Annotated in this window: 44 protein-coding genes and 3 pseudogenes; 24 read left to right on the forward strand and 23 right to left on the reverse strand. The window is 60.4% G+C overall.

Annotated features, from left to right (window positions below; translation table 11 throughout):
- Positions 1-159 precede the first annotated feature (159 nt).
- Positions 160-713 (forward strand): annotated as a pseudogene (locus AAC640_RS15710) (trehalose-6-phosphate synthase); the annotation flags it as partial.
- 224 nt (positions 714-937) lie between these two features.
- On the opposite strand, the gene AAC640_RS18410 reads toward AAC640_RS15710, so the two are convergent.
- From AAC640_RS18410 to AAC640_RS15720, 3 genes and pseudogenes are all read right to left on the reverse strand, one after another.
- Positions 938-1159: a Tn3 family transposase gene (locus AAC640_RS18410; protein WP_459113011.1), complete on the reverse strand. Its 222-nt coding sequence runs from the start codon at positions 1157-1159 to the stop codon at positions 938-940.
- Positions 1160-1248: 89 nt separating this feature from the next.
- Positions 1249-3708, reverse strand: a pseudogene (locus AAC640_RS15715) (Tn3 family transposase); the annotation flags it as partial.
- 12 nt (positions 3709-3720) lie between these two features.
- Complete coding sequence (locus AAC640_RS15720; RefSeq protein ID WP_340267941.1) at positions 3721-4167, reverse strand: DUF4158 domain-containing protein; 447 nt, start codon at positions 4165-4167, stop codon at positions 3721-3723.
- A 162-nt stretch (positions 4168-4329) separates the two neighbouring features.
- On the opposite strand from AAC640_RS15720, the pseudogene AAC640_RS15725 reads away from it, so the two are divergent.
- Positions 4330-4545: pseudogene (locus AAC640_RS15725) on the forward strand (SDR family oxidoreductase); the annotation flags it as partial.
- A 124-nt stretch (positions 4546-4669) separates the two neighbouring features.
- Here the strand turns inward: AAC640_RS15725 and AAC640_RS15730 are convergent.
- The 4 genes from AAC640_RS15730 to AAC640_RS15745 form a co-directional block, all read right to left on the reverse strand.
- A complete protein-coding gene (locus tag AAC640_RS15730) occupies positions 4670-5851 on the reverse strand; it encodes an LLM class flavin-dependent oxidoreductase (RefSeq protein WP_340267943.1) in 1182 nt (393 codons plus the stop codon).
- Between the two features lie 49 nt (positions 5852-5900).
- A complete protein-coding gene (locus AAC640_RS15735; RefSeq protein ID WP_340267945.1) occupies positions 5901-8438 on the reverse strand; it encodes a TonB-dependent receptor in 2538 nt (845 codons plus the stop codon).
- Positions 8439-8602: 164 nt separating this feature from the next.
- Positions 8603-10840: a molybdopterin-containing oxidoreductase family protein gene (locus AAC640_RS15740; protein ID WP_340267947.1), complete on the reverse strand. Its 2238-nt coding sequence runs from the start codon at positions 10838-10840 to the stop codon at positions 8603-8605.
- Positions 10841-10874: 34 nt separating this feature from the next.
- Positions 10875-12236 carry an MmgE/PrpD family protein gene (locus AAC640_RS15745; RefSeq protein WP_340267948.1) on the reverse strand — a complete coding sequence of 454 codons (1362 nt, stop codon included), beginning with the start codon at positions 12234-12236 and terminating at the stop codon, positions 10875-10877.
- A 421-nt stretch (positions 12237-12657) separates the two neighbouring features.
- Here AAC640_RS15745 and AAC640_RS15750 point away from each other — a divergent pair, with 421 nt between their 5' ends.
- Complete coding sequence (locus AAC640_RS15750) at positions 12658-14865, forward strand: TonB-dependent receptor (protein WP_340267950.1); 2208 nt, start codon at positions 12658-12660, stop codon at positions 14863-14865.
- Positions 14866-14966: 101 nt separating this feature from the next.
- Complete coding sequence (locus AAC640_RS15755) at positions 14967-15335, forward strand: VOC family protein (protein ID WP_340267952.1); 369 nt, start codon at positions 14967-14969, stop codon at positions 15333-15335.
- A gap of 21 nt (positions 15336-15356) precedes the next feature.
- On the opposite strand, the gene AAC640_RS15760 is transcribed toward AAC640_RS15755, so the two are convergent.
- Positions 15357-16160 carry an enoyl-CoA hydratase/isomerase family protein gene (locus AAC640_RS15760; RefSeq protein ID WP_340267954.1) on the reverse strand — a complete coding sequence of 268 codons (804 nt, stop codon included), beginning with the start codon at positions 16158-16160 and terminating at the stop codon, positions 15357-15359.
- Positions 16161-16409: 249 nt separating this feature from the next.
- Between AAC640_RS15760 and AAC640_RS15765 the strand changes: the two genes are divergently transcribed.
- On the forward strand, positions 16410-17327 hold the full coding sequence (locus tag AAC640_RS15765; protein WP_340267956.1) for an HpcH/HpaI aldolase/citrate lyase family protein: 918 nt from the start codon (positions 16410-16412) through the stop codon (positions 17325-17327).
- Between the two features lie 32 nt (positions 17328-17359).
- Positions 17360-18520: an acetyl-CoA C-acetyltransferase gene (locus AAC640_RS15770; RefSeq protein WP_340267958.1), complete on the forward strand. Its 1161-nt coding sequence runs from the start codon at positions 17360-17362 to the stop codon at positions 18518-18520.
- A 102-nt stretch (positions 18521-18622) separates the two neighbouring features.
- On the opposite strand, the gene AAC640_RS15775 is transcribed toward AAC640_RS15770, so the two are convergent.
- Entirely contained in the window at positions 18623-19408 is a 786-nt protein-coding gene (locus AAC640_RS15775; protein WP_340267960.1) for an IclR family transcriptional regulator, read from the reverse strand.
- Between the two features lie 254 nt (positions 19409-19662).
- Positions 19663-20469 carry a crotonase/enoyl-CoA hydratase family protein gene (locus AAC640_RS15780; RefSeq protein ID WP_340267962.1) on the reverse strand — a complete coding sequence of 269 codons (807 nt, stop codon included), beginning with the start codon at positions 20467-20469 and terminating at the stop codon, positions 19663-19665.
- Positions 20470-20606: 137 nt separating this feature from the next.
- Here AAC640_RS15780 and AAC640_RS15785 point away from each other — a divergent pair, with 137 nt between their 5' ends.
- The 3 genes from AAC640_RS15785 (at position 20607) to AAC640_RS15795 (ending at position 23737) form a co-directional block, all read left to right on the forward strand.
- Positions 20607-21506, forward strand: a complete 900-nt coding sequence (locus AAC640_RS15785) for a LysR family transcriptional regulator (protein WP_340267964.1) — start codon at positions 20607-20609, stop codon at positions 21504-21506.
- Between the two features lie 106 nt (positions 21507-21612).
- Positions 21613-22758: an acyl-CoA dehydrogenase family protein gene (locus AAC640_RS15790; RefSeq protein WP_340267966.1), complete on the forward strand. Its 1146-nt coding sequence runs from the start codon at positions 21613-21615 to the stop codon at positions 22756-22758.
- Between the two features lie 7 nt (positions 22759-22765).
- The gene (locus AAC640_RS15795; protein ID WP_340267968.1) at positions 22766-23737 is read left to right on the forward strand and encodes an acyl-CoA dehydrogenase family protein; all 972 of its coding nucleotides are present in this window, start codon (positions 22766-22768) and stop codon (positions 23735-23737) included.
- A gap of 152 nt (positions 23738-23889) precedes the next feature.
- On the opposite strand, the gene AAC640_RS15800 is transcribed toward AAC640_RS15795, so the two are convergent.
- The 5 genes from AAC640_RS15800 to AAC640_RS15820 all read right to left on the reverse strand — a co-directional run bounded on the left by AAC640_RS15800 (position 23890) and on the right by AAC640_RS15820 (position 31041).
- Positions 23890-24477, reverse strand: coding sequence for a peroxidase-related enzyme (locus AAC640_RS15800; protein WP_340267970.1), 588 nt, complete (start codon positions 24475-24477; stop codon positions 23890-23892).
- Positions 24478-24609: 132 nt separating this feature from the next.
- The gene (locus AAC640_RS15805; protein ID WP_340267972.1) at positions 24610-25881 is read right to left on the reverse strand and encodes a cytochrome P450; all 1272 of its coding nucleotides are present in this window, start codon (positions 25879-25881) and stop codon (positions 24610-24612) included.
- A gap of 422 nt (positions 25882-26303) precedes the next feature.
- Entirely contained in the window at positions 26304-27053 is a 750-nt protein-coding gene (locus AAC640_RS15810; protein ID WP_340267974.1) for an SDR family NAD(P)-dependent oxidoreductase, read from the reverse strand.
- 140 nt (positions 27054-27193) lie between these two features.
- The gene (locus AAC640_RS15815) at positions 27194-28072 is read right to left on the reverse strand and encodes a crotonase/enoyl-CoA hydratase family protein (protein WP_340267976.1); all 879 of its coding nucleotides are present in this window, start codon (positions 28070-28072) and stop codon (positions 27194-27196) included.
- 77 nt (positions 28073-28149) lie between these two features.
- Entirely contained in the window at positions 28150-31041 is a 2892-nt protein-coding gene (locus AAC640_RS15820) for a TonB-dependent receptor plug domain-containing protein (protein ID WP_340267978.1), read from the reverse strand.
- A gap of 234 nt (positions 31042-31275) precedes the next feature.
- Between AAC640_RS15820 and AAC640_RS15825 the strand changes: the two genes are divergently transcribed.
- Entirely contained in the window at positions 31276-32391 is a 1116-nt protein-coding gene (locus AAC640_RS15825; RefSeq protein ID WP_340267980.1) for a Zn-dependent alcohol dehydrogenase, read from the forward strand.
- 71 nt (positions 32392-32462) lie between these two features.
- Here the strand turns inward: AAC640_RS15825 and AAC640_RS15830 are convergent, their stop codons facing one another.
- A complete protein-coding gene (locus tag AAC640_RS15830) occupies positions 32463-33734 on the reverse strand; it encodes an MFS transporter (protein WP_340267982.1) in 1272 nt (423 codons plus the stop codon).
- 319 nt (positions 33735-34053) lie between these two features.
- Here AAC640_RS15830 and AAC640_RS15835 point away from each other — a divergent pair, with 319 nt between their 5' ends.
- The 8 genes from AAC640_RS15835 to AAC640_RS15870 all read left to right on the forward strand — a co-directional run bounded on the left by AAC640_RS15835 (position 34054) and on the right by AAC640_RS15870 (position 41940).
- Positions 34054-35265: an acyl-CoA dehydrogenase family protein gene (locus AAC640_RS15835; protein WP_340267984.1), complete on the forward strand. Its 1212-nt coding sequence runs from the start codon at positions 34054-34056 to the stop codon at positions 35263-35265.
- Positions 35266-35301: 36 nt separating this feature from the next.
- Positions 35302-36438 (forward strand): acyl-CoA dehydrogenase family protein, encoded by a 1137-nt coding sequence (locus tag AAC640_RS15840; RefSeq protein ID WP_340267986.1) that lies wholly within the window; start codon positions 35302-35304, stop codon positions 36436-36438.
- A complete protein-coding gene (locus AAC640_RS15845) occupies positions 36419-36928 on the forward strand; it encodes a nuclear transport factor 2 family protein (protein WP_340267988.1) in 510 nt (169 codons plus the stop codon). The genes AAC640_RS15840 and AAC640_RS15845 overlap by 20 nt, the downstream gene beginning before the upstream one ends.
- Positions 36929-36932: 4 nt before the next feature.
- Positions 36933-38114 (forward strand): thiolase family protein, encoded by a 1182-nt coding sequence (locus tag AAC640_RS15850; RefSeq protein ID WP_340267990.1) that lies wholly within the window; start codon positions 36933-36935, stop codon positions 38112-38114.
- A 7-nt stretch (positions 38115-38121) separates the two neighbouring features.
- Positions 38122-38886, forward strand: a complete 765-nt coding sequence (locus AAC640_RS15855) for an SDR family NAD(P)-dependent oxidoreductase (protein WP_340267992.1) — start codon at positions 38122-38124, stop codon at positions 38884-38886.
- A gap of 147 nt (positions 38887-39033) precedes the next feature.
- Positions 39034-39900 (forward strand): HpcH/HpaI aldolase/citrate lyase family protein, encoded by an 867-nt coding sequence (locus AAC640_RS15860; protein ID WP_340268023.1) that lies wholly within the window; start codon positions 39034-39036, stop codon positions 39898-39900.
- Positions 39901-39947: 47 nt separating this feature from the next.
- Positions 39948-40706 (forward strand): NADPH-dependent F420 reductase, encoded by a 759-nt coding sequence (locus tag AAC640_RS15865; RefSeq protein WP_340267994.1) that lies wholly within the window; start codon positions 39948-39950, stop codon positions 40704-40706.
- Between the two features lie 40 nt (positions 40707-40746).
- Positions 40747-41940 carry an acyl-CoA dehydrogenase family protein gene (locus AAC640_RS15870; RefSeq protein ID WP_340267996.1) on the forward strand — a complete coding sequence of 398 codons (1194 nt, stop codon included), beginning with the start codon at positions 40747-40749 and terminating at the stop codon, positions 41938-41940.
- Between the two features lie 45 nt (positions 41941-41985).
- Here AAC640_RS15870 and AAC640_RS15875 read toward each other — a convergent pair whose 3' ends face one another.
- The 3 genes from AAC640_RS15875 to AAC640_RS15885 all read right to left on the reverse strand — a co-directional run bounded on the left by AAC640_RS15875 (position 41986) and on the right by AAC640_RS15885 (position 45983).
- On the reverse strand, positions 41986-44049 hold the full coding sequence (locus AAC640_RS15875) for a 3-hydroxyacyl-CoA dehydrogenase NAD-binding domain-containing protein (RefSeq protein ID WP_340267998.1): 2064 nt from the start codon (positions 44047-44049) through the stop codon (positions 41986-41988).
- A gap of 63 nt (positions 44050-44112) precedes the next feature.
- Positions 44113-44850 carry an SDR family NAD(P)-dependent oxidoreductase gene (locus tag AAC640_RS15880; RefSeq protein WP_340268000.1) on the reverse strand — a complete coding sequence of 246 codons (738 nt, stop codon included), beginning with the start codon at positions 44848-44850 and terminating at the stop codon, positions 44113-44115.
- A gap of 104 nt (positions 44851-44954) precedes the next feature.
- Positions 44955-45983 carry an amidohydrolase family protein gene (locus AAC640_RS15885; RefSeq protein WP_340268002.1) on the reverse strand — a complete coding sequence of 343 codons (1029 nt, stop codon included), beginning with the start codon at positions 45981-45983 and terminating at the stop codon, positions 44955-44957.
- A 378-nt stretch (positions 45984-46361) separates the two neighbouring features.
- Between AAC640_RS15885 and AAC640_RS15890 the strand changes: the two genes are divergently transcribed.
- The 3 genes from AAC640_RS15890 to AAC640_RS15900 all read left to right on the forward strand — a co-directional run bounded on the left by AAC640_RS15890 (position 46362) and on the right by AAC640_RS15900 (position 48824).
- Positions 46362-47792, forward strand: coding sequence for an aldehyde dehydrogenase family protein (locus AAC640_RS15890; protein ID WP_340268004.1), 1431 nt, complete (start codon positions 46362-46364; stop codon positions 47790-47792).
- A gap of 73 nt (positions 47793-47865) precedes the next feature.
- Positions 47866-48360, forward strand: coding sequence for a MaoC family dehydratase (locus AAC640_RS15895; RefSeq protein WP_340268006.1), 495 nt, complete (start codon positions 47866-47868; stop codon positions 48358-48360).
- The gene (locus AAC640_RS15900) at positions 48357-48824 is read left to right on the forward strand and encodes a MaoC family dehydratase (protein ID WP_340268007.1); all 468 of its coding nucleotides are present in this window, start codon (positions 48357-48359) and stop codon (positions 48822-48824) included. Before AAC640_RS15895 ends, AAC640_RS15900 begins: the two co-directional genes overlap by 4 nt.
- A gap of 136 nt (positions 48825-48960) precedes the next feature.
- Here AAC640_RS15900 and AAC640_RS15905 read toward each other — a convergent pair whose 3' ends face one another.
- The 4 genes from AAC640_RS15905 to AAC640_RS15920 form a co-directional block, all read right to left on the reverse strand.
- Positions 48961-49290 (reverse strand): hypothetical protein, encoded by a 330-nt coding sequence (locus tag AAC640_RS15905; protein ID WP_340268009.1) that lies wholly within the window; start codon positions 49288-49290, stop codon positions 48961-48963.
- A 53-nt stretch (positions 49291-49343) separates the two neighbouring features.
- Complete coding sequence (locus AAC640_RS15910; RefSeq protein ID WP_340268011.1) at positions 49344-49670, reverse strand: hypothetical protein; 327 nt, start codon at positions 49668-49670, stop codon at positions 49344-49346.
- Between the two features lie 185 nt (positions 49671-49855).
- On the reverse strand, positions 49856-50920 hold the full coding sequence (locus AAC640_RS15915) for a phosphotransferase family protein (RefSeq protein ID WP_340268013.1): 1065 nt from the start codon (positions 50918-50920) through the stop codon (positions 49856-49858).
- Positions 50917-52203, reverse strand: a complete 1287-nt coding sequence (locus tag AAC640_RS15920) for an acyl-CoA dehydrogenase family protein (RefSeq protein ID WP_340268015.1) — start codon at positions 52201-52203, stop codon at positions 50917-50919. The genes AAC640_RS15915 and AAC640_RS15920 overlap by 4 nt, the downstream gene beginning before the upstream one ends.
- A 447-nt stretch (positions 52204-52650) precedes the next feature.
- Here AAC640_RS15920 and AAC640_RS15925 point away from each other — a divergent pair, with 447 nt between their 5' ends.
- The 3 genes from AAC640_RS15925 to AAC640_RS15935 all read left to right on the forward strand — a co-directional run bounded on the left by AAC640_RS15925 (position 52651) and on the right by AAC640_RS15935 (position 56017).
- Positions 52651-53883, forward strand: a complete 1233-nt coding sequence (locus AAC640_RS15925) for a CaiB/BaiF CoA transferase family protein (RefSeq protein WP_340268017.1) — start codon at positions 52651-52653, stop codon at positions 53881-53883.
- 67 nt (positions 53884-53950) lie between these two features.
- Positions 53951-54469 (forward strand): nuclear transport factor 2 family protein, encoded by a 519-nt coding sequence (locus AAC640_RS15930; protein WP_340268019.1) that lies wholly within the window; start codon positions 53951-53953, stop codon positions 54467-54469.
- An 81-nt stretch (positions 54470-54550) separates the two neighbouring features.
- Entirely contained in the window at positions 54551-56017 is a 1467-nt protein-coding gene (locus AAC640_RS15935) for an aldehyde dehydrogenase (protein ID WP_340268021.1), read from the forward strand.
- Positions 56018-56284 lie beyond the last annotated feature (267 nt).

The raw sequence follows: 56284 nt of genomic DNA on the forward strand, positions 1-56284 counted from the left end.
CCCCTGCTGTCATCAATGGTGTCTTTTCTATCGGGGACAGATAGTGTCTTCTCTATCCGGCAGGAACATTCGGTGTAGGGGGTGGATTCTAAATCGAAGTGCGAAATCCCAGGATTTATAGGGGTTTGATCCCCTTTCCCGGAAGGCACAGGATGAACATTCCGCGGCTATGAACGATTGCTCGCGGAACAGCCTCATCTGCGGGAGAAAATCTTTCTGCTGCAAATCTCTCCCCCACACGCAGCGAGGTGCTGAGCTATCAGGACATTCGCCACAATCTCGAAACGCTTTCAGGGCATATCAACCGCGCCTATGCCAGTCCGCATTGGGTGCCCATACGCTATGTGAACCAGGGATATAGCAGGGCAGAGCTTGCCGGCATGTACCGGGCGGCGCGCATCGGCCTGGTGACGCCCCTGCGTGACGGAATGAACATCGTCGCCAAGGAATATGTGGCCGCCCAAGATCCCGATGAGCCCGGCGTCCTCATCCTGTCGATCTTCGCGGGAGCCGCCGCGCAGATCACCGGAGCGCTGCTGGTGAACCCGTACAGCAGCGAGGATATTTCCGATGCGATCACCAGGGCGCTGGAGATGCCCAGGGACGAACGCGTGAGGCGCTGGAAACAAATGATCTCAGACATCGAAACGCAGGACATTGCTTGGTGGCGCAAAAGCTTCGTTGGCCATTTGACCGGCGCAACAGCCGCCTGACACGCTTGATCATGCAGATACAGCCGGTCGAATGATTTGCGTTTCCTACCACGGGGCGAATAAGTTGCGACGTCCGTTTGTTCGCGGGGCCGTTGAGCAGACATGATGAATATCCATCAGACGATGTGCCGAACCATCACATCATTGTTGCTCTTCATGTCATTGGCGTCGCCTCAAGGTTTGTGCGCCAGACAACGATTTGGCGGACATAATGGGAACAATGGCTATGCCACACGTTTGAGGCGCGCCATGGGATCATTGAGGGTGCGGAATTCTCCGGGGGCGAGCGGTTTTGCCCGGTGCCAGAGATAGTCTCCGGTCAAGCTGATATGCGCCCAGCCCATTGGGGAAAGGTGGGCAAGGAGTGCGTCATCGAAAGGGGCGCCGGATGCTGTGAGGTGCTGGGCGGCCCTGTCCAGATAGGGGTTCTCGTGACGGCGGTGCAAAAAGTGCCGCTAAGCAACCCATTGGAATTGCTTCTATAATAGCGCGCCGCTCGCGGTAAGTGATTGATATCCCTCATTCTGGAGGTTTTTCATATTACGCTCCTGATCCCGGCAGCCGGCGGTTTCCCGCCCAGGAGCCGATCCCGGTGTGGCGAAACGTCAATGGTGATGACGCCTTTGGTGTTGATATGCTCGTGCGCATTGGGGGCGATGTGCATGATGTGATGATCCGGAAAGGCGTTCGGCATTCGCGCTCGAACCTCACCGATCCGGATCGCGTTCCACGTCATGACAAGGTTGGTAAGCAGTGTCAGGCCTGATGATATCGCGGCCATTTGCTCGGGCGTGCGGCCATGCCGTGCGCCGATCGGCCCGGAATAGATCGCGCGCTGCAGGGTGTGGACCGACTCGCCTTGGCTGAGCAACGCGTCATTCATCCCACGGAACGCCGGATCGCCAAGATAAGTGCCCAGGAAGCGGGTCAGTAACAGCCTGCCGAAGGCATCGCCTGCCTGAAACGCCTCATCGCCCCGCGCAGCGCTGCCAAAGCGGTCCAGAACGTAGGTCGCCGAACACCAGCCACTCTTGGTCGATGCCGCAATCCGCAGAAGCGGGTCCCATCCCCGGGTGATCGCGCTGGTTGAGACGGTCTCGCTCACAATTGGCCGCAGGCTGGCAGGTACATCGAGGCCACGCGGAAGATAGAGCTTGCGCTTGTTCATCCCGGCAAGCCTCGGGGCGAGATCAAATCCCACCAGATTGGCCAGCGCCATGCCGAAATGTGTGTGGCCATGCGTATCCACTGCGACACGGTGGAGGTCGACGGCTTCGTGGCGAAGAGCCCCCTCGATAGCGGCCCCGGCTTGCCGCCGGTTCAGAACGACGGCTTGGTCATGCAGGATCACCCATTGGTCGAGCACATGGGTGTAGGTTCCGACTGCCGGCGTGCGGCGCCGCGGATCATGGCGGGCTGTCCAGAGACGGCGTGTTGCATCAAGGCTCATCATGTCGGCCGATGCCTGAATCCCACCTCCCCACAGCTTGGTGACCGGAAGCGTCCTGAAATGATCAAGCACCAGGCGGTTGGCCCACGGCAATCGACCATTTGCCTCGATGCGGCGCATCATCTCGCCGACTGCGTCGGCTTCAATATTGAGCGTCATGCGCGCCATGTCGGCGGCAGTCAGATCAGAACCCAAGGCGATCAGGGCCGCGTAGAGGATTATGAGCTCATGCTCGCTTCGGGGCGTCCTGCCCAACAGGGCCCAGGAAAAATGCGTGGTGGCATCTATTGCGATCAGCAAGTCCGGTAATTGGATCTTTCCGACGCCGGCGAACAGTTCGCGACGAATGGCCTTGAGCCTTTCGTCTTCGGGAGCCGCCTTGAGTTTTGGAACGACCAATCGGTCGTTTTCGATCCGGATATCGCCCCTCGACACCGCCGCATCGATGGCTTTCAGGGCCGTCGAGAGTTCATCCTTGATCCAGCGAATGGTCGTTTCCGGCGTGGCTGACACGGCGAGGTTTCGCACGAACCGTGCTCGTTCCTTTTTCCATTGCGCCTTTGGGATCAGGCGGTCCTCAGGCGCACGATGTGCCAAACTGTGGTCGACGCTGGCCTGCCCATTGCGCAGCGAGCGTTTGAGCAGCATGAGCGTCGCCGCCCTATAGCCGCCAAAGGCGGCCTCGCGGTCGGGTTGATCGATGAGGAACGCCCACGTCCGGCCGAATGGATTGGGGGTGCCTTCCGGCAATCGCCCCATTTCCGAAGCCGCCACCCGGTCCAGTGTCGTCAATGCCTGCGCAAGCGGATGCGTCGACGGTAGGTCCAGGCTGATCGACGAAGCCGCGCGCAACAACTCGCTCGCACCTCTGCCTGCTGTCGCCAGTTCCCGCCGGACTCTGCCAACCTTCGTGGATGGACCGTGCGCGCCGGCCGGCAGGAACGGCGCCAACATGGTGCGCATCTGGTCGCGCACGACGGAAGCGGAGATGTTCTCGTCATCCACAAGGCTTGCCAATTGCAAGACCAAGGCTTGATGTCGTCGCAGTTCGTCCTCGACCGCCACCTCGGCGCGGGTTCTGGCCTGACGCCAGAGATCGGCGATCCGGTAGTCGATCATCCCCAGACCGTCATCCGTCAGACGCAGCAGTTGCAGACGTAGAAAGCAGGCTATTTCAACGGTCTTGCGCTCACCACGCATCCGCTTGAGCGTCGCAGGTTTGCGGTAAAGCATTGATCTCGCCTGTGCCTTCAACGTTCCGGCCGCTAAGCCAAGATGGAGCCTATCGGCCCCAACTTTCTTCAGAAAATCGATCTTCGCGATATGGTCGGCGAGGCCTTTGGTTTTACGGGACGCGGGACTGTCTCGAAGCCATTCCAACCGCGTCTTGCCGTTCGGCATCGTCTCCAACAGCTCAAGCGGCCAGGCCTTCGTCTGTTCTATCCCCACTGCGGCTACCGCGCCGGCCAACAGACCGCCATCGTAATGGCGCCGGGCGCCTGATGCAGAACTCCTCAGCCGTCGCGTTGGCAACTGGACATAGTGGTGATCACGGAGCTATGCGCGCGCGGCTTGTTCCAACTCGTCCACGAGGAATTTGTCGCCGGCCTCGCGCCGCAGAAAGCCATTCAGCGCGCGTTCCCCGTGCTCGGTGAGGTCGCGCAAACCCAGTGCCTGTTTCGCCGCGACCTGGTGCTCGAACAGCGTGCGGTGGCGGCGGTAAAGCGCGCGGATTGAGGCAAGCCGGGGCGGTGCAATCCCAAGCTCGGCACCGAGATGAGCCAGCACTTGCGGCGGGATCATCTCCACGGAATTGAGTGGCGCTCCCGTGAGGCGCAGAAAACCAATCTGCAGCGCCACGCCCAACCGGTTTAACGGTCGCCGGCGGCGGTGGACGGCTCGCCGATCATCCTCGGAAAGCGAGAAAAAGTGCGCGACTTCGGGTTCGGCTAAATTCTCCGGAAACCGTTCCCAGCCAAGATATTGTCGAAACGGCGCATCCACGACTCGGCCCTCCCCGGAAAGAGCCTACACTCCACTGGCTGAAGGTCGAAAAACCTCACTGCCAAACGATATCAAAGGGTTACAATTTTCTTGCATATTTTATCGCTATATTTCAATAACTTGCTTAGCGGCACTTTTTGCACCGCCGTCACGAGGACCCCGACAGAGGCGTTGGCGGAAGAATTGAAAGGCAAGCTGCGGGTAAACGCTGTATTGCCCTCGATCATCGATACGCCAACCAACCGCGCGGACATGGGTGATGCCGATGCGGACAAATGGGTCAAGCCGCAGGAACTGGCGCAGGTCATTGCCTTTCTTCTTTCCGAGCAGGCATCCGGCATCACCGGCGCAGCCATTCCCGTGACGGGCAGGGTTTAGAAATAATCCCCCTACCCCACGGCCAGCTATTATCGATCGCCCGCGCCGCGTACGACGCTTGCCCTGACAACCCCGCGCCTGCGAATCTGGAGTCTGGATAGCGGCCAGCGGATTTACAAACCTATCAGGCGCAAGCCGCTTTGGCGGCGGGCAGTACCTCGTTGGCCAACAGCCGGTATGACGTCTCAATTTCAGGGTCTTTGGAAAGGGGCAGGAATAGCGTCAGACGGTCAACACCAAGCTTCGATAGGTGGCAGATGCGCCTGATACAATGTTCCACCGTTCCGACGATGCCGAACTGATCGATGAATTCGTCATCAAGAACATCAATTTGAGCCCCGCCTTTGCCATGGGTATTCATATTATATACCTGAGCCAGTTTCAGCATGATTTCCACCTGGCGTTCCGTAGCCGGCCCTATCACGCGTTTGTTCATCACGGAAAACCGGGCCATGGTAGCAACTGTCGCGGCGGCAAGCCGGCGCGCGACCGCCACGTCAGGATGCGGGACGACGCAGACATAGGCTCCGATTTTCAGCGCGTCAGCGCTGCGGCCATGGGCAGCAGCTGCCTTTCTGGCGATGTCGACCCCCCAGCCGATCCGGTTCGGCTCGGCCGCAAGGCCCAAGATCACAGCATCCGCGGCGCGCGCAGCCGCCTCTATCGCCTTGGGCCCCGTTGCGAACGCTTCAAGCGGCACCTTTGGCATATCGAAGTCGGCCAGCCATTTAATCCTGCTGCCGGCGGGGCCGGTGCCAATGGCGAGATTGTCGAAGCCACCCCGCGCCCCGGGAACCAGAGAACTGGCCACCTCCATCGGAACATCTTCGTCGCGAAGATATTGCTGCAGAATTGCAAGATGTTCTTCGAACCGCCCAATCGGCATCGGCGATGCACCGACATAGGCCAGAGCGGAATCGCCGCGTCCCACCCCAAGCACCGAACGGCCTCCCGAAATCAGCTGCAACGATGATGCCGCCGATGCGGTAACCGAGGGATGGCGCGTGATGGAATTCGTCACGCCCGTCGCCAGCTTCACCCGAGCGGTCGCTTGCGCGCAAAGCGCAAGATACATCCACACATCCGGGAACATGCACTGGGAATCGACCATGGCCACGCCATCCCAGCCGGCAGCCTCCAGCCTGGCAGCTTCCCGCGCTCCCGCGCGGGGATCCTTGGCTGTAAGATTTGTCCAGAATTCAATCGGCTTGGCCATCATGTTCCTCTTTGGCATTGCTACGCGCAAATCCTCGGGAATATCGGTTGATCCACCGATACTCCCGAGGACCCGGTGACAATAACGCATCCACGTAGCCTAGCCATGCGGCAGATGGTCTGCCTAATGGCTGCAACGCTCAGAACTTGTAGGTAAACTGAAGAATCACCTCCCTGGGGCGGTTTGCGAACGCCCCGACGTCAGCGCGCGTTCCCGTTGCGAAACCTGAAGTAGTCCCAGTAAACGCCGTGTCGAAAGCGAGCGTCGGACGAAGTTTATCCGTTATATTACGTCCGATTACGGCAAGTTCCCATTTGTCGTCGGTATCCATTACCCGGGCCTGAAGATCAAAGAATTGAACAGCCTTTGATACCGATTCGGGGGAGAGGTCGCCCGCAGTATAGTAGGCGCTCTCAAACCTCATTCCGCCGCCAATTCCGGCCTTGAATGCACTGCTCAGCGGGAATTCATAGTTCGCATTCAAGTTACCCGACCAGGTCGGCGCAAAGGAAAGCGGCCGGCCGGCCAGGTCCTGCGAGGTGAACCGCCCCGAAATAGGAACGAGGTTGCATCCCTGAGAGATCGTCTGGCCGCCGTAGCAGGTCGCAACATATTTTGTGTACCTGGCCCGATTGTAAGAAAGCGCACCCGTAATGCTCAGGCCTTCAATATTGCCGGGATGGAAGGTGAAATCAGCCTCAATGCCGCGCACCCTGGCGGCTGCGGCGTTTTGCGTCGCGATCGTCCCGGTGGTCGGATTGACAGAGGACACCTGAAGATCGCTCACATCATAATTGTAAGCCGCCACGTTGATCCGCAGCGATCGGTCAAGCAGCCTGAGCTTCATGCCGACTTCGCCGCCTTCAGTAGATTCAGGCCGAAACGAGTTGGTTGTCGGCGTTGTGGTGATGGCGACCGTCGGTGTTGCAAATCCACCGGACTTGAAACCCTGCCTGTATGATCCGAACAAGGTGATGTCCTGGGTAGGCCTGTAATTCAGGCTGATCTCAGGCGACCAGTCGTTCGACTCGATCTCGCTCGGCGTGAACAGGAAGGTTTTGTCTATCCCCGTCAACTTGGAAGTAATTCTCTCATGCTTACGCTCGTTTGTATAACGCACACCTCCGGACAGTTCGAGATTTTCGAAAATTTTGTAGGCGATCTGCAGGAATCCGGACTTTGTGGTGCCCTTGAGCGAATACCAGTTGTTGTCGAAGCGCCCGATGGCCGCACCCGGCGCACCCGGCCCGCGATAGGCGCTAGGCCGATAGTCCAGATCCGCGTCCTGAAAGTAGGCGCCGAGCGTAAAGTTCAATGGTCCGTCAAAGCTGCTCGCCAACCGCAGTTCCTGAGACAGGTCACGACGATTGATCGGCAGATGCAGGACGACATTGGAGACAGGACCCGAATTCAGGTTAAGGCCGCTATATTTACTCTTATAATATCCGGTAATAGAACTCAGAGTCAGATGGTCAGATATCCCATATTCGATATTGAGACTGCCAAGATACTGCCGGGTTTTGTCATAATCCCCTCCCTTGAATACCGGATCGATGGCGGCAACGGTGGGCGAGACGCTGCCCAATGGATTCGTTATGCGATTCAACGAGCAGTCGAAAAGATTCTGCCCCGGGAGGAATTCCGGTCCGGCCATGCCGCCTGTCGGACAGGATATCCTTTGAAATTCATTGAAGGACGACGTGCCCGACACGTTCGCGACCGACATCTTTAACACCGCGGAAAAGTTGTCGACAGGATTGAAGGCAATGGTAGCGCGACCGCCCCATTCTTCACGGTTAGGCGAGCGCCTCGACGGAGGGCCAAACACGACACCGGGAGCATAATTGGTCGGAAGAGGATTACGGAAATACCCTTCCATATGATCATAATAGCCGGCAATTCGTACACCAAGACTATCTGTTACAGGACCGCCAATAGCCGCTTCCGTCCTTATTTCGTCAGCAGTAAGTTCGTAGAACGTCCGAATATAGCCACTCAGTTTTGGGCCTGGGCTTTCCGAAACGAAGGAAATGACGCCCGCAGGACTGTTCTTTCCGAAGAACAGTGCCTGTGGTCCCTTCAGAACCTCGACGCGAGCAAGATCGAACTGGCCTATGCGAAGGCCGATGGCATTTGAAACCTGCACGCCATCAATATTGATTGCGACAGCCTGATCCGAAGAATTGGTGATACCGCTGCTGATACCCCGGAGAGCCAATACGCCGCCGGTAACCGACGGACCCTGGCTGATTTCCAGTTGAGGAACGAGCTGGCTGATCTTGTAGACGTCGACGGCCCCCTGACTTGCAAGCGTATCTCCGCCAATTGCGGTCACCATGACGGGTACCGCCATGTCGGACTCTGCCTTGCGACGTGCCGTCACAATGATATCTTGCAGATCGTTGCGCGTTTCGGCGCCAGCTGGCGCCGCCGGCTGATCGGCCGCTAAGACAACAGGGCCAGTACCGCCGGTGCAAAATGCTGCAACTCCGACGAGTAGTTTCCACTTATTCATTTCCCCTCCTCCTCTTAATTCAGGGATTATTATTTTCTTGGACGATATCGATCGAAAGCTGTCGCCGATATTTATAATCGCTAATAATAAAGGAACAGGATGATGATCCTGCACAAGCCAATGCACCTTGACAATTGAAAATTGCCACCCACGCGTCGGCATTACATTTGCGATTGAATGCGATCGTCTGCGCATGTTTCTTGCGACGAATCTGCGACAATGCCCATTTTTGTTAGCGCTGGCAAATCTGTGTAGTGGAGTTCTTTTGATACGTAAGGGGCGTATTCCAGAATTTGGAACGACCTGTTTCATTCGCGGTCAAGTCGTCACGGCATCTTTTCAATTCGTACAGCTATTCCGTTGAGCGTCGACATGCCGGCGAGCGGCTCAACGTCGTCCATACCCTTCCCTGCCAGTATATTGGAGTTCACGCCGCCGGCGCCGTTCGCACGCTTCCAGCCGCCCTGATGACCCCAGCCATGCGGCAAGGCGATATTGCCTGGCTTCATATGCGGCGAATATTTCGTGAGGACTTCAACCTTTCCGGCGGGCGACAAAATTCGCACCATCTCGCCATCCCCGATGCCGAGTGCCTTTGCGTCCTTGGGGTTGACATGCGCATAATGTCGGCGGCGATCGCTCATCAGCGAGGGAACATTGTGCAGCCAGGTATTTTGCGACAACAGCTCGCGCATGCCGATCAATCGCATCGGCCATGCAGGATCATGGCGCCAGGCCTTCAGTCTTTCGATTTCGCTCACCAGTTCGGGCAAGGCAAGATTGATGCGGCGATCTTTCGGAAGCAGTCCGGTCGGCAAGTCCGCGCGCAGGGATTGTCCGTGCGGCTTGCGGTTCAATAGCCGACGCACCGACAATCCGCCGCGCCGCTTTCCATATCCGTCGCCTATCTGGCTTGTGCGCAGCAGGAAATCCACGAGCAGCATCGGCGTTGCCGCAATGCCGACCTTTGCAAGTCGCCGCAGCCATGGGCTTGCATAAGCTCCGCCAAGGCCAAGGCGTCGGCACAGATCGTTCATGATGCGCCATTCCTCCCTTGCCGTACCTTGCGGCTTCACCACCGATCGCGTCGCCCACAAGCTCGGGCGAAGCTGGGAGAACAGATATTTCGTCGCGATGTCCGGCCGCTCGTACATGCTTGTTACGGGCAGGATGTAATGAGCGTGGCGATTGGTCTCATTCACATAGAGATCGAGCGAAAAGCACAGGTCCAGCTGCTGAAGGGCGTCGACATACTCCTCCCCTGCCGCCCCGCTTGAATGGACGGGATTGCCGCCGACGATCATCAGCGCTCGAACCTGTCCGTCGCCGGGCTGCCTGATGTCGTTGATCAGGGCGCGGGACGGGTACCAGCCAGCTACGTTCGGGAGCCCGTCTGCCCGACTGCGGCTCGGCACCGGGACCGGATCGCCTGTGACCAGCCGACTGCTACGGACAGGCAGTGACGGCAGCGCCATGCCGCCGGCCACATCTATATTGCCGGTCACCAGAAGGAGCAGATTCTGGAGCAGGTTGTTCAGCGTGCCGAACCTCTGCGTGCAGGTGCCGGTACGGCCGTAGAGCACTGCTGCGGGCGCAGCCGCGAAGTCCCGCGCCAATGCCGCGATGGTCGCGGAATCGACCCCGCAATGTTCCGATGCCACGGCCGGCGTCACGTCGTTCACCAATCTGGCGAGTTGGTCAAAGCCGCTCGTATATTGCGCGATGAAATCGTGGGCGACAGCATCATTGCGGATGATTTCATTCAGCATCGCCAGCAGCAACCATGCGTCGGTACCCGCGTTCAGCGCCATATGATCGAACGCCTGAGCCGTTTCGGTGCGCCGCGGATCGATGACAACGATCCGACCTCCTCTTTCGACGATCGAGCGCAGGCTTTCGCGTATCAACGGTTCGCTGCACAGGGAGCCGTGCGATATGAAAGGGTTGGCGCCGATCACGATCGCGAAACTGGTGCGCCAAAGATCGGGCTTGGGCACGGTCCAGACGGACCCATAGAGCAATTCGCAGGCCTTGAGGCAGGAAGCGGCGTCTTCGGCGTTCGCGCTGTAGCTCCACCTGACGCCGAGCAGCTTCTGAAACTGGCTCAGCCACATCCAGGCGGAAAAGGAGTTTGTCGGCGGATTGCCAAGGAAAGTGGCAAAGGCTTCGGGCCCATGACGGCTCCGGACAGATTTGAGCTTCGTCGCGATTTCCCCCAGCGCCTCCGCCCAGGAAATTTCGACGAACTCGCCCGGCCCGCCGACGCGCTTCAATGGCTGGATTACCCGGTCAGGATCATAGGTCGCTTCGACCGCGCCTTGCGCCTTCTTGCAGAAATGTCCCCGCGAGAGGACATGGTCGGGATCGCCCTTCACAGAAATAAGGCGCCCGTTTTCAACTTTGGCGATCAATCCGCATGTCGCTTCACAGACACGGCAATAGGTGTAAACCTTTTCATTGCCTTGAGCGGTTGCGGACCCAACAGAGATCACCTTATCCTCTCCTTCTCCCGCCGATCTCTTTTCTTTGGCGGGGACATATTTCAGTCCATTCCGATTTCGCATGTGCAATCGGTTCGATGGCTCCGAACGGGTTCGCCTATTCCACCCTGACGTCGCGAAGCAGATCGCCTAGGGCAACACCATGATCGAGTCCGGAAACGCCGTTCAGGACCCTCCTGGCCGCGTCGGCACCGATCACGGGAACTGCCAGACTCAAGAACTTGGATTCGACCCTCTCCCCCTGACGGAAGAGGTCGCCCTCGACAACGCCGGTATCATGATCGGCCTCGTGCAGGGCGCCGGCGTTCGTCTGAATGATCACCCGCGCCGCACCGCCCGCAGGCATGTCCCCGTAAACCGACACCCGTTGCCGCATGGCCGCAAGCTCGGGATCGGAGGCGCTCTCGTCCGAAAAGGTCTCAAGGGCCGAACTGTCCCGACGGTAAAGGGCGAGCGCGGCCGCGTGCCTCAGACTGAACTTGGCTTCAAGGCCATTGACCGGATCGGGAATGTTACATGCCGTAAGGTGGCCGGGCGCAACATGAATATCCACTGCCGCCACGGCGTCCGCCGACAGATCGGCCTGATCTCGCAATCTGGCGATGCAGTCTATGGTCGAATGAGTCATGTAACAGGCTGCATGATATTTGAAGAGCGTCTTGACGATCTCAGTGCCCGGCGGAGGAATAACGGGCGACCGGGACGGCTCCAGGCTAAGAGTGGAGATGAAGCCTTGGTCAGCTTCCAGCACGCCGGGATTGGCCGTAAACCCTCGCGCGGCCAGTCGTGCCGCAAATACACCGTTGGCGGCAGCCTTCCCGGCATGCAATGGCTTGGCCATACTGCCGAACATCGCTTTCAGCCCCGCGCTCTGCGTTGCGGCCACGCCGATCGCGTGCACCATCCGCATCTCATCCAGTTCGAGCAATATGCCGGCCGCGACCGCCGCGCCGATGGCTCCGATCGTTCCCGTCGCGTGGAATCCCATGGCATAGTGGGACGGCGCCACCTGGGCGCTGACAATGCAGGCGATCTCATAACCGGCAATATAGGCGGTCAGCAAATCCCGGCCGCTCTTCCCCTCGGCCTCGGCCACGGCGAGAGCGGCCGGAAATATCGCCACCGTGGGATGGCCCTGCATGGTGCGGTTGACGTCATCGAAATCGAGCGCGTGCGACGCCACGCCATTGGCGAGGGCCGCATCCCTTGCCGACAGGCGGCAACGTCGGCCGATCACCGTGCAAGGGCCTTCGCCAACGGATTCGAGTTCGTCAGCCAATAGCCTGGCACAGTCTTCCCGGGCGCCGGGCAGGGCGACGGCTAACCAGTCCACAATGCATTGCTTGGCCACCGTCAGGACATCAGCCGGCATGGCGGCGTCGCGATAGCCGATCGCGGTTCGCGCCAATAGCCTTGTAAGACCCGCATTAGCAGGCCCAGCTTCATTGCCGCTGCTCATGTCGTCGGCCTCCTCCCCTCGAACAGGTTCGCTGGGGTTGCAGGCATATGTAGGAACTCGCGCAACGGCGTGAGTGGTGTCTCCGACACAGTCGCTCTCCATATGACATGGCTATTATCGTGTCCGCCATTGTAGGGATGCGCCTGGTCTGGTTGGCAAGCCCAATCGCCGCAGCCTGAATTTTGATTGCATGGGTAATGAGGTTGTTTGGACTGGAGCGGAACAGGCCATATGTGATTGTCGCCAAATACAGATGTAATGCCTCTGCAGGAGCCTTGCCGGGCCCAGTTCTACAGGAATATAGGCAAAATCAGTATTGAAAGCCAGATATCGGCCGGGACGACAAAGGTCATCCAGGGACGATACGCATGTTAAAAAAGTCTCCGTGGAAACGGGCGACGATAACTAAAAAGGGGAGACCATGAAGAACAAGCTAGCTTTAACATACGGCTCTATCGGCATGATAATGATGCTGCCGAGCCTTGCGCAGGCGCAGCAGGCTGGTGCCGGAGAGCCCGCGTCTCCCGTCGGCATTCCCGAAATCGTTGTTACAGCGCAGAAGCGCTCGGAAAATATTCAGAAGGTCCCCGCGACGATTACCGCGCTGGGTTCCGAAGCTCTGGAAACGCGGCAGATCAACGACACGGCGGCGTTGCAGTCCCAGGTGCCCGGCCTTGTGGTCGGCGAGACTTTCGGCGCCAGCCTCATTGCGCTGCGCGGGATCAGCACCGGCGTGACTTCAGGGGCGGAAGATCCTTCCGTTGCGACACATATCAACGGGGTTTATCAGCCGCGTTCGCGCACGATCGATTCAGCCTTGGTCGATCTCGAGCGAGTGGAAGTTCTTTCCGGTCCCCAGGGCACGCTCTACGGCCGCAACGCAACGGCCGGCGTCATCAACTATATCCTGAAGCGCCCGTCGAGCAGCTTCAAGGGAGAAGTGACGGGCAGCGTGGGCAACTATGACACGGTCGGCGTCAAGGGCCGCGTTTCCGGTCCACTTTCAGACAATGTCCGACTTCTTGTGTCCGGCGTGTTCGAAAACCGCGACAAGGGCTTCACGAAAAATCTTCAGCCGGGAGCGCCGCAGTCGCGCTTGCAGACAAATCGCGTTGCCGGCGGGCGGGCGGCCCTCGATGTCGATCTGCCGGGCGGTGCGGGGATCGAACTTGATGCCATTTACCTGGACAGCAAATACACGCCAACCACTTTGGCGTTTGGCCCGTCGCAGGAGTCGTTCATTCAGACCGCTCTGAACCCACAGTCGTTCGACCCGCGAGAGGTGTACAGCAACTACAATTCTCTGGATCGTACAAAATATCTGCAGCTGATCGGGACCATCAATGTTCCGCTGTCGGATGATGTCAGCCTGAAGTCGATCACTGGTTACCAGAAATTCCGCAATCACATGAGGCTTGATGGCGATGCCAGCGGCGCCCTTATCGTTCAAAGCGACATCAGGTTCCGCAGCGACACTTTCAGCCAGGAACTGAACCTTAACGCATCCCTTCTGGATGGCCGTCTGAAATCAATAGTCGGCCTGTTCTACTATGACGACAAGTTCAATCATCATGGCGATTCGCCCTTCGACCTGTCTTCACTTTTCCCCTCGCCGGCTTTCATTTTCTCGGTCGAAGGTCCCATCCACGGCGAATCCTATTCGGCATTCACCGACCACACATTTTCCGTAACGGACCGTCTGCGCTTGCAGGCCGGCATACGCTACAATCATGACAAGAAATCCGCCGCGACCAACATCCTGTTCAGCGGCACCGACGTATGCCCGGCGCCGCCCGCGTCAAAGTCATGGAACAGCTGGACGCCGCGCTTTGGCGCCCAGTATGATGTCACCAACAACTCCATGCTGTACGCGCAATATACCAAGGGATTCAAGGCGGGGGGCTTTGCGGCGTCCAGCTGCATGGACGATTTCGATCCTGAAAAGATCAGCGGCGTGGAAGTTGGCCTGAAGGCAAAATTCTTCGACAATCGCGTCAGGTTCAACATCGCGGGATACAGCTACCGGATCAGGGACCTGCAGGTACAGAAGGTCGTAGACGCCGGCACGCTGCTCATCGACAACGCGGCTCGCGCCAAGGTATATGGCGTGGAAGCATCGCTTAATGCCCAATTGGCAGAACATCTGCGCCTGGATGCATCAGGCATGATCCAGTCCGCAAAATATGCCGAGTTTTTCAATTGTAACGAGAAGCTGTTCATCGGCGCTTGCGGCGCCTTCGATCCGCGGTCGCAGACCGATCGCTTGTCGGACGCATCGGGCAACAGGCTCAATCGTGCGCCGCCCTATTCGGCCAATGTCGGGCTGGAATATGATGTGATGCTGAATGGCGGAAGCAAGATACTTCTGCGCGGCGAGTCTCTTTTCAGCGGACGGGTGGATTACAGCGAATTCCCGACGCCAGGATCGCAGCAGAAGCCGTACAGCGTTCAGAACGCCTTCATTTCCTACACCAGCCCCAACGACCGCTATGTCCTGCGGGGCTTTATCAAGAACATCGGCAACAAGGCTTACAAGAGCGGCTATTTGTTCTTTTCTGCTATCCGTCAGGATACCGGCCAATATGCGCCGCCGCGCACCTTTGGAGCCGAAGCAACAGTCAGGTTCTAGGCTTCTGCTCGAATACCCCTCCCGCAGCGTGTATGATCTTGCTCTGCGGGAGGGTTTTGAAGAAGCCCAGTATCTCCGAACAAGCAGGAGTAAGACGAGCGATGATCGGTTACGTTACCTTGGGCACCAACGACCTGCCGCGGGCGGTTGCGTTTTACGATAAGCTATGCGCCGAACTGGGCGCCTCGCGGTCGATCGAAATGGAAACCGGCGTGGTGTGGACGATCGATGGCGTCTGGCCGGGACTGACCATCACCAAGCCCTACAACAAGGAGCCCGCCACCGTCGGCAATGGCGTGATGGTGGGTTTCCAGGCCAAGGACCATGAACAGGTCCGGCGGATCTACGAGATCGCGCTGGCCAATGGCGGAACCGACGAGGGCCCTCCCGGACCGCGTATCGAAGGCTTTTACGCCGCATATTTCCGCGATCCGGATGGCAACAAGCTCAACGCTTTCGTGATGGGCTAACCTTCAGCAGAATGGCGGCGATCAGGATTGACGCCGCCCTTTGAAAACCGCGCGGCGCTTGGCCAGAAACGCCTCCACACCCTCCCGAAAATCCGGCTCGGTGACGCATTGGCCGATAGCCAGGACCTCGCGATGCATCTGATCTGCAAGCCCGAAGCCGCCGCTGCTATTGATCAAATTCTTGGTCCGCGCGGCGGCGGCGGGCGCAGTGGCCGCGAACGAGCGGACAAGTGTCGCCAAAGCGCCTTCCAGTTCGCCCACGGCATGAATTTCGTCGATGATGCCAAGCTCCCTCGCCTGGTTGGCGTCCAGTCTCGCGCCCGTGAACGCCAGTTGCCGTGCCTTCTTGGCCCCGACCACGCGCGGCAGATGATAGGTCAAGGACAGATCGAGCGGCAGTCCAACGCGGGTCTGGGCGAAAACCAATGTTGCATCCTCGGTCGCCAGCACGAAATCTGACGCAAGCAGGAAGCTCAGCCCGGCACCTGCGGCTGCTCCCTGGACGAGCGAAATGACGGGTATCGTCAACGCGTCAAGACTGAGGAAGCACGCCCCGTTCCCGCCAACACGCGTTTCAAAAAAGGCGCTGCGCTCCTGGTCGGAAAGCGACAGCGTCTCTGCATAGGCAGCAAGATCGCCGCCCGCGCTGAAATTGCCCCCCGCGCCCTGAAGGGCAAGATAGCGCACGTCGGGATCGTCCCGGATCGAGTCGAGGAAATGACGCATTTCCAGCAGCATTTCCGGGTTGAGGGCATTGCGCGCTTCCGGGCGGTTGAAGGTCACAAAAGCACCGCCATCGCGCTTTTCAAGTAAGATTTCGCTCATTGCCTCTTGCGAACCTCTCCATGAATTTTGTCCGTGATTGGATAGCGCTTATACTCGCCCAATGGCTGTAGGAGGCAATGTTGGGCGGCAATTCATTGCCGCGATATTCCTATTGTAATGCCTGATACGGAAGCATCGATCAGCCGTGAAAATTGCGCTCCGGCGCCTTATGCCCATAGCATTCCATTGCCGACCCTGCCTGTTCCGATCGAATGACTGAACAAGCTGTATGAAATGTGGGGAAATCTAGTGAGTAACTATAATCGTCCTGCCCGCCTGCGCCGAGTCCAGCTTTCCGTCCCGGGGAGCAGCGAGAAGATGCTGGCCAAGGCAGCCGCATCGAAAGCGGATCATGTGTTCTGCGACCTTGAAGACGCGGTCGCGCCTTCCGCGAAGATCGGTGCGCGGGACCTGATCGCCAACGCGCTGAACGAACTCGACTGGGGCCGCAAGACACGCTGTGTGCGCATCAACGATGTCACGACGCCCTGGTGCCATGACGATATCATCACTCTGGTCGAAAAGGCCGGGCACAATATCGACACGATCATGCTCACCAAGCCGCGCAATGCCGGGGACGTGCTCTTCCTGCACCATTTGCTGTGCCAGCTGGAGCAGAAGCTCAAGCTGGAGCGCAGCATCGGCATCGAGGTGCTGATCGAGGAGGTCGAAGCCCTGCAGAATGTCGAGGAAATCGCATCCTGCACCGACCGCATGGAATGCCTGATCTTCGGCATGGGCGACTATTCGGCGTCGCAGGGAATCGATACCCGAGCCATCGGCGAAGGCGGCGCCTATCCGGGCGACATTTTCCATTATGCACGGTTCCGCGTCACCATGGCTGCACGCGCCATCGGCATCGATGCGGTCGACGGTCCGTTCGGCAATTTCAGGAACGAGCAGGCCTATCGCGAGCAGGCGGCGCAGGCGCGGTCGCTGGGCATGATCGGCAAGTGGGCGATCCATCCCGCGCAGATCGACTGGGCGCTCGACGCCTTCACGCCCGCGCCCGAAGCCGTGGCCCACGCCCGCAGGCTGGAAGCCGCCTATCGCGAGGCCGAAGCGCAGGGCCTGGGCGCGGCGCAGGTCGATGGCGCGATGATCGACGCCGCCACCGTCCGGCTGGTCCGCAACACGCTGGTCAAGGCCGATCTGATCGGAATGTGAACGGCGCACGTCGCGCCCCAAAGGAGAGGCACATGGCGGAAGCCTATATCGTAAACGCATTCAGGACCGCGGGCGGGCGCCGCCGCGGCCGGCTGGCGGGCGTGCACCCCGCGCTGCTGGCGGCGGAAACGCTCAACGGGCTGGTCGATCGCACCGGGATCGATCCGTCCGTTATCGAAGACGTCATCATGGGCTGCGTCACCCAGGCGGGCGAGCAGGCGCTCAATATCGGGCGCCATGCCATACTGGAATCGCGCCTGCCGCTGAGCGTTCCGGCGGTGACGATCGACCGGCAGTGCGGTTCGTCCCAGCAGGCGCTTCAGTTCGCGGCGCAGGCGGTCATGTCCGGCACGCAGGACGTCGTCGTCGCCGCCGGGGTCGAAAGCATGACCCGTGTCCCGCTGGGCCTCAGCGTTCCGCCTGAAAGCGGCAACCCGCGTACGCCGGGCGTGCTGAGCAAGTTCGGCATCCCGCGGTTCAGCCAGTTCGAAGGCGCGGAGATGATCGCGACCAAATGGGGCTTCACCCGCGAACAGATGGATGCTTTCGGACTGGAAAGCCACCGGCGCGCGGTCGCGGCAACGGAGGCAGGCGCGTTCGACGACGAGATCATCCCGATCGAAATCACCCTGCCCGATGGCGCGACCGAGATGCACGTTCGCGACGAAGGCATTCGATATGATGCGACGATCGAATCGATGGCCGGCTTGCAACCGCTCGCACCCGACGGGGCCATCACGGCGGCCACTTCAAGCCAGATCTGCGACGGCGCCAGCGCCGCGCTCATTGTGTCCGAGCAGGCGCTCAAGGATCATGGCCTTGTGCCCTCCGCGCGGATCGTGAACCTGACCATCACCGGAGGCGATCCGGTCATCATGTTGGAAGAGCCCCTTTTCGCGACCGAAAAGGCCCTGAAACGAGCCGGCCTCAGTATCGATGACATCGACTTGTACGAGGTCAACGAAGCGTTCGCATCCGTGCCGATGGCATGGCTGCAACACCATGATGCGGATCCGACGCGCCTCAACGTGAATGGCGGCGCCATCGCCCTGGGCCATCCTTTGGGCGGGACCGGGACAAAGCTGATGGCGACGCTGATTCACGCCTTGCAGGCGCGCGGCAAGCGATATGGACTGCAGACCATGTGTGAGGGCGGCGGCATGGCCAATGTCACGATAGTGGAGCGGCTCTGATAGCACACCGCCCCTTCAATTCGAAAGCATTGGGGGGCGGTGGTTATTTGGGTGAGGATGATAGGAAAGCCGCTTCCACAAAGCAGCCAGCGGTCTGCCCGGTCATGCGTATGCGTTCAACTCCGACGCCTGGCGTATATCTTCATCCGCCGACAATGCCGTGGCGAATTTTTTCAACTCCTCAAGGATGAGGGCCTTCTTGCTCTTCATTCGGTCGATCTGGCCACCCACTGCCACCGCGATCGGTGATTGCCCGAGCAAAGGACGGATCGGCATGGCGATGACTGCGATACCATCCAGAACATTGCCGCATGTTTCCGCATAGCCGTTTCTCCGCACCTCTTCCATCTCGGCGATGATCTGGTGCGGGCTCATCTTGTGGCGCGGATCGACCTCTTCGTCATTGGCCCGATGCACCAGGCTTCGGACCATATCATCGGGCTTCAGACTGAGCAGCGCCTTTCCGACCGCCGAAGTCGCCAGCGGGCGCGCCATGCGGGCCTGGACGTCAAAACGCTGCGGCGTTTCGGCCTTGATGAAAAGGATATATTGAACATGGACGCCGTTCTGGATTCCGATGAACGTCGTCTCCTGAACCGCGTTGAAAAGATTATCCAGACGCCATTCGAGCTGGCGGTCCTGAACATAGGTCTGATGGATCCAGCTGCCGATCAGGGCAATCCTGATCGTTGGCGTGTATGTCCTGGCGTAGCGGTCCTGGTCCAGATACCCCAGGGCGACGAGATTCTGCACCAGCATGGTCACACTGGGCTGGGGCACGCCCAAAAACCGCGAGATTTCACCTACTGTCAACGGCCGTTGCTTCGCCGAAAACAGTTCGAACAGCGCCAGCGTCCGCTCCGCCGACTTTATGGAACGCAAAGCCATTGTCTTGCCTTGTCTCACGTCCGTTCAAGCCACCTCACCGATGAAGCAGCGTCGACCCGACGTCCGCCCCGATAAGCCAGCTTCCCGGCAGCACCTCTCTACCCATCTCTTACCAGCCATAGCGCCGTGCGCCATTGCAGGGCCATAACATATGTAATTACCTGCCTTTGCAAGCACTGATTGCATTTCTCGGCGGAGAGCGAAGCGACAGACCGTCCCAATATCGGATCAGTACGCCAAGGGCTGCCAAGCCTCTATCGGTCCTGGAAAGTAGGCGAACGCTTTTGCAGAAAGGCCGCGACAGCCTCTTCATGGTCATGGGTATGATGGGCGAGCGCCTGATAAGCAGCCGAAAGTTCCAGCAATGGCCCCAGCTTCATGTCCTGGCCTTCCCGCAACAGCCGCTTCGCCAGACGTGTGGCATGGCCGGGATTTGCCGCGATGGACTGCGCAACGGCCAATGCGCGGGGGAGCATTTCCTCTGGCGGCACCACTTCGCTGACAAGTCCATAGTCCAGCGCCTTCGCCGCATCGATCGTGTCGCCCGTCAGCGTCATCAAGGTCGCGCGCGCCATGCCGATAACACGGGGCAGCAACCATGCCCCTCCGTCGCCGGGAACGATCCCCAGCTTCACGAAACTTTCCGCAAACAGTGCCGATGATGACGCGATACGAACGTCGCACATGCAGGCAAGGTCAAGGCCCGCACCAATGGCCGGACCGTTGATGGCGGCGACGACAGGCACTTCCAACTCGTAAAGCGCCGCCGGAATGCGTTGGATGCCGGTGCGATAGGAATTGCGGAGCGTTTGCGGCGAGCCTTCAAACATCCCCTTCTTTTCATGCATATGTTTCACATTGCCGCCCGCGCAAAATGCAGAACCCGCGCCGGTCAGGACAATGGCGCGAACCGACGTGTCACGCGTCATCCGACCACAAAATTCGGCGATTTCGTCACTATGCGCCGTTTCGGTAATGGCGTTGCGGACCTCGGGCCTGTTCAGCGTGACGATGACGACGGGTCCGTCCTTCTGGACGAGCAGAAAGGGCGTGTCAGTCATGAGGCGTTCCTCTTCCATAGCTATGCCGCGCGGCGCGGGGTTCCAGTAGTGAAGCCGGGCTTTCGCACGATTGTCTAGTAGGTTGCATTCAAATCTTATAATATTGATTCTGCATTTATCGATAGGCATTTTATATCATGGATCTTCGCCAGCTGCGCTATTTCGTCGCCGTGGCCGAGACGCGCAATTTTCATCGCGCGGCCGAACGCCTGAACATCTCGCAGCCTCCGATTACAGTCGCCATTCGCAAGCTGGAGAGCGAATTGGGGGAAGCCCTTTTTGTGCGCGATCCGCGTGGGGTGACGCTGACGCCGGCGGGTCGTGCCGCGCTCCCCGCCGCACGCGAGGCAATTGCTGCGACAGAACAACTGCGCGACGTCGTCCGTGAGGGCGCATCGGGTTTGCGAGGCCGGCTCAGGCTGGGGATCATCGGCTCCGCAAACAGCGATCTGCTTCCGCGTGTCATACCTCCCTTCTGCAAGGCTTTCCCGGATGTCGAACTCGCCCTCGCCGAAATGAGCAGCGTGGAGATTGTCCAAGCGATTGCCGCCCAACAGATCGATATTGGCTTCATCCGGTTGCCCATGATCGACGCTGCTCCCGTCAGCGTCGAAGTCGTCGAGCATGACGAACTGGTAGTGGCGCTGCAAGCCACCGATCCGCTTGCTGCCCGCAAGCGCCTGACATTGGCGGAACTTGCCGATCGACCCTTCATCTTCTTCAATCCCGTCAGCGTCCTGAACGCAATCACCCATATCGCTTGCCAGCGGGCAGGTTTCGCCCCCCGCATCCAGCAACAGGCAACCCAGGTGCAGACCCTGCTGAGCCTGGTCGAGGCAGGTCTTGGCGTCGCCCTCATTCCTGGTCGTAGCGCCCGCTTCACCAGCGATCGCCTGCGCGTCCTCCGCCTGACCGAGCCGATCCCCATCGAACTCGGAATGGCTTTTCCGCGCGACTTGGGACCTTTGGCGCGCAACTTCGTCGCGTCCGTGCGCGAGATTTGTGATATCAATTCGATATCGCCTGTACGGGATTAAATATTTGAATGAAGCGGCCGTCCGCCTCATTCTCCGCGCTCTGATGACCGTGGGGATCACGGCGAAGCGCGTATCGCGCACATGATCGAGAGGAGAGCAGGGCAGCGTGTTCGACACATTTTGCATGGCATCCCTGCCCGAGGCTGACGAGGCCCTGCGTCCAGCGGTGCGCGACCTCATTGCACGCTGCACGGCAAGCATGCCACTCGATCGCCGTGCGCGATCCTGGCAAGGGTTCAGCGCGGAATTCAGCCGGATGTTGGGCGCCGAGGGGTTTCTGGGCCTGACCCTGCCCGAAAAATATGGAGGGCACGACCGGGGGCCTTTCTCGCGCTTCGTGGTGGTTGAGGAACTGCTTTGCGCCGGCGCCCCGGTGGCGGCCCACTGGATCGCGGATCGGCAGAGCGCGCCTCTCATCCTCCATTATGGAACCGAGGCGCAGCGGCAATTCTACGTCCCGCGCATCTGCCGAGGCGAAGCCTTGTTCTGCATCGGGATGAGCGAGCCGGGCGCTGGCTCTGACCTGGCGGGGGTGCGGACCCGTGCGGAACGAAGCGGCGACGGGTGGCTGCTGAACGGGCAGAAGATATGGACCACCAACGCCATGCACTCCGACTATATGATCGCGCTGGTGCGCACGTCGGGGACGCCGGCAGATCGGCACGCCGGCCTGTCACAGCTGATCGTCGATCTGAAAGCGCCGGGCGTAACCGTGCGTCCGATCGTCGACCTGACGGGTGACGCGCATTTTTCCGAAGTGTTCTTCGACAATGTCTCGCTGAGCGCGGATGCGTTGATTGGCAATGAGGGCGATGGGTGGAAGCAGGTCACCGCCGAACTCGCGTTCGAGCGGTCGGGGCCGGAGCGGATTTATTCCAGCGTCGTCCTGCTCGACGCCTGGGTGAGGCACCTCCAGACAGTCGGCCGCGATGACGCGTCGCGCCTGGTCGGTCGACTGACGGCCGAGCTTGCGATTCTTCGCGCAATGTCAATCGCCTGCACGGCAAGGCTCGCGGCAGGAGAAAGCCCGGTGCTGGAAGCCAGCATCGTCAAGGATCGCGGCACTGGTTTCGAGCAATTGCTACCCGTCGTCATCGGTGACGATCTGGCCGCGCACCCCGACGAAGCGGTAAGTGACGAGCTGTACCGCACATTGATCTATGTGACGCACATTGCCCCCAGCTTCAGCCTGCGCGGCGGCACGCGTGAAATCCTTCGCGGCATCATCGCCCGTGGCATGGGCCTGCGTTGAGAGGAAAATGACCATGGACATGATCGAGTTGCTCGAACCGTTCAAACGCCTTCTGGAAGATGCCGCACCACCCGCCGCCGTTCGCGCGATCGAAGCCGGCGGCGCCTACGACCAGATGTGGCAGGCCTTCTTGGATTCGGGCTTCCTGGACGCGCTTGTCGATGAGGAGCTTGGCGGCGCGGGACTTACGCTCGCCGACGTTGAGCCGTTGTTTCAGGCCATCGGCGCGCAACCGGTGCCCCTGCCCATAGCCGAAACGATGGTTGCACGGGCGTTACTTGCAACAGCAGGTGTCGACAGGCCCGACGGCCCCATCATATTGGTGACGGACCTGGTCCAGCCTGCGCTCTGCGCCGCCACGGCCACGCATGCGCTGGTCGACGATGGCGAACTCCTGCGCCTTGTTCCCCTGGACGCCTTGTCGCCCGCGCCCACAGGCGCATATCATTCGCTATCGATGCGTCTCACCGGCACGGCATCGGGAACGACCCTTCGTCGCCCCGTCAGCGGCCTGCGCGCGATCGCCGCTGTCGTGCGGGCCGCACTGATCGCCGGCGCGGCCGAGCGGCTGACGCATATCTCGACCCAGTTCGCGAATGAGCGCGTCCAGTTCGGCAAGCCTATCGGTCGACAGCAATCGCTGCAACATATGCTGGCGGTCATGGGTGAAGACATGATCGCCTGCCGCATCGCCGCGCAGATCGGCTTTTCGAAGGGGCTGGAAGTACCCATGGCGGTCGCGGCGGCGGCGAAGGCGACCGCATCTGCGGCAGCCCCACGGATCGCGGCAACCGCCCACGCGGTCCATGGCGCTATTGGCATCAGCGAAGAGTATGACCTCCAGCTGCTGACGCGCCGGCTGCATGAGTGGCGCCTGGCGGATGGGTCGGAAGGCTATTGGGAGAAATTGCTGGGTGCTGCGCGACTGGCCTCGCCTGATGCGACCGTCGACTGGGTGCGTGCTGAAATCTTCGCCTGAGCATCGCTTCATCTGTCCCGAGGCTGGCAGCGGAACACCGCCGCCAGCTTCCCGGCCCTCAACCACTCGAGGAATTTAGGGCGGTGCGAAAGCGCCGTGTCTTGCCGGGGATTGGCGATACCACCAACCCGGCAAGCCTTCCAAGCTCGGGATTATTCGGATGCCGCTGGTGCGATTTCGGCGATGAATTCGTCATCCGGACGTTGGCCGAAGCCTGACGTCAAACGGTTTGTCATATTGAACATCGAGGCCATCTCGACGATATAATATATTTTCCGGTCGCTAATTCCGGCGTCGCGCAATTTCTGCAGATCGGCCAGCTCCATTCTACCGGGCTGTTCTGTGAGTTTCACACAGAAATCCGCGATCGCGCGTTCCTGTTCGGAAAGCGACACCCCCCTGTAGTTGATGGCAATCCGCTTCGCCCGGCCATGGTCTCCGATATACTCGCCCAGCAGGTGCTGATGGATGATCAGGCATGTAACGCAATGGTTTATCGACGAAACGACAACCCCAATGAATTCTCGCTCGGCAAGGGTCAGTTCTCCATAGGAAGGGTCCCTGAATGCCGGCCCCATGAAGGCCGCCATCCGGTTGAACCCGGCGTCTTCATAAGAAGCCAGAATCCGTATCGAGTGCTTTTCGGGCACCGGGCTTTCCAGCCATTCCTGAGGGAGCTGATAGGCCGGATCACCAGGCAACCAGCAATAAGGATCGTTCGATCTGAAATCCGGCGTCAACGAGGATTTCGGGTCGGTCGATTTCTTGTCCAGTACCGGGCCGTCGCTATCTGGCATAGATTCCTCTCCCTTAATTCGCATTCTTCGCAACTGATTTACCGATGGGAAGGCCCCGGCCAGCGACGCGGCTGATCAGTCTTGGCGCTTCCTGAATGTGATCGGCAGCGCCTTCAGTCCATGGACCATCCCAGCCTCGGCATATTCGATCGGCCCCTTGCTGGTATCAATGTGCATATCCTCAAGCCGATCGATCAGCCTGTTCAGTCCGATCCTGATTTCCGATCGGGACAGATGAACGCCGACGCAGTAATGGATACCATGGCCGAAACCCAGGTGGTTGCGAACATTGGCGCGCTCCGGGTCGAATTCGTTGGCATGCATGTACTTCGTCTCATCGCGATTTCCCGACGCCAGACGCACATGTATGCAACTGCCCTTGGGAATAGCCGTTTCGCCGATGACCGTATCTTCCTTGGCCCAACGCGTAGCAGCGGCGATGGGGCTGTCGAAACGCATGACTTCTTCGATGAACTTGGGGATGAGATCACGATTCTCGGCGAGGCGCTGCAGCGTCTGGGGGTCCTTGATCGCTGCATAGAGTGTGTTGCCTAGACCATTGGTCGTGGTTTCGTTCCCTCCGGTGTTCAGGGTGGCGCACATCGATATGACTTCCTGCTCGCTCAGGCGATCGCCGTCGCGCGTCTCGCTGTGAATCATGTGGCTGAGCAGGCTGTCATCGGGCTCAGCCCGCAGCCTCTGGATATTCTCCTGAATGAACTTCGCGAATTCGATGAGCTTGAGATGGGCAGCGACCCGTCCTTCCTCATCCAGCAATCCGCCGGTCACCAACGCAATCGAGGCTGCGCCAGCGTCCTGCATCAACTGAATATGCGTCCGGGGCACGCCAAGCGTGTCGCAGAAGAAATATAAGGGAACCAGCAGCGCAAACTCACGATAGAGTTCGACGGAACCTTCACCATTCGCGCCGCGCTCAATGAAGCCGTCGATCAACCCGTCGACCACGGCCACCAGGGCATCGTCCATCCGCTTGATCGCTGAAGGCATGAAGCGTGGGTTGATGAGCTCGCGATATCGCAGGTGGAGATTGCCGTCCGTCATCGCCAGCACCGGCACGCGACGGGGAACGCCTGCATCGTCATAGAGCTTGTAATAGCGCTCGGTGTACGCAGCCATCGCCGTGGCCTGGTTGAGAGGAGGGGTGTTGGCGAAAACAGTCGTATTCTTGAGAACGGCTTCGCTGTCCGCGAATCTGGATACGACGAAGGCATTAAGCGCCTTCGAGAAAAATACTTCTTTTTCGTCACGGAGTTGCGAATAATAGTCGTATGGAGCCCTGAGCATCTCGGCGTCACCAAAACGATCCGGCAATTCCTTCGTGACCATATCAACTCTCCGCTTCAATTTTCAGACGTGTTGTCGCCGCTCTTCATCGCAGACTGGATGCCCGATTGGCTGGCGCGACCCGACGCCGGGACAGGAGGCGACGATAAAGGCGAATCTTTCAACGATCCAGCGCCACCGGCCAGCGCGGTAGCCTTAGCACGTATGTAATGTGAACCGATGGGCAGCGTCGGCTCCTCCCCCACCATGTCCGCGACCCGGGCCCAAAAAAAGCGCAACCGATCCTATCGCATCGGATCAGCGGGCCCGGGATAACTCAGCAGCACCAGTCTACCGGCATATCGGCCGGAACTCGCGGCCTTTTACCATCGTGCCTGGTCTTCGACCGACCACAAGTGGGTTTCGCTCAGGCGCCGCGCGGGCTCGGCCAAGATTCGATGCATCATGCTCATCGAACCTTGCTATTATGCCGTCTGCCCGCCTTCAACCGGCAGCACGGTGCCGGTAACAAAAGCGGACGCGTCGCTTGCGTAGAAATAGATCGCCTGGGCAATTTCCTCCGGCTTGCCAAGGCGGTGCATCGGAACACCGCCGATGATCTTCTCCCTGGATGCCGGATTCGCCTCGACAGCAGCCAGCAGCATCGGCGTTTCATGCGGTCCGGGGCAGATCGCGTTCACCCTGACATTTTGTGCTGCGAATTCGACCGCGGCACCACGCGTGAGGGCGACCAGACCGGCCTTTGAGCCGCCATAGACGACGAGCGAGGGATAGCCCTTCAGCGCGGCCGTGGATGCGACATTCACGATGGAGCCGCCGCCCCGCGCGATCATGTGCGGTATGGCGGCTTTCATGGTCATGAAAGGTCCACGGAAGTTGATGGCGACGAGCTTGTCGAAATTTTCGTCGCTGCAATCGACCAATGTCCCGCGATTGTCGCCGGGATAGCCGGCAATGTTGCAGAGGATATCCACTCCGCCGAACTTCGACACGGCGAGATCGACCATCGCGATCGCGTCAGCGCGGGCGCCGACATCGCTCACAATTCCTACCGCCCGCTCACCAAGTTCATCGGCGAGCTTGGTCACGCCTTCCGAAATGTCGGCCAGGACAAGAAATGCGCCGTTTGCATACATCAGCCGCGCGACCGCCGCGCCCATTCCAGAAGCGGCGCCCGTGATAATAGCGATCTTGCCTTCGACCTGCCCCGTCATGTTCATCCTCTCATTCGCTCATATCCGTACAGTAGCGGATATCGTGTCAGAACTTGCCCTTTCGAAACAGAGGGAGCAGAACGAGAGATGGCTGAATTGGGGCTTTATCATATGTGCAATGGTGCGTTTGACTGGTCGCTTCATTCGAACTGCCGGTCGGTCCACCACGGGAAGAAGGCCGGCATGTCCTCCGACACCTTGTCTGAAAAATGCGCCTTCCTCTTCTCGCGAAAGGCGGCAATCCCTTCTCCGGCATCTGCGGAGCGGCCCCGCTCCATCACGCCACGGCTGTCGATCTTGTGCGCTTCCATGGGATGATCCGCCGTCAACATCTTCCACATCATCTGGCGCGTCATGGCCAGGGATACAGGGGCCGAATCGTCGATGAAATCATGCGCCAGCTGGCGCGCCGCCGCCATCAGCTGGTCAGGTGCGTGGAGGGACCGAAGCAATCCCCGATCAAGCGCCTCAACGGCAGTAAAGACCCGCCCCGAATAGCACCATTCAAGCGCCGTCGAGATGCCGACGATGCGAGGAAGAAACCAGGAGGCGGCCGACTCCGGCACGATACCACGACGCGCGAAGACAAAGCCGAACCGCGCATCGTCAGCGGCGATCCGTACGTCCATCGGCAACAGGATACTGGCCCCAAATCCGACCGCCGCCCCGTTTACCGCCCCAATGATGGGCTTAAGGCTGTCGAAGGTGCGGAGCGCCACACGGCCGCCCATGTCCAGATAGACGCCGTTGACGACCGGCTTGGCATCCGCATCCTTACGCTGGCTGTAATCGAACAGCGCCCTGCCTTGGCCGATGTCTGCACCCGCGCAAAAGGCCCGGTCGCCAGCCCCGGTGACGATCACCGCCCTGACAGCGTCGTCCGCGTCGGTCTCATCGAACGCTGCGATGAGCTCGTTGGCCATTTCATTGGTCAGCGCGTTCATGCGCTCGGGGCGGTTGAGCGTGATGGTCGCAATCGCGTCTTCGACTTCATAGCGAAGCGTTTCAAAGACCTTCATCACTCATCCTCTCGCCTGTCCACTGCTTGCCTCGCCGAGAAGGAGCCGCCCTCAGGCGGCTCATCATCAGCAGCATTTCAGAACTTGAAGCGGACACCTGCGGTAAACGCCAGGCCGACCGTATCATAGACGTCGGTCAAAGTAGCCATATACAGGCCCGGGCTGGGTCCCGTTGCGATGAACGGGGGTTTGCGGTCGAACAGATTGTTTGCCGTGAAGAAGAGTTCGCTGTCACGATCTTCACCCAGCTTATAGGACAAGGTAAGGTCGGTGTAGAATACCGCCGGCAGATCAGGTTCGGCCCATATATTGATCGGCCCTCGCTTCATGCGCCCGATCATGCGTTCCTGCGCCGTCACGCTGAAACGATCGGTCGAATATGTCGCCTGTAGGCTGGCGCGAACCTTGGAAACCGAAGCTCCGACAGACGAGATGATGCCTTCCGTCCAGCCAGCGAGCTCGACAGGCGCCTGCAAAGCGCTGTCTTGAATGGTGTAGCGGTCGACATAGGTCACGAACAGGCGGGTGAAGAGATCGCCGCCAAAAAGCGGATGGCGGTAACTTGCCTCGATATCGAAGCCTCTCGTTTTGAGACCTGCCAGATTGGCGGGCGTGTTGATGATCGCGCGCGCTGCATTTGCATCCGAACGGTCACTATATGGCAAGGCAGGATTGCGGACGATCAGGGCACATAATGGGCTGGTGCCGCCACTTGCCTCACAGGTTCTGGCAGCGATGTCGGTATTGAGCGACTGGATCGCACCCTTCAGCTTGACGTCGTAATAGTCGACCGACAGCGTGAAGCCAGGTATCGCGCGGGGTTGAACCACAACGCCCAGACTCAACGTGTTGGCGACCTCAGGCTTCAGATCGGGGTTGCCGCGCGTAACCCGCGATACGACAATCTGCTTTTGCAGATGCGGGTCGAAGAAGGTCGCGTCGATCGCCGCGCCCCGATTGTAAAGGTCGAACAGGGTAGGCGCGCGGATATCGCGCGACCGCGTCGCCCGGAAACGCAGGCCGTCCAGAACTTCCCAGACGGCACCGCCCTTCCAGGTCGTGACCGTGCCGCTGGTCGAATAGTCGGTGACGCGCGCGGCGCCATTCAGCTCCAGGGATTTGGCGAAAGGCTGATCCTTGAAAATCGGAACCGCGATTTCTCCATAGGCTTCCTTCACATTGTAGGAACCATGCGCCGTGGCGAAATTGTTGAGCAGGAAGCGAGCGGCATTGGTCGGCAGGTTCCGAAGGCCCGTCGGGTCGGCAAGAATCAGGGGATCGGAATTGCTCGTCATGTCCAGGCTGGACTTGCGATATTCCGCACCGACCGCCACCGACACGGCTCCTGCGGGTAGGTTGAACAGATCGCCGGTGATGTTGGCCGCGACATTGTCCAGCTTCGTCACTGCGGCATATTGGGACACGTCGCGTATATAGGCCAGCGCGTCCGCCGACGGAGCGCCCTGACCGAAGAGATTGAGCGGGACGCAGCCAGCGAACCTTGCCCGCACCGCCGGATCAGGATCCAGCGTGGGCCGGCAGACGATCTGGCCGGACGGGCTGAGCACCGCATCGGTCGCGGCAGCGAACCTGTCCTGCCGTATATCCTTGTTCTTGCTGCGATATTTTGACCATGAATGCTGGTATGTCAGATCCCAGTGGAACCCGCCCAGTCCACCCTTCAATCCAAGGGCGGCGTTATAATAATTCGAATCGTCATGCGTACCGTTATTGGCGGTTTCAAGGATCATGCGGCTCATTTTGAACGAGGACTGGCCTGCACCAACAAGGGCAGATGCCATCGCCGGCGGGAGGAAGGGATTTTCGGTGAAATAGGTCCTGTTGAGCGGATAAAGTGTCTGACCCTGGCCAACCCGGCCGTCGCCGTCGGCATAACGTTGCTTTGTATTGGCCCCGTTCACCTGGATAAACGCCGTGATGTCATCACTGGCTTCGAAATTGACTCGCAAAAACGCCGTGTTTGTGGTGGCCGGAACTGCCTGCCATTGGCCGTCCCACTTGTGGTAGTCGCCGCCCACAAACAGACCGGGGCTTCCGGTCCTGGTTCCGACGTCGATCGGGCGATACACGCCCGGCGTCGTGAACACATAGTTGGCGAAAGGACCGCTGAGAATATTGCCGCCCGCCGTCGCCAGGGCGAAGCGGATGTTACGGCCGTCAACCAGCGGATTGGGCGCGAGGCCCGGAGTGCCGCCACCCGGAACACTGCCGACCGCAATATTATAGTTGCCGTATGGCGGGCGGTCCTGGAATTTGAAGCCGCCGGTCTGATAACGCTCGACCGAGGCCACGATATTGATCCGGTCGCCGATCTGCGCGCCATAGGCGAGCGCCACGCGATAATTTTCATTGTCGCCGCGCGAGGCGATTGACCCCTGAACGACGCCCTTGAGACCTTTGAACTTGTCATCGAGAATGAAGTTGACGACACCGGACACAGCATCCGAACCATAGGTGGCGGAGGCGCCGGCGGTCACGACTTCGACCCGCTTGACCAGAAGCTGCGGTATGATGGAGGTGTCGATCAGACCTGTGAATGTGGTCGGTGAAAGACGCCGGCCATCTTGCAGGACCAGAGTCCGCACCGCGCCGATGGCATGCAGGTTCACGAAGTCGCCATGGTTTCCTACAATCGCCGCAATCGACCGCGCGCTGGTATTGGTCAGCGATCCGCTGAATTGGGGCAATTGCGTCAGGCCGGCAATCAATGAAGTCGGTGCGACCTTCTTGAGATCTTCAGCCGTGGAAACCGTCATCGGCGACGGGGCCTGCGATCCGTCCCTGGCGATGCGAGTGCCGGTCACGATGATGTCCGAGGCGCTGACGGCGACTTGATCCTGCGCCGATGGGGCTGCGCGCGACGCGGGCTGTTCCTGAGCGAGTGCCAGAGCCGGGCTCGATATGATCGCGGCCAGCGAGGCCAACGAAATAGCCACCTTCCGATTCATGGGATCCTCTCCTGTTTAAATGTTGTGAGCTTATGCGGCGCCCTGCAGTCGCCTGCGCCTATTCCATGGTTGAATTGATCCCTATTTCGAAAGGTCGCAATATCTGGCAACCGAGATTACGTATGCAATAAAGTCCGAATATTTAGAGCGGTTTCGCCGCATATCTATGAATAGGGATGGCAAGGTTTAATATCGTCCCAATCCTTTGGGGCATTTGGCAGGAGATTCAGCATCGTGCGTGCGGCAGTGACCCGAGATATTGGTGGAAAATTCGAAATTGCAGACGTTGCGGTTTCTACCCCCGTCGGCAAGGAAGTGTTGGTGGAGGTCCGCGCATCGGGACTCTGCCATAGCGACATCACGGTTGCGAAAACCGGCATGGGCATATCCACGCCGATCATATTGGGGCACGAAATCGCAGGCGTCGTAAAGGCGGTTGGCCCCCTTGCCACGCGCATCCAGGTTGGTGACCATGTCGTCGCCGCAGCATTGCAGCCCTGCGGCCATTGCCAGGCGTGCCTTCGCGGCAACCTGAACGCATGTTCCAACCCTGGCGCACTCGACCGCGATGCCGCGGCAAGCGAGTGCAGAATACATGACGGCTGCGGATGCCTTGGCCAACTTCAAGGCCTGGGCGGCTTCGCCGAACAGGCGCTGATCCATGAAAACCAGTTGGTCGCGATAGACAAGTCGATGCCGTTCCCGCAGGCTTCGATCATCGGCTGCGCGGTCGTCACCGGCTGCGGCGCCGTGTTCAACGCCGCCAAGGTTTCTCCTGGGCAATCCGTCGTCATCTTCGGTTGCGGTGGCGTCGGCCTCAATGCCATTCAGGCAGCGAAACTGGCGGGTGCGACCAGGATCATCGGGGTCGATATCCAGCAGGCGAAGCTCGGCCTTGCCCGGAAGTTCGGGGCAACCGATGTGGTCAACTCTTCGCTTGCGGACGCGGTCGCCGCGATCCTGGAACTCACGGACGGAGCCGGCGTGGATCATGCCTTTGTCATGGTCGGCGTGCCGGCAGTCGCAGAATCAGCGATGGCGGTGCTCGGTTTTGGTGGCACCACATATCTGATAGGCGGCATGGCGCCGGGTGCTGAACTGACGCTACACCCTTCGCCGGGAGACAGCGCGATACTGCCCCGCCAGCAAGGCGTACGGGGACTTTGGCTTGGCTCCTCGAATTTTTACCACGACATCCCTCTATATGTGGATCTGTATCTGCGCGGTCAGCTGAACCTCGATGATCTCGTATCCCAAACCATCGATCTGGACGAGATCAACGAAGCCTATGAAGAGATGGAACATGGCGAAGTAGCGCGCAGTGTCATCACCTTCCCCGCCGGCACCTGAAGGCTTGGCGCTGACCGATCCGCTCGGTCAGCACCTGCATCGCTATGGGCTTTCCCGCCGGGCCGTGGGCATCATGTGCTGGCACCAACGGCCGGAAAGCCAGCGATTGCTTCACGCTCGAAGTCGGCGCGTATCCACCAGAGAAAGAACAGGCCAACCGCGCTGAGAGCGGCGCAGACAATAGCCAGCCCCGCGCTCAACCAGCCTGACGCGCCGATCATTGATCCGACCAGTGGCACCACCACCGGAACCGCTCCTGCACCGAACAGCGTGATGCCCATGTAAAGCAGTGCCACGAACGTCGCCCGCATCCGGGCTGGCGCAACCTGCTGCATCGAAATCACGATGTTCATACCGCTACCGAGCGCACCGATCAGCCCGACCCCGATCAGCGTCAGACGCAGCGCCGGGTGGGACAGGAGCGGTCCGACCGCGAGAGAGACAAAGGCGGCGGCCAAAAATGCGAAGCTGGCAAGAACCACCGCATCGGCGCGACCCCGCGCCCTCAGGCGAGCAGTGATCCACGGCGCGCCCAAAACCCCGGTGACACTTGCCAGAAAAATGACCGGGCCAAATGCCGATCCAGCCTCCACCGCAGACCAGCCGAAATCCCGTTTCAACGACTCGATCGTCCAGTAATTGAGCGCATAGCTGCACCCTGAGGCCAGAACCGAACTGATAAAAAGGCCTGCATACAATTTCTTGCGGGAGGCGATCTGTCGCAGGATATCACCCTTGGCAAGCGCCTGCACGTGATCGGGCTCGCTTGACCGCAATGGTTCGCGCACCAGCAGTAAAAATAGGATTGCCAAGGCCAGTGAAGGCAAGCCCACAATGAAAAGGACGATTTGCCACACCTGCATGTCGATCCGGACGCCACCGGCCATCATGCCTTCTATGCCGGAAATAACCAGCGCGCCGCCGGAAAAGGCGAGCGGCGCGCCAATCAACCCGGCAGACGTGTACAGGCTCGCGGCAAGGCTTCGCTTTTCAGGCGGGAAAAGATCGCCGATCATTGAGTGCGCTGCGGGGGTCAACACCGCCTCGCCGGCGGCAAGTCCAAGCCGAAGCAGGACCAGAACTGCATAGCTGGCCGCAAAGCCCGACGCGATCGTGGACAGGCACCAGATGACCGCGCCTGCCACAATCAGCAGCTTGCGATTGCCTCGATCGGCTATGCGCCCTGCGGGAATACCCAGAAACGAATAGACCGCAGCAAAGGCCGTCCCGATCAGCAGCCCGATCTGCACATCACTGAGCTGGAACTGCGCCTTTATCGGGCCGATCAGCAGGACGAAAATCTGGCGATCTATGAGAGAGAAGACATAGAGTGCGGACAACATCGCAAGAACCATCCATGACCGAAAGCCGGCATGCAGAGACTTTGGCGCTTCCGTACAGATGGACGCGGACATCTTCTTCTCTCCCGTTCGACTGTCATGGCTTGCCGCGACAATATAACGCGATTCAGAAGAGGTCACGCAAGGAACGATTGCATTCGTAATGAAATGAAGACTTTGCCATCGATGCGCTGGCTATTTCCGCATTGCATATGAGATAACGCCCGAACCCGAATAGTTGCGGCCCTGCGGCACTTGCTGCGGGGTCGAGATACGGCCATGCTTCGCCCAAAATCATGACATGAGAACATAGAGGATCAGCATGGACCAGATATTCACCTCAGGCGATGAAAACTTCCGTCGGGAAGTGGCTGATTTCATCGCGAGCGAATATCCGCAGTACCTGCGCGATAAAACCGCCAACAATGAAGAATATAGCCGCGAAGACTATATGATCTGGATGCGGATACTCGCCAGGAAGGGCTGGCTGGGGTCGAGCTGGCCTACGGAATATGGCGGGACCGGGTGGACCCTGACACAGCGCCATATCTTCAAGGAGGAACTGGAAGCCGCCGGCACCATCCGCGTCTTTTCGATGGGTGTTTCCATGTGCGGCCCGGTGATTCAGCGCTTCGGCACCCCGGAACAGAAAGCGCGCTTCCTGCCGCCAATGGTTCGTGCGGAAACATGGTGGTGCCAGGGTTTCAGTGAGCCGGGCGCAGGATCTGACCTGGCGAGCCTGCGAACCACCGCAGAGCGCTTCAAGGGCGAGGATGGCAAGGATTATTATCGCGTCAACGGTCAGAAGACCTGGACGACTTTCGCGCAATATGCGGATTGGGGCTTCTTTCTGGTACGCACCGATACCACGGTCAAGAAGCAGGCGGGCATATCATTCCTCCTGATCGACATGGCAAGCCCCGGACTGATCGTCCGCCCGATCGAGACGCTGGGCGGCGACTGGGAAGTCAATGAGATATGGCTCGACGATGTCATCGTGCCGGTCGAGAACCGGATTCATGATGAAAATGCGGGCTGGACCTGCGCAAAATACCTGCTCCAGCATGAGCGGTCCAACCTGGCGGAGGTCAGCCGGTCCAAGAACCGCATCAAGAAATTGCGTGCGCTGGCGGCCGAACCGCTCGACGGTCAGGGCGGCGCCATTATCGAGGCGCCTGCCTTCAGGCGCCAGATCGCCCAGCTCGAGATCGAACTGATGGCGCTGGAAATCTCTGATCTGCGGACGCTGGCCGCGATCAATGGCGGGGAGGACGCGACAGCTCTGCTGAGCATGCTCAAGACCCGAGGGAGCCGGATCGCCCAGCGCGCGACTGAACTGACGATGGAAGCGGCCGGACCGCACGGACTGATCGATCATGGCGGCAAGCCACCGATCGCCGATGGCGGCATGGCAGGACCCCGGCGCGCGCGGCGCGCGGCCGACCATTATCTCAATATGCGCAAGGCCTCGATCTACGGCGGGTCCAATGAAATCCAGATGGAAATTATCGCCAAACGGGCGCTCGGACTCTGATCCTGTTTTGACGCTTGCGGCAGATGGATGCGACACATGAATTTCGAATATAACGACGAACAGGCCATGCTGCGCGAAACGCTGGCCGCCTTCCTTCGTGATCAACTTCCCTTTGAAAAGCGTCGCGAGACCGCCAAGACGGCCGACGGCTTCTCGCCGGATATCTGGCGCGGCTTCGCCACTGAACTGGGCTTGCTGGCAGCACCGTTCGCCGAAGCCATTGGCGGTTTCGGCGCCGGCGCGACCGGCAACATGATCATCATGGAAGAACTGGGCAAGGCGCTGTCGGTCGAGCCATGGCTGGAGTCCATCGTGATGGCCGGGCCGTTGTTGACGGGACCGGGCGACGAGGCTCTTCAGGCCGTGATGACTGGAGAACAGATCATCATCCCCGCCATCCAATGGCCGCTTCCCGCACCCGAAGGCAGGGGACCCGTTGTCGCGCGGGCAAACGGATCGGGCTTTACCCTGTCGGGCCATGTATCGCTGGTGCGCAGTGCCGGCAGGGCTACGCAATTTGTGGTAGCCGCCGACCTTGGCGGCAACACTGGCCTCGGGCTGTTCCTGGTGCAGGCCGACATCCCCGGCATATCCCGCGAAGACGCCAGGCTGGTGGACGGCGGGCGTTGCGCCGACATTGTTTTTGCTGATGTCGTAGTCCCGGCCGAAAAAATGATCGCGCAGGGTGAGGATGCAGCCGGACGGCTGACGGCAGCGTTCGATGCGGGGATCGCCGCCCTTTGCGCGGAGTCCCTGGGCATCCAGCGAATGTTGCTCCAATGGACAGTCGATTATGCCAAGCAGCGAAAACAGTTCGGCAAGGCGATCGGCGAATTCCAGGCACTGCAGCATCGCATGGCGGAAATGTTCATCAAGGTCGAGGAAAGCTTCTCCATGACCATCATGGCGACCGCCAGTCTTTCAGGTCCGGTGGAAAGCCGGGTGAAATCGGTATCGGCAGCAAAAGTGCTGATCGACCAATCATCCAGGTTCGTCGGCGAGGGTGCGGTGCAGATTCATGGCGGCATGGGCATGACGCGAGAGCTGCCAGTCGCCGACTACTTCACCCGCCTTGTTGCAATCGCACACCAGCTGGGTTCGACGGAATATCATTTCCAGCGCTATGAGGCGGCGTCCTTCGGCGCAGCAGCCGATGTCACTCACGCTGGCTGAACTCCTGCGCAGCGACGACGCGCCGCACGACGACCCGACCTTGCGCCGAGCGGCGAAGGTCGCCGTTGCGCGCTTCTACGCGGCCATCGGACGCCGCGACATGGACGCGCTGCGGCACGCGCTGACGCCCGACGCTGTCTATGAATTCCCTTTTTCCGAAAGCGGTTCGAGCGATCCGTCGGAATGCCGCCGCTTCACGGGGGCGGACGCGATCATCGCATTCTGGCAGGACACGCTTTCGCGCGACATGCGCTTTGGCGCCCTGGAGGATGTCGACCTGTCAATCCTGGCGGACGGGAGCCGCCTGTTCATCGAACAGCGCGGCGACATCACGCTGGCCGACGGCACATCGTACCGAAACCGCTACATCTTCCGTTATGATATCCGCGACGGCCGGATCGCGCATGTCCGCGAATATATCAATCCCGTCATCTCGGCCCGCGCCTTCGGACGACCGCTAGGCCCGACGAGATGCTTTGAACAGGAATAAATCCATGCAGAACAACCCCGTGATCGTCGATATTGTGCGGTCTCCGATGGGACGCGGCAAGACTGGCGGATCGTTGAGTCAGGTCCATCCGGTCGATCTGTTGTCGCAGACAATTTCAGGGCTTCTGGCCCGCAATCCGTCTTTGGATCCAGCGATGGTCGATGATGTCGTCGTCGGCTGCGTCAGCCAGGCGGGCGAGCAGGGATTTCCGCCCGGCCGCTCTGCCTGGCTCGCCGCCGGACTGCCTGTCCATGTCCCTTCGACCACGGTCGACCGGCGCTGTGGATCGAGCCAGCAGGCGCTTCATTTCGCGGTTCAGGCTATCGCCTCGGGCGATTACCAGATCGCGCTGGCCGGCGGCATCGAATCGATGAGCCGCGTGCCGATGGGCAGCGCCCGGCTGGGGCAGGACGTGTTCGGAAAGGGCTATCGCGCGCGCTACCCGGTGGATGTCGGGCAGGGCGTGGCGGCGGAACTTGTCGCCGCCCGCTGGCAGATCGGCCGTGAGGAAATGGACGCCCTCGCCGTGCGCTCGCATGAACTGGCCGACGCCCGGCGCCGCGACGGCGGGCTGGCGCGCGAGATCGTGCCGATCCTGACGCCGGAAGGAATGGTCGGCGAGGATGAGACCATCCGTCCGGGCACGACCATAGAAGCTTTGGGGCAGTTGCGCACGGCCTTCAACAACGACGCCATCGCGGCCGAGTTCCCCCAGATCAACTGGAGCGTGACCGCTGGCAATTCTTCGCAAATCACAGACGGGGCAGCGATGGCGCTGGTCATGGCGGAAGCTGCGGCGATGCGGATGGGGCTGACGCCGCGCGCCCGCATCGTCGCCCTGGACGTCATTGCCGATGATCCGCTGCTCATGCTGACCGCCCCCATCCCCGCCACGCGGCGCGTGCTGCGCAAGGCCGGGCTGACGGCCGACGCCATCGACCATTTCGAGGTGAACGAGGCCTTTGCTTCGGTGCCGCTGGCCTGGCAGCGGGAAATGCAGGTGGATCCTGCGCGCCTTAACCCGCGCGGCGGAGCGATCGCCTTGGGCCATCCGCTGGGCGCGTCGGGCACGCGCCTGCTCGCTTCGCTGCTGAACGGGCTGGAAGAGACGGGCGGCAGGTTCGGGCTGCAGACCATGTGCGAGGCGGGCGGACAAGCCAACGCAACGATCATCGAACGACTGTGAGGACGTTATGAATATCAGGGGATTTTCGGCCGTCGTGACCGGCGGCGCATCCGGTCTGGGCCGGGCGACGGTGGAACGGCTGGTTAATCAGGGCGCGAAGGTCGTCATTGCCGATCTGGAAAGTTCCGCTGGCGCTGCCGTGGCGCGGGAGATCGGCGGCGATACGCAGTTCGTACCGGCCAACATCACCGACCCGGCGCAGATGGCGGCGGCCTTCGACGCGGCGGTGGCGATGGCACCGCTGCGCGCCGTCGTCAACTGCGCGGGCCGTGGCGGTACGGTGCGCGTCGTCGAAAGGAGCGGTGATCCCGGTTCGCTCGAACTGTTCGAGGAAATCGTGCGCGTGAACCTGACCGGCACGTTCAACGTGCTCAGCCAGGGCGCGGCCCGCATGGCGAAGAATGAACCCGTCGACGGGGATCGCGGCGTCGTTGTCCTCACGTCCTCCGTCGCCGCTTTTGAAGGCCAGATCGGACAGATTCCCTACGCCTCGGCGAAGGCCGGTATCGTCGGAATGACGCTGGTCGCCGCGCGCGATCTGGCGCGGCATTGCATCCGCGTCTGCACCATCGCGCCGGGCACCTTCGACACGCCGATCCTTTCTCGCTTCGGGCCGGAAGTGCTGGATGCGCTGGGCAAGGCTATCCCCCACCCCGCTCGTCTCGGGCAACCGTCCGAATTCGCGATGCTGGTCGGGCAGATCATCGAAAATCCGATGCTCAATGGAGAGACAATCCGTCTTGATGGCGCGATCCGCATGCCACCGCGATGATCGAACGGGCGATGAGAACCGCGTCATTACTGATGCAATCAACATGGTCGGGGTGATGGATTGGGCTTGCTATAAAGCGACCCCGCACCCCTAAAATGGCAGCTGCCAGAAGCTGAACGACACCTTCAAGGAGCATTTGTGTCTGACATGGAATATAAGCCGGTGCGCAGCGTGCTGTACATGCCTGCCTCCAACGCCAAGGCGCTCGCAAAAGCGCGCAGCCTGGATTGCGACGCGGTCATCCTCGACCTTGAAGATGCGGTTGCGCCGGATGAAAAGAACGATGCGCGCACCCGTGCGCTGGAGGCGGTTCGCGAAGGAGGTTTTGGCCATCGGGAAGTGGTGGTGCGCGTCAACAGCCTCGATACGCCATGGGGCCGCGCGGATATGGAAGCCATCGCCGCCTCCCCTGTCGCGCCCGACGCAGTGCTGGCGCCCAAAGTTTCCACGACTGGCGACGTTCGGGCCTATGACGCCCTGATGGGTTCGCTCCCCGCCCCCACCCGACTGTGGATCATGATCGAAACCGCCCGGTCGATCTTCAACCTGGCCGACATCGCCGACACCGCACAGGGGACGCGTCTTGCGGCCTTCGTCATGGGCACCAACGACCTGTGCAAGGAAACCAATGCCCGTCTGGTTGCCGGTCGCGCGTCCCTTGTTCCGCAACTGTCGCTGGCGGTCACAGCGGCGAAGATGGCGGGCCTGACGATCATCGACGGGGTGTATAATGATTTGCAGAACATATCGGGACTGGAGGCAGAATGCCGGCAGGCGCTGGAATTCGGTTTCGACGGCAAGACGCTGATCCATCCCGGCCAGATCGAGATCGCGAACACTGTCTTTTCGCCAACAGAGGCCGAGATCAGCTTCGCGAACGCCGTGATTGAAGCCTTTGCCAAGCCGGAGAACGCCAGTTCCGGCGCGCTGCGGGTGGACGGCAAGATGGTGGAGCTGCTGCATCTCGAACAATGCCGAAAGCTGGTGGCCATCGCTCGATCGCTGGCCCGATAAGCGCCGAAACATGAGGCGCGAGCAACAATGATGGGAGAGTGCGGGTCATGAAGATCGGAATGATCGGCGTCGGGAAGATCGGCGGCATATTGGCGGGCAGATATGCTGCAGCAGGCCATGAGGTGACGATCTCCAACTCACGCGGTGCAGACAGCCTCACCGATCTGGCATCAGGATTAGGCGCCCATGCCGGTTCGATAGTGGAAGCTGTCTATGGCGCGGATGTGGTTTTCATCTCGATCCCGCAGATGAACATTCCCACGCTGCCCGCCGACCTGTTTTCCAAGGCCGGCGATGACTTGGTGATCGTGGATACCGGCAACTACATGCCCTTCCGCGACCCACCCATCGCCGAGATCGAGGGCGGGGAAGCGGAAAGCCTGTGGGTGTCCCGCAAGCTGGGGCGCCCGGTCATAAAGGCCTATAACAGCATCATTGCAGAAAGCCTGCGCGACGAAGGCAGACCGGCGGGCACGCCGGGGCGCGTCGCCCTGCCGGTGGCAGGTGACGATGCCCGCGCCAAGCGCATCGTGATGGATCTGGTCGACCTGTCCGGGTTCGACCCGTTCGATGCGGGCCCGCTGGCGGAATCATGGCGGCAGCAGCCGGGAACGGCGGCCTATTGCACCGATCTGACATTGGCGGAGCTGCCGCATGCGCTGGCGGCGGCGAACCGCTCTGCCGCGCCGGCGATCCGCGACGCGTTCACAAAGGAACTGCTCGACGGGTGGGAAACCGCCAAGCCGGGCGACCGGGTGAAGATCATCCGCAGCTATCAGGGCGGCAACGGCTCTAGTCAGTTTTGAAATCAGGCGCGGCATCGGCCAGCATTGAAGGAACCCGAAAATGGATATGCAGCAGGCAGCCGGTTTCGCGAGCGGCATGACCGAAGAGCGGCTCATGATACAGCAGCTTGCCCGGGACTTTACGCGCAACGAAGTGCGGCCCCTTGCGGATCGGCTGGATCCCGAAAAGGCCGATTTCCCGCCTGCGCTGATCGACCGTATGGGCGAACTCGGTTTCTTCGGCATTCTCATCCCGGAAGAACTGGGCGGCCTTGGCCTTGGCGCCTATGAATATTGCCTCGTCACCGAAGAACTGGCCAAGGGCTGGATGAGCGTCGCCAGCCTGCCCGCGCGCGGAAACGCCTTCTATCGCGGCGTGAGCGGAACAGCTGAGGAAAAGAGCCGGAAAATAGCGGCGATGGCGCAGGGCCGCTATCTGGGAGCCGCCGCCTTGTCTGAGCCTGGCACGGGATCGGACCTGTCGGGCGTGTCTTGCCGCGCTCGCCGCGAGGCCGACGAATGGGTCATTACCGGCAGCAAATATTGGTGCACCTTCGCCGATGGCGCGGATTTCATCCGCGTGCTGTGCCGGATCGACGATGAGAGCGGAGCCAAGGCAGGCACCATCAGCCTGAACGTTGAAAAGCCGCGCGGACAGCTGCCTGCGGGCGTTACCGGTTCGCCGATCCCCAAGATCGGCTATTTCGGGTGGAAGACGTGGGAACTGTATTTCGATGGCGTGCGCGTACCCGCCGACCCGGAAGCGGCCGATACCGGGCGTGCGTTTCAGGACACCGCCCATGCCCTTGAACTGGCGCGTGCGCAGACCGGCGCCAGGTCCATCGGCCTGGCGCAAGCGGCGCTGGACCATGCGGTCGGCTATGCGCATGAACGCGTGCAATTCGGGCAACCGATATCGGATTTTCAGGCGATCCGCTTCAAGATCGCGACGATGGCCACCAGAATCGAAGCCGCCCGCCAGCTGCTGTACCATGTCTGCGAGGAAATCGACGCCGGCCGGCCCGCGAAGGTAAAAACGTCCATGATCAAATATCTGGCCGCCGAAATGGCTGAAGAGGTGACGAGCGAGGCGTTGCAGATAGTCGGCGGCGCCGCCTACACGACGCTCCACCCGATCGAACGCTTCTGGCGCGATGCCCGACTGACCAAGATCTTTGAAGGCACGTCGGAAATTCAGCTGCGCATCATTTCCGACACGATGCTCGGCAAGCCGGTCGGCAAGAAAGAAGGATAAGTATCGCTATGGCGGCCAGCGTTGCGCCGGCCGCCAAGCACGCCGTCAGCCGGTGAAGCTACCGCCGGTTTCAGCCTTTTCCACCAGCAGGCGCGCCGGTTCGAAACGGGGACCATAGTCCTGCGCGAGCTTGCGCAATTCGGCAACGATCCGGGGCAAGCCAACCTGATCCGCCCAGAACATCGGCCCTCCGGTATAAAGCGGCCAAGCATAGCCCAGTATGCAGGCGACATCGATATCCGATGCCCGCAACGCGATCCCATCCTCAAGGATCCGCGCGCCTTCGTTGACGACCGGATAGAGGAGGCGTGCGATGATCTCATCCTCGGTCAGCGGCGGACGCTGTGCGATGCCGCGTTCGGCAGCGACTTCCGCAATGATGTTGGCGACCAGCGGCGAAGGCGACGCCTTGCGGTTTTCGTCATAATCGTAAAAGCCGGCGCCCGCCTTCTGGCCGCGCCTTCCGGCATCAAGCAGGTCCTGCTTGACGGTGCGGAACGGCTCCTGGCGGTTGATGACGTCCAGGCCGACCAGGTCCAGCGTCGCAAAAGGCCCCATGGGGAAGCCGAAATTATACACGGCCCTGTCCACCGCTTTGGGCGAGGTGCCCTCCAATATCAGCGCGTCGGCCTGTTCGCGACGCAGGGTCATGATCCGGTTCGCGATAAAGCCGTCGCAGACGCCGCTGACGACCGGCACCTTGCCGATCTGGCCCGCGACTTTCAGCGCCGTCGCCAGCACTTGATCGGATGTCCTGGCGCCGCGCACGATCTCCAGCAATTTCATGACATTGGCGGGCGAGAAAAAGTGCAGGCCAACCACCGCTTCGGGACGGCTGGTCGCGGCCGCGATCTGGTCGAGATCAAGGAAGGAGGTGTTGCTGGCCAGGATGGCCCCCGGCTTGGTCACCTTATCCAGCTTGCCGAAAATCTCCTGCTTGACGTCCATCCGTTCGAAAACGGCTTCGATCACCAGATCGACGTCCGAAAGCTCCGCGATGTCGAGCGCAGGGGTGATCAGCGCCATGCACTTTTCCACCTCCGCATCCGTCAGACGGCCTCGTTTCGCGCTGTTCTCGTAATTCTTCCGGATGATGCCGATGCCACGATCCAGAGCTTCGCGCGACATTTCCACCAGCGTGACAGGGATGCCCGCGCTCAGGAAGTTCATCGTGATGCCGCCGCCCATGGTGCCGGCCCCGATCACCCCTACGCGCGCGATAGGCAGAGGAGGACAATCCTTGGCCAGGCCGGGCACCTTGCCGCCCTGTCGCTCGGCGAAGAAATAATAGCGCTGCGCCGCGCTTTGCACGGAAACCCGCAGCTCTTCGAACAACTGCCGCTCACGCGCCATGCCTTCATCGAACGGGAGCGTGACGGCGGCCTCCACGGCCTTGATAATATTTTCCGGCGCCATGAAGCCGCGTGCGGCCTTCGCCGACCTGGCCCGCGCGGCGGCGAATATCTCGGGCTTGTCCTTGAACGGATCAATCTGGTCGCGCCGATCGCGGATCTTCACCAACGGCTTGTTTCCCGCCAGCACGAAACGCGCGAATTCCACGGCGCCATCCAGAAGCGCGTCGTCAGGAACGATCTTGTCGAACATGCCGAGCCGGAACGCTTCGTCAGCGCCGATGGGACGCCCGGAAAGCATCAGGTCCAGCGCCAGTTCCGGCCCGATGATGCGGGGCAGGCGCTGGGTGCCGCCCGCGCCGGGCAGAAGGCCCAGCTTGACTTCTGGCAGGCCGATCCGCGCGCTTGGCACGGCGACGCGATAATTGCAGACGAGCGCGAATTCACACCCCCCGCCCAGCGCCGATCCGTGGATCGCGGCGATCACCGGCTTTCCGGCATTTTCGACTCCATCGAATATCGTGCCGAGCAGCGGCTCTTCGGGTTCCTTGCCGAATTCGGAAATGTCTGCTCCGGCAAAGAAGGTCTTGCCCGCGCAGATCACCACGATCGCCTTGACGGCATCGTCCGCCTTGAGCTGCCCAAACGCAGCATCCAACCCACGCCGCACCGCAATTCCAAAGGCGTTCACCGGCGGTGAGTTGACGGTTATGATCCCGATCTCGCCTCGTTTTTCCTGAAATACCACGTCGTTCATGATGACTCCCAAATTTCGTTGCGCCTCGGGCGTGGCGGCGGAAGCCGCCAGCAGCCGGGCGGTTCAGGTTAGCGTTCTGCCTCCGTCGGCGATGATGGTCTGGCCGACAATGTAGCTGGACATCGGAGAGGCCAGGAACAGCGCGATCGAAGCGATTTCGGCCGGGCTGGCAAGGCGATGCAGCGGTATGCCTTCGAGGCGCGCGGCCAGACGTTCGGGATTTTGGGTTGTGACCGCGATCATCTTGGTCTCGACCAGGCCTGGGGCGATGCCGTTCACACGAATGCCGTCACGCGCCCATGCTGCGCCCAGCACGCGCGTCAGGTGGATGAGCCCCGCCTTCGAGGCGGAATAGGCAGGGTTGGCGATCGTCGCGCGCACGCCGCCCACCGAACTGATCGTGACGATGTTGCCGGAGCTGGCAGAAAGCAGCGGCTTCAACCGCGCGGCGCAGTCCATCATGGAATTGAGGTTGATGTCGACGATCCGACGAAAGGTTTCCGGCTCGAATTCCTGCCTGCGATACGCAACCGACCCTTGCGAGAGCACCAGCACGTCAAGGCGCTTCACATCGGGCTGCCACGCGGCGACTGAGTCGGCATCCCCCACGACCAGCTGGGAATAGGCGAGGCCCTGGAAGGAACTCCCCTCCTCAGGGCCATAGGCTTCTGCGGAAGGCCGCGTGCCGGTGACCAGCACGTCAGCGCCCGCCTCGCGAAAGGCGTGTGCGGTCGCATTGCCGATACCGCTGGAGCCGCCAACGACAACCACCTGCTTTCCGGTGAAGTTCAGGTCGTTCATTCCCATTCCAGTTTCTTCCGTTAGCGCATGACCGCCGGTCGGTGGGCACGCCCGGCCGGCGAAGGACCGTCCGGGCGCCTTGTCACAGAGCCGCGCGAATCCTCTTACGCCGGGTCCTGCAGATTATAGACCTTGGCGGCGGTCCCATGGAACAAGGCCGCGCGTTCCTCCGCGCTGTAGCGGCTCGCAAGAATGCGATGCGCATTCCAGAGGACGCCATAGGAAATGCCAAGGCGGTCTCGCGGGAAATTGCTGGTGAACATGCAGCGTTCGGGTCCGAAAAGGTCGATCGTGGGGATATAATGATCCTCCATCGCATTTGCCGCCTGCTGCGAGGTCGGCGGCGTCGGATGGTCATCGAAGGCGCGGCCCGAAAAGCCCATCAGCAGTCCCGACACCTTGACGTAGACATTGGGGTAGCGGGCAAGATCGGTCATCATCGCCAGCCAGTGCTGGTACGTCTCCTGCAGCTTGTCCTTGAAACGTCCCGTATAGATCGGAATGCCGACATGGTTCAGGATGATGGGCAGATCCGGCAGCTTTTCCGCAAGTTCCGCGACATAGGGAATCTGCGGATGAAACACCGCCGCATCCCATGTCAGCTTGTGATCCACCAGCCGCCTCGCTCCGGCGACGAAGGCCGGATCGGCGATCAGGTCGACGGGCGCTTCATAGGGCAAGGCGACGTCGGGATCGCTCATCGTCCACGATCGCACGCCCCGCAACCGACCCTTTGCCGCCTCCCGATGCGCGGCGAGTACGTCGTCGAGCCGATCGCCGAGGGTAAGGTCGGCCGCGCAGATAATGCCTTCGGACAGACGTGGGCCGGCCGGGTCGCGCTGCTGCGACTCTTCACCGACCTGCACCGCGGCCCGCGTTTCCGCCACGGCCTGCAACTCCGGCGGGGCGTCCGCGTCGACGAAAGTCTTGTAGGCCTCGCAATGGACCGTCGACACGACCTTATGGCCTGAATCATGAATTTCCTTGAGAAATTCCTCTGTCATGAAACCGCCCATGGTCGCGCGACGGACAGGGTCATCATACAGATGGCAATGCGGATCGATGATCGGCAGATCCGGGTCGATGGGTGCCTCCTCCACGAGGCTCAGCCATTCCGGCTTATATTGGGCCATCTTCAATTCCTTTCCCATTGCGGCGGCGGGCCGCTTATCTACAATCACTGCCTGCGATGACTGCTACGACGCCAGGGTCAAGGCAAGCGTGCCGCCTGAAGCTATTACAGGTGCATTGAGTCCGATCACGCCCATACTGCTGCGTGAGGGACATCGGGGATCACCGGCATGTATTTGCTCATGAAGTTGCCGGCGCGCCAGACCGACAGCCGCCATATTATGGATGAAATTTGCGGCGCTTTGCCAGAACCAAGATTGCCAATCCGGCCATTATCAACGATCACCGATCAAGGACTGTGTCCCTTGGCGGCAGTGCGATACTGCAAGGCCAAAAGAAAAACCGGCATGTTGGCCGGCATAAGCAGATCAGGAGACATGATGTTCCGGCATCTCCATTTCATCGGGCAGGATATCGAGCCGGATACCGGTCGTTTCATAGACAAATTCTCGCCCTCGTCAGGTCAGAAGATCGGCGAAGTCGCTGTCGGCTCTGCCGCGGACGTCGACCGGGCCGTGCGGCATGCGTCGCAGGCCTTTCCCGCCTGGCGCAACCAGCATCCCATGGCGCGCGGACGCATCCTGAATGCGATCGCGGCAAAATTGCGGGAACAGGTCGACCGTTTCGCTGAAATCGAAGGACTCGAAACCGGCAAGCCGGCGTGGCAGTCGCCGATCGAGATCGAGAGCGTCGCCAAATATTTCGAGTTCTACGCCGGCCTGGTCAGCATCGGCCATGGCGAGATCATCGATCTTGGCCCGGCCTATCATTCCTACACGTTGCGCGAGCCCTTCGGCGTCGTTGGCGTGATCCTGCCCTGGAACGCTCCGCTGCAGCAGGCTGCGCGCGCCATCGCGCCGGCGCTGGCCAGCGGCAATGTGGTGGTCGCCAAGCCGTCGGAAGAAACGCCCGGATCGCTCGCCATGCTGGCGCGCGTCGCCGTCGAGGAGTGCGGACTGCCGGCCGGGGTCGTGAATGTCGTGCAGGGGCTTGGAAAAGAGGCTGGCGCGGCGCTGGTTGGCCATCCGCTGGTGCGCAAGGTCGCCTTCACCGGCAGCGTGCGGGCTGGAATGGAGATCGGGAAGATCGCCGCAGAACGTATCATTCCGCTCACGCTGGAACTGGGCGGCAAATCGGCCAACATCGTGTTCGCCAATGCCGATCTGGACGCTGCCGTGTCAGGCGCCGTCAGGGCGTTCAGCGTGAATGCGGGCCAGGTCTGTCTCGCCGGGACGCGGCTGCTCGTCGAGGAATCGATCCATGACGTGTTTGTCGCGCGGCTGGTCGCGGCGGTGGAGGCACTGAAGGTCGGTCCGCAGCCGGACGCTTATGTGGGCGCGATAACGACCGCCGCCCAGTTCGAAAAGGTTCAGTCCTATATTTCACTGGGCGTCGAGGAAGGGGCGACACTCGCCGCCGGCGGACAGACGTTGGACGCAGACGAAAGCGGTGGTGGCCAATATGTCCGCCCCGCCATATTCACCAACGCCAGACCCGACATGAGGATCGCGACCGAGGAAATTTTCGGCCCGGTCCTGACCGTGCTGCCTTTCAAGGATGAAGCGGACGCGGTTCGCATTGCCAATGACAGCAATTACGGCCTGGCCGCGGGAATCTGGACCCGGGACCTGGGCTGCGCGCATCGTGTCGCTTCGCAGTTGGAAGCCGGACAGATATACATCAACGAATATCTGGCCGGCGGCGTCGAGACGCCGCTCGGCGGCTACAAGCAGAGCGGCTACGGGCGCGAGAAAGGCGTCGAGGCGCTGCACCATTATACGCAACTGAAATGCATCACGATCAAGCTCTGACTTCGGGACAGAGCCGATCAGTCCTCACCCAGAAGCCGCGGCGCATGACACGCCGCCGGAGCGGAATATATCCATGTCAAACGCGATCATAGAAAAGGCGGTCCTTTGGAAGAAGGGCAATCTCTACGAAGACTTTTTCGTTGGGCAGAAGTTCGACCATCATTGGGGCCGCACGATATCGGAAAGCGATAACACGCTTTTCAGCACCATCACGCTGTCCTTCGTGCCGCTCTATTTCAACAGGGCCTATGCGAAGCAGCAGGGTCACCCCGACATCGTGCTCAACCCGCAACTGGTTTTCAACGTCGCGCTGGGCCTGTCGGTCGAAGATTGCAGCGAGGCAGGTGGACCCTTTCTGGGCGTCTATGACCTTCGCTACCACCGCCCCGCCTATCCGGGCGTGACGCTGACCGCGAGCAGCACCACGGTCGAGGCCCGGATTTCAGGCAGCAATCCCGCCTTCGGCATTGTCACGTGGGAAACCGAGGGCCGAGACGAGGATGGCAATCTGCTGGTCAGCTTCCGCCGATCAAATCTGGTGCGCCGACGGGAAGGAAATGATCAATGAACACTGATACGCACCTTACTGGCGGCAAGAATTATTTCGAAGATTTCGAAGTGGGAGCGGTCATCCGCCACGCGCGAGGCAAAACGGTTTCCAATCTGGAAAATGTGCTGATCACCAACCTCGTCATGAACAGCGCGGACGCGCATTTCAACGAGGACAAGATGTCCCGCACCCCTTTCGGACAGGTCCTGTCCTATGGCGGGGTGAACTTCTCGATCGTCCTGGGGCTGGCGGCACAGGACTGCTGCGAGAATGCGATTGCGGAACTGGGCCTGGACAATATCCGCCTGACGAAATCCGTATTCCACGGCGATACGCTCTATGCCTATAGCGAGGTGCTGGAAAAGTCGGACTCCGACCGGCCCGACGCGGGCATCATTCTCTACCGTCACTATGGCGTGAATCAGAAACAGGAGATTGTCGCTCAGGTCGATCGCAAGGTCTTGCTGAAACGACGTCCTTGATAAGGGGGTGGCGACAGGGGCTGATGCATTTTCCATCGGCCCCTGTTGTTACAATATATTCCACTCAGCCGCCGACTATCCCGATCGGGCGTCGTCCTGGAGCGGGGCAGGCAGCTGCCCCGCTCCAGGAAAGAGTTCAGTCGACCGGGATAGTCACGACATGCGGTATCTCGAACGAGGCGATGTAATCCGATATCGTGTTCGCCGCGATCCGATCGGGACTGTTGAGATAATCGAGATTCTGGCTGACGAAGTCGTCATCGCGGCTGACCGCCCATATGAAGCGGCGTCCGGGGATATCCGCGACAGCAAATTCTACCTTGAACCCGGCTGCCCGGCGGAGCTTGACGATTTTCCTCCAACGGCTCAGGAAATGCGGCCAGCCATCCTTCTTGACCTCGTAAACCTTGAGTTCGACGGTGGGTCCGCCCTTGAGTTCCTCAAGCGATGGGAAGTTGTTGCTCATGTAAACCTCGGCAAGTTGAATATGTCATCGGGTGATCTGGCTGGAACGCAAGATCAGGCTGGCTGTTCTTCAGGCGACGCGGCAAACGCGTCGTAGCGGGAGCCTGCCCACAGACACATGGGCAATTTGGGATATTTGCCGAGGTAGAAGCGGTTCGCGAGGTCGAAGCCCTTCTCATATCTGTGAATCCAGATCAGGCGATTGTTCGCCAGATCGGCGCACGCATAAATGATCTTGAAGCCTTCAGGCTTATATTCGGCGAACGCTTCCTGAAAGGCAGCGATTGCCTCCTCCATGCGTCCTGGTTGGACATGATTGATATTGACCTCGATTTTCGATCCGTCATCAATCATGCCAAGCGTGGCAGGGTCCAAGTCCATGTCGATCCATCCTCTCGATCGGTTGCTCGACGGGCCGGAAAGTCAGCGCGCGTCATTGTAAGGCGTGCAGACTGCACATGCCAAACTGCACAATCAACTGGTCGATCACCCTCGCCAATTCCATTGCATATGCAAACTGCGTGCACTGCATGGAACCCGCTTTGGCGGCGGCATGAATGGCTCCATCAGACCTCGACGGCAGCATCCAGGACTGCAAGGCTGCGCTCGACCATGACGGGCACCGAACGAACGAGGTCGGCCCACATGGGATCATGCTTCTTGCCGCGCCGATGGAGCATTTCGTTAAACAGCGCTATCACGGCGAACCTGTAGCCAGCCATGGCGCGATGCCACATGATCGCGCTATCGTCTATCGCACGACCAACCGCGTGCCGGTAGGTATCGACCATTTCTTCCGGCGACAGCACCCAACGCTCGGCACGGTAGCGATGCTCCGGCAATACGGCTTCCGGGTCGGCATAGAAGGCAAGGGTGCCAAGGTCGAGGAGCGTCGAGCCCAGAAACGCGATTTCCCAATCCAGCACGGCACGGACATCATCAGGGCCGAAGATCATGTTGCCGAAATGCATGTCGCCATGGACGCAGCCGGTATGGAATTCGTCTGGAATGGTCGAGAGGAGTCGGTCGCGGAGCAGCGCGATCCGGCCGGCCCAGTTCAGATCTATCGTCGGCCGGTCGAACAGCCGGAACAGGCGAGCAAATTCGGCGGCCGGCGCCTGCGCCTCTCCCCATATCGGTTCCAGACCGGCTACGGGCACGGCATGAAGCCGCGCCATGGCCTCGACGCCGCGACGCGCCAGCGTGACATGGGCGGGCGTCTGATCCACGGCGCGCGCGGGAATGGCGGCGCCAGTCACGAACCCGGCAATGAAATAGGGCCGCCCCAGCGCCGAGTCATGACCGCCAAACGAAAGGATCGGCGGAACCGGCACGCCGCTGCCCGCGAGCGACTGCATGATCCGCGCCTGCCTGACGACATCGGATGGACCTGTGGACGGGGCGCCCGGTCCTATGGTGCGGATGATCAGCTTTTGTCGTGTCGTGCCGTCGTCGGCGAAGAAGCTGAACCCCACCCCGGCATGACCGGGGAGGGGCTGGATCTGTTCGACGGTAACGGCACCCCCGGCCTGACTGCCCAGAAGAGCGGCCAGCAACTCTTCCGTCGGCGCGTCGGGGAGAACGCCCCCGTCAGCACCGGTTGCCGAAGTCTCTGATGGCGGCACAGTCACCTTGCGTCGATGCCTTCCAGCGCTTCCTCGAATTTCGCATTGGCGGCGGCCTGCTTCTCGAAGAGCATATAGTCGGGGAAAGGACCCTTCGCCGGCTTCGCCTCCTTCAGCAGTTCGCGTGCAGCCGTGACCTTGTGCACTTCGGTCGGCCCGTCGGCCAGCCCCATATGATAGGAGGTCATGATCATGCTGGTGAAGGGCAACTGATCGGTGAGGCCAAGCGAACCATGTATCTGGAGCGCGCGCGAGGCGATGTCGTGCAGCACCTGCGGCATCAGGAATTTCACCGCAGCTACATTCTTGCGCAGGTCCTTCCAGCTATGGCCATTGTCCGCCAGCCACGCCGTTTCCAGCACCAGCAAGCGGAACTGGCGAAGCTGTGCCCATGATTCAGCGATCTGTGCCTGTACCAGCTGCTTGTTGCCCAGCAATTCGCCCTTGGTGCTGCGCGACACGGCGCGCTCGCACATCTTGTCCAGTGCGCTTTGCGCCAGAGCTATGGTGCGCATCGCATGATGCATGCGGCCGCCGCCGAGCCGCTGTTGGGCCACGATGAAGCCGTCGCCTTGCTTGCCGAGCAGATTTTCGGCCGGGACCCGCACATTCGTCCACTGCATATGGGCATGGGTCGGAATATGACCGTAGAAGCCGTAGTCGCGGATCACCTCAATCCCCGGCGTCTCGGCCGGCACGATGAACATGGACGTGCGCCGATGCGGGCGCTCGTCGGGGTCAGTCACCGCCATGACGAGGAAGAAGCTGGCGAAGGACGCGCTGCTGGCGAACCATTTCTGGCCGTTTAGCACCCATTCATCGCCATCGCGAACGGCCGTCATTTCGATCATGGTGGGATCGGCGCCGCCCTGCGGCTCCGTCACCGCGAAACAGGACACGACCTCGTTCGCCAGCAGCGGCTCAAGGTAACGCTTCTTCTGCTCGGGCGTGCCATATTCGGCCAGCACGTCGGCATTGCCGCTATCAGGCGCCTGCGCGCCAAAAACGATCGGGCCAAAGCGGGAGCGGCCGATCATTTCATTGATCAGCGCCAGCTTGAGCTGGCCGAAGCCCTTGCCGCCCATTTCCGGCCCCAGATGGCACGCCCAGAGACCACGTTCCTGCACACGCTTTTGCAAAGGCCGCACCAACTTTCCGAAGCGGGGATCGTGGATATTATGCTGCGCGCCAAGAACCAGATCGAGCGGCTCGACTTCTTCGCGAACAAACTGATCGATCCAGTCGAGCTCCTTCTGAAACTCCGGGTCGGTTGAGAAATTCCAAGTCACTAATAGTCTCCGGAAGTTATAGGAACGGCCCGGCGAAGAACCGCACTTTATTTTCATCGTTTTAATCGCACATGCGGCCGAACCATCCTGCATCGACGCTCACCGCGGGCAAACCAGGCCTGATGCACCTCCCCGGCCTTCTTCTACGTGGCAATGTGCGGGGGTTAAGCCAAGAGAATTTGGACAGGCCCCTTCGCCTATCACAACTGCAATGGCGGGCAGGAGCCGACATGAATGCGGCGAACGTTTTCGATCGGGCGGTAACATCGGATTCCGACCCGCGCCTGACATTGCAATCGTAATGAAATAGCGTCCGCCCGCATTCTCCATTGCCTCTCAGGCAAATAGGCCAAAGATGCTGGCAGCTGCGCGCCTCCTTCGACCCAATCAGAAACTGAGGTTCAGCGGCGTGAAATCACGCGACTGATTTGGATGGGATGACTGGAATTGACGCATAACGCAGCCCCCTTTGGCGCCTTGTCGGGCATGAAGATCATCGACCTGACGCAAATGCTGGCCGGCCCCTTTGGCACCATGCTTCTCGCGGATCATGGCGCCACGGTGATAAAGATCGAATCGCCCGCAGGTGATCTGACGCGGCCTAGCGGTCCCTTTCGCGACGATGATACGCAGCGTGTGCTGGGGGGCTATTTCCAGAGCGTCGACCGCAACAAATACAGCATCTGCCTGGATCTCAAGACCGAGCGGGGCCGCGAAGCCTTCAAGCTGCTGGTGCGGGATTCGGACGCGGTGGTGGAAAATTTCCGCGCCGGCGTGATGGAGCGGCTGGGGCTGGGCTATGAAGTGCTCCGCGACATCAATCCTCGTCTCGTCTATGGCGCGCTCCGGGGTTTTGGCGATGCCCGGACCGGCGCTTCGCCATATCTGGACTGGCCGGCCTTCGACGTCGTGGCACAGGCCATGGGTGGCATCATGGCGATCACCGGACCGGACCAGGAAACACCCACCAAGATTGGCCCCGGAGTCGGTGACATCATCCCCGGCATGATGCTGGGCTTTGGCGTTCTGTCCGCCATCTACCATGCAAAAATGACCGGGGTGGGGCAGTTTGTCGACGTGGCCATGACCGACGCGGTGCTCGCCGTGTGCGAACGTATGGTCTGGCAGAATTCGGTGCAGGGGCTGGTGCCCGGCCCCGAAGGCAATCACCATCCCTTTTTGTGCCCCTTCGGGATGTTTCCGGCCAAGGATGGCTTCATAACCATCGCCGCCCAGCAAGACGTGTTCTTCCCGAAGCTCTGCCAGCAACTGGATGCCGCGGAGCTGGCTACAGACCCGCGCTTTTCGGGTCGGGAGGCCAGGAAAGCGAACCGCCCGATATTGATCGAACTGATCAGCGCCCGCACTCGCCAGTTCACGAAAGCCGAATTGATGAAGCGATTGGGCGGCAAGATACCTTTCGGACCTGTGATGGACATCGCGGCCATATTAGACGACGAGCATTTCAAGGTCCGTGAAATGCTGGTTGATGTCGACAATCCTGGCACCACGCCGGTAACGATTGCAGGCGTACCGATCAAGATGACGCATACTCCGGGGAAGGTAGCCCGGCGCGCTCCGATACTTGGCGAACATACACGCGAACTGCTGCTGAACGCGGGGCTGTGCGAGGCGGAGGTCGAAGCGATCATGCTGGAAAGCGTGCCCGCCAGATCCTGATTTTTCCCGCGCCACGAACAAAAAGCGGCAGCTTTCCGCCGATCGATTTAGGAGAAAAGAGATGACCATGGACACGACCGAAAGCGCAAAAGAACTCTATGACCTTGTTCAGAAGAACAAGATTCATGAAAACCTCATGACATATTGCCGGGGACAGGATCGGAAGGATCTTGAGCTTATGAAGTCGACCTATTGGCCGGATGGGACCGACAACCATGGAGCTTTCGTGGGGAATGCTCATGCGTTTTGCGAAATGGCGTATGAAGGCCAAAAAAAGACGGGTCATTCAGCTCTTCATCACTGCTCCAACGTCCTGATCGAATTGCTCGGGGACCAGGCAAAGTGCGAATCCGCGTTCCTGTACGTGATGAGCCATCCCGGCAAAAAGACGCAGTTCCTTGGCGGGCGCTACCGGGACCTTTGTGAAAGACGTAATGGGGAATGGAAGGTTCTGCGCCGCATGTGCATATTCGACTGGGCCAATGAGCTGGAGGGTGCACAGGATTTTCAGACCATTTTCAATTTCCCGCAGAATACGGTGGTTGGCAAAAACTACCCGAATGATCCCGTTCACGCGGAGTGGTGACTCGGTTCAGCCTTCGGCCGGTGCCGCCCAGGCAGATTCCGGAGGCTGTCCCATTATTCAATCCTGCAAATGGAGATTTTCATGGCAAGTCCCAATGGTTATGGGATTATCCACAATCCGGGCAAGTTTTTCATAGGCGGCCAGTGGGTAGAGCCCTCCAGCGACGCGATGATCGACGTGATTGCGCCGGCCACTGAAACCGTCTTCCTGAGCGTTGCAGAGGGAATGGAAAGTGACGTCAATCGCGCCGTAGCCGCCGCGCGGGACGCGTTCGACAATGGGCCATGGCCTCGGCTTACGCACGCTGAGCGAGCAGGCTACATGCGCGCCCTCAGCGCGAAGTTGGCCGAGCGGGCCGACGATATCGCGCAGGCGTGGCCCAGCGAAATGGGCGTCACTTTACCCATTGCGCAAGGGACCGCCGCCTTTCTTCCTTCACTATATGAATTCTACGCCAATCTGGCTGACACATTCCCGTTCAGCGAACGTCACACTGCCCAGGATGGCGGGGTTGGCTTGCTGATCCGTGAACCCGTTGGCGTGGTCGGCATAATCATCCCCTGGAACGCCGCACCGTTCCTGCTCTCCTGCAAGCTGGCACCGGCATTGCTGGCCGGTTGCGCGGTAGTCATCAAGCCTTCCCCCGAAGCGCCGGTCGCAGCCTATGTTATCGCCGAGATTGCTGAGGCGATAGGGCTGCCCCCCGGCGTGATCAACGTAGTGACCGCCGACCGGCAGGCATCGGAAGCGCTGGTCCGCAACCCTGGTGTCGACAAGATCAGCTTCACGGGGTCGAGCGTCGTCGGGCGGCGCATTGCCTCGATATGTGCTGATCGTCTCGCCCGCTACACTCTGGAACTTGGGGGCAAGTCGCCGGCGCTGGTGCTGGACGACTATGACATCCAGACAGCGGCGGAGAGCATCTCCCAGTCGACCCGCGTGATGAGTGGGCAGGTCTGCGCTGCGCTTACCCGCGTTATCGTCGAGGAGAGCCGGCACGATGATTTTGTCGAGGCGCTGAGCGCTTCCTTCAAGAAAATTCGAGTGGGCGACCCCTATGATCCACAGACGGACATGGGTCCGCTGGCCATGGCCCGGCAACGCGACCGGGTCGAAGACTATATCGCCAAGGGCAAGGCGGAAGGCGCGCAACTCGCAACGGGCGGTCGCCGCCCTGCTCACCTCAACCGCGGCTTCTACATCGAGCCGACCGTATTTGGCCGGGTCGATAACAGCTTCACCATCGCGCGCGAAGAGATTTTCGGTCCGGTGATCTGCGTCATACCCGCCCGCGGGGAGGAGGAGATGATCCGGATCGCCAACGACAGCGTATTCGGCCTTAATGCTTCCGTGTTCACAAACGACCGGAGCCGCGCTTATGCGGTAAGCCGCAAACTGTTGTCCGGCGGCGTCGGACATAATGGGTTCCGCGCCGACCCCACAATTGGTTTTGGCGGATTCAAGCAGTCGGGCATCGGCCGCGAGGGCGGCGTGGATGGACTGCTCCCTTATCTTGAAAGCAAGACAGTGGTGCTCGACGCCGATTAGAGCGATTTCCCGGCATTATGTAGGAAACGCACCAAGCCAGAGCCGGGGGACGCTCCCCGGCGGGCGGTGAGCGGTGATAGGTTTGCTGGTCGCTGCCCTTATGGCGCTAAGTGGCATCGTTGTGGAAAGGGGCCATCAGCCATTCAGCGCGAGTTGGTCGTGGGCGCCCCCTAGGCCACTTGGTGGGGTCGGCGTCGCCTCAAGGTTTGTGCGCCAGACAACGATTTGGCGGACATAATGGGAACAATGGCTATGCCACACGTTTGA

It is taken from the genome of Sphingobium mellinum, assembly GCF_037860795.1.
GTDB classification, from domain to species: domain Bacteria; phylum Pseudomonadota; class Alphaproteobacteria; order Sphingomonadales; family Sphingomonadaceae; genus Sphingobium; species Sphingobium mellinum.

What these genes read in the sequence shown, in the direction of transcription:
- AAC640_RS15730 (WP_340267943.1), bottom strand. Translation starts at nt 5,851, where the DNA reads ATGCGTTATTGTCACCGGGTCCTCGGGAGTATCGGTGGATCAACCGAT.
- AAC640_RS15735 (WP_340267945.1), bottom strand. Translation starts at nt 8,438, where the DNA reads ATGCCGACGCGTGGGTGGCAATTTTCAATTGTCAAGGTGCATTGGCTT.
- AAC640_RS15740 (WP_340267947.1), bottom strand. Translation starts at nt 10,840, where the DNA reads ATGCGAAATCGGAATGGACTGAAATATGTCCCCGCCAAAGAAAAGAGA.
- AAC640_RS15745 (WP_340267948.1), bottom strand. Translation starts at nt 12,236, where the DNA reads ATGAGCAGCGGCAATGAAGCTGGGCCTGCTAATGCGGGTCTTACAAGG.
- AAC640_RS15750 (WP_340267950.1), top strand. Translation starts at nt 12,658, where the DNA reads ATGAAGAACAAGCTAGCTTTAACATACGGCTCTATCGGCATGATAATG.
- AAC640_RS15755 (WP_340267952.1), top strand. Translation starts at nt 14,967, where the DNA reads ATGATCGGTTACGTTACCTTGGGCACCAACGACCTGCCGCGGGCGGTT.
- AAC640_RS15760 (WP_340267954.1), bottom strand. Translation starts at nt 16,160, where the DNA reads ATGAGCGAAATCTTACTTGAAAAGCGCGATGGCGGTGCTTTTGTGACC.
- AAC640_RS15770 (WP_340267958.1), top strand. Translation starts at nt 17,360, where the DNA reads ATGGCGGAAGCCTATATCGTAAACGCATTCAGGACCGCGGGCGGGCGC.
- AAC640_RS15775 (WP_340267960.1), bottom strand. Translation starts at nt 19,408, where the DNA reads ATGGCTTTGCGTTCCATAAAGTCGGCGGAGCGGACGCTGGCGCTGTTC.
- AAC640_RS15780 (WP_340267962.1), bottom strand. Translation starts at nt 20,469, where the DNA reads ATGACTGACACGCCCTTTCTGCTCGTCCAGAAGGACGGACCCGTCGTC.
- AAC640_RS15785 (WP_340267964.1), top strand. Translation starts at nt 20,607, where the DNA reads ATGGATCTTCGCCAGCTGCGCTATTTCGTCGCCGTGGCCGAGACGCGC.
- AAC640_RS15795 (WP_340267968.1), top strand. Translation starts at nt 22,766, where the DNA reads ATGACCATGGACATGATCGAGTTGCTCGAACCGTTCAAACGCCTTCTG.
- AAC640_RS15805 (WP_340267972.1), bottom strand. Translation starts at nt 25,881, where the DNA reads ATGGTCACGAAGGAATTGCCGGATCGTTTTGGTGACGCCGAGATGCTC.
- AAC640_RS15810 (WP_340267974.1), bottom strand. Translation starts at nt 27,053, where the DNA reads ATGACGGGGCAGGTCGAAGGCAAGATCGCTATTATCACGGGCGCCGCT.
- AAC640_RS15815 (WP_340267976.1), bottom strand. Translation starts at nt 28,072, where the DNA reads ATGAAGGTCTTTGAAACGCTTCGCTATGAAGTCGAAGACGCGATTGCG.
- AAC640_RS15820 (WP_340267978.1), bottom strand. Translation starts at nt 31,041, where the DNA reads ATGAATCGGAAGGTGGCTATTTCGTTGGCCTCGCTGGCCGCGATCATA.
- AAC640_RS15830 (WP_340267982.1), bottom strand. Translation starts at nt 33,734, where the DNA reads ATGTTGTCCGCACTCTATGTCTTCTCTCTCATAGATCGCCAGATTTTC.
- AAC640_RS15835 (WP_340267984.1), top strand. Translation starts at nt 34,054, where the DNA reads ATGGACCAGATATTCACCTCAGGCGATGAAAACTTCCGTCGGGAAGTG.
- AAC640_RS15840 (WP_340267986.1), top strand. Translation starts at nt 35,302, where the DNA reads ATGAATTTCGAATATAACGACGAACAGGCCATGCTGCGCGAAACGCTG.
- AAC640_RS15845 (WP_340267988.1), top strand. Translation starts at nt 36,419, where the DNA reads ATGTCACTCACGCTGGCTGAACTCCTGCGCAGCGACGACGCGCCGCAC.
- AAC640_RS15850 (WP_340267990.1), top strand. Translation starts at nt 36,933, where the DNA reads ATGCAGAACAACCCCGTGATCGTCGATATTGTGCGGTCTCCGATGGGA.
- AAC640_RS15855 (WP_340267992.1), top strand. Translation starts at nt 38,122, where the DNA reads ATGAATATCAGGGGATTTTCGGCCGTCGTGACCGGCGGCGCATCCGGT.
- AAC640_RS15860 (WP_340268023.1), top strand. Translation starts at nt 39,034, where the DNA reads ATGGAATATAAGCCGGTGCGCAGCGTGCTGTACATGCCTGCCTCCAAC.
- AAC640_RS15865 (WP_340267994.1), top strand. Translation starts at nt 39,948, where the DNA reads ATGAAGATCGGAATGATCGGCGTCGGGAAGATCGGCGGCATATTGGCG.
- AAC640_RS15870 (WP_340267996.1), top strand. Translation starts at nt 40,747, where the DNA reads ATGGATATGCAGCAGGCAGCCGGTTTCGCGAGCGGCATGACCGAAGAG.
- AAC640_RS15875 (WP_340267998.1), bottom strand. Translation starts at nt 44,049, where the DNA reads ATGAACGACGTGGTATTTCAGGAAAAACGAGGCGAGATCGGGATCATA.
- AAC640_RS15880 (WP_340268000.1), bottom strand. Translation starts at nt 44,850, where the DNA reads ATGAACGACCTGAACTTCACCGGAAAGCAGGTGGTTGTCGTTGGCGGC.
- AAC640_RS15885 (WP_340268002.1), bottom strand. Translation starts at nt 45,983, where the DNA reads ATGGCCCAATATAAGCCGGAATGGCTGAGCCTCGTGGAGGAGGCACCC.
- AAC640_RS15890 (WP_340268004.1), top strand. Translation starts at nt 46,362, where the DNA reads ATGTTCCGGCATCTCCATTTCATCGGGCAGGATATCGAGCCGGATACC.
- AAC640_RS15895 (WP_340268006.1), top strand. Translation starts at nt 47,866, where the DNA reads ATGTCAAACGCGATCATAGAAAAGGCGGTCCTTTGGAAGAAGGGCAAT.
- AAC640_RS15900 (WP_340268007.1), top strand. Translation starts at nt 48,357, where the DNA reads ATGAACACTGATACGCACCTTACTGGCGGCAAGAATTATTTCGAAGAT.
- AAC640_RS15905 (WP_340268009.1), bottom strand. Translation starts at nt 49,290, where the DNA reads ATGAGCAACAACTTCCCATCGCTTGAGGAACTCAAGGGCGGACCCACC.
- AAC640_RS15910 (WP_340268011.1), bottom strand. Translation starts at nt 49,670, where the DNA reads ATGGACTTGGACCCTGCCACGCTTGGCATGATTGATGACGGATCGAAA.
- AAC640_RS15930 (WP_340268019.1), top strand. Translation starts at nt 53,951, where the DNA reads ATGGACACGACCGAAAGCGCAAAAGAACTCTATGACCTTGTTCAGAAG.
- AAC640_RS15935 (WP_340268021.1), top strand. Translation starts at nt 54,551, where the DNA reads ATGGCAAGTCCCAATGGTTATGGGATTATCCACAATCCGGGCAAGTTT.